This window comes from Phycisphaerae bacterium (genome assembly GCA_012729815.1).
Classification (GTDB): Bacteria; Planctomycetota; Phycisphaerae; order JAAYCJ01; family JAAYCJ01; genus JAAYCJ01.
In genome coordinates this window covers 1-57,671 of the sequence record JAAYCJ010000014.1, presented here as the reverse complement: position 1 = coordinate 57,671, position 57,671 = coordinate 1, and the positions used below count along the sequence as shown (strand labels likewise).

Sequence of the window (57,671 nt, the reverse complement as noted above, 5' to 3'; positions counted from 1 at the left end):
GGCCTTGTCGGCCAGGTACTCGGCTTTGAAGAAGTCGACCCGAGCACGACCCGGATCGAAGACGGTGTTGCCGGCGGCGTCGAGGCAGGTTTCCACGCGTTCGGCGTAGGAGGTGAGCGTCCATCCGGGGCTGTCGGGATGGCCGCTGAGCCGCCATTCGAAGTTTTCGGGAGTGTACGTCGTCACCGCCCCGGCCGCCGTGGCGGTCGGGCAGTAGAAGATTCGCGGCGGGAACCTGCCGTCCTTCCAGAGCCGGTAGATCAGGGGGGCAGGCGGCCCCTTGGGAACGGAGACGAACCAGGGGTATTCGGGAATCACGGTGAATCCGATGCTCGAGCCCACGAAGCCGCTGGGCACCCAACCGCCGTTGTCGGCGGCGTAGAGGGCCGCTCCGATTCCCATCTGGTGCAGGTTGGCACCGCAGGCGGCTTTTCGCGCCGCTTCGCGGGCGGCGGTCATCGCCGGCAGCAGGATCGCCACCAGTACGGCGATGATGGCCACCACGACCAGCAGTTCGATGAGGGTAAAGGCATCAGAGAGTCTGAACCGGCATCGGCGCATGTTGTTCATGGCGTTACCTCCGCTGTCCCAGCGACTCCCGATGAACCACTTCGGGCTTGATGAGGATTCGGCGCGAGCCGGGCCCGCGGGCGTCGTCTCGCTCGATTTTTTCGAGGAGCAGTCCGGCGGACTCGTGGCCGAGTTGCCGGGTGTTCAGGCGGACAGAGGCCAGCGACACGGCGGTCCACGGGCAGAACGGCAGGTCGTCGCAGCCGATCACCGCCAGGTCGTGCGGGACGCGGACGCCGCGCCGGGCGGCGGCGCGAAAAACGCCCAGGGCCAGGTGGTCGCTGTAACAGAAGACCGCGTCCGGCGGGCTGGGCAGATCGAGCAGGCGGTCGGCCGCGTGCTCGCCGTCGTCCGGATTCTCATGCCGGTCGACCCACACCACGTAGTCGTCGCGCCACGGCAGTTCGGCTTCGTCCAGGGCTTCGCGGTAGCCGATGAGCCGGTCCTCAGCGGGGAGGACGGCTTGCGGCCCGGCGATATGGGCCACTTTGGTCCGGCCGGCGTCGATCAGGGCCATGGTGGCGAGGCGTCCGCCCTCGACGTCGTCGAAAGTGACGTAGTCGAACTGCGGCGACTGAGGGCAGCGATCCAGGAGGACGAAGGGGAAGCCCTCGTCGACCAGTTCGCGGAGGGTTTCGGCCGGTCCGACGTGTTCGATCAGGAGGCCTTCGACGCCTCGCTGGCGGAGCATGCGGCACTGTTCGCGTTCCTTTTCGCCGCTGCCGCGGGTGTTGCACAGGAGGACGCCGTAGCCCTTGCCGCCGGCGAGTTCCTCGACGGCTGAGACGTAGCCGCTGGCGAAGGGGTTGTTCACGTCGATCATCATCGCACCGATGACGTGGGTCCGTCCGCGGGCGAGGGCTCGGGCGGAGAGGTTAGGTTCGTAGCCCATTTCGCGGATCGCGGCGAGCACCCGCCGCCGGGTGGCTGGGGCAATTCCGGAGTTGGGCACGTCGTTAAAGACCCGGGAGACCGTGGTCTTGGAGAGCTTCAGTCGTCGGGCGATTTCGGCGATGCTGGGTCCGGCCATTGCACGTTAACCTCCACAACCGGTTTTGATTGTAATCTAAACCGGTTGTGGTGTCAAGGGGCATTTTCAGGGGGCGGCCAATCGCCAGGGGTACCAGGTGGTGGTGGACTTGCCGCTGCCGATGCCGGGGCGGCATTCGAGCCAGCCGACGCGGGTGAGGGCGTCGCTCTCGTTGAGGATGAAGTTGAGCTTAAGGGTTTGGCCGGACTGGGGTTGCAGCGATGGCAGGGCCGACCAGGGGATGGCGGCTTCGTAGAGGGTGTGGTCGTTGCGGCGGCGGGTGGCTACCAGTGCCCCCGGGACCGGGCCGGTCGGGCCTTGGACGGCCCGAAGCAGGTAGAGTTCGCTGCCACTCATGGTGCGGGCGAGGCACAGTTCGTAGCCGTAGGCGCCGTCGGCTTCGAGGGCGATCTGGAAGCCGTCGCCGAGCCACGTGCCGCCGCCGGTGGACCGCTGGCAGTGGACGTCGTCGGTGACGTCGGCGGCGAAGTAGAGGCAGGTCTGGTCCCACTGGAATTTGACGTTGGCGGAGAGGTCGTTTGGGCCGGTCCACCAGTTGGGAAGCGGCTGAGCCTGCTGGCGGCGGCCGAGGTGGAATGGGGCGACGGTTTGCCAATCGGTGAGGTCGGCGTCGATGGTGATTTTGGCGGCGTGAGGGATGCGGATGCTGTCGAGCGGCTGGGTGAAGGCAAAGGGACGGCCGGCCAGGTTGCCGGTGAGGCGGAACTCGGTTTGGCTGATGGTTCGTTCGATTCGGGTGGAGGCGGCGGGCGGCAGGTCGATCGCGATCGCAGGATCGTCGGCGGCGTCGAGGTTCAGTTGTCCGGTCAAGTGATGGTCGGTGACGTTGGTCAGCGTGAAGTTGACCGGGATGCTTGGACAGTCAAGCGGCTCGGCCACCGGATCGAGCTCGACGGCGAGAGGGCTGGTGACCTGGAGTTCGACGGGAAGATCGGCCAGGCCCGGCGCCCGCAGGATCAGGCGAAGCAATCCATTGGAAGCGTCTTCGGGCACCTGGAAGGAGAGGCGGCCGATGGTTTCCTGACCCGGTTGGGCGGTCAGTTCGGTCGTGGCGGACGGATGGGATGCGATGGTTACCCTGCCCGTCCACGCGGTTTCGGAGAGATTGACGAGGCTGAAGGGGATTTCGAGCGCACCGCCGGTGAAGGCGGACGGCATGGGCGGAACGGCCAGGTACATTGGAAGACTCTTAGCGGGCGGCGCGGCCAGCGCGGATGGGGCGGGAAGGTTGTACTTGCGGTCACTGTGAAACAGGAGGATCAGCGGATCGGGGCCGATTTCCAGCGCGACGGCGTCGTCGCGGGCGGTGAGGATGTCGCGGGAAAGATCGATGGCGCGTTTCTCGACCTCTGGATCGCGCAGGTCGGGCAACTCGATCGTTGCGGTGGAGGGATCACCCGTGTTGCGCCAGAGGCCAATGGCCAGCCGCCCATCGGAGGTGCGATAGAGCCAGCCGGTCAGGCCTTTGGGCAGGTCGGCTTGTCCGAGGCCGATGGCGTCGGAGAGGGTTTCGGAGGCGAGGCGGTAGGCGTGGAAAGAGGGTTTGGGGCGGCCGGCGGCGTCGAGCAGGCCGAAGTAGCCTTCCGCGTCGGTCGGTTCGGCCGGCCAGTCGCCGAGGGTGTACCAGAAGGTCTTGTAGCGGCCGAGGGCGGCGAGGGTCAGATAGGCCTGGGCGACGATCCGGGCCTGGACCTGCGGCGAGCAGCCGCCTTGCGGATGCGTGGGCCAGCCGAGTTCGGAGATCCAGATCGGCCGAGGGCAACCGTAGCGGTCGAGAAGCTGCTCGAGGGCGGCGAGCGAACCGGTCAGCAGGTCGGCGTCGAACGAATGCGACCACTGATAGGGATGGACGGTGACGAAGTCGAAGTAGTCGGCCATGCCGAGTTGGAGGCATTGTTCGATGAAGGGCAGGTTGACGCCGGCGGTGGCGAAGGCGCCGAGGCGGCATTGCGGATCGGCGGCTTTGGCGGAGAGGTAGGCGGCTTTGGCCAGAGCGGCGTACTGCTGCGGCGTGGTCGAGAGGTCTGGCTCGTTGGAGATTTCCCAGTAAGTCACGCGGCCCTTGTAGCGTTCGACCACGCGATGGACCCAGTTGGTCCAGCGGTGGAGGGTGAAGGCGTCGGGATGCTCAGCGGTTTGGCCGCCGGGCTGCCAGCGATGGCCGAAGTGGCGGAGGTTGAGGATCGGCATGACGCAGACGCCGTGCTGTTCGGAGAAGGCCAGGACCTGATCGAAATAGGCGACGGTGTCTTCGAAGGTCGTCTCGGCGTTCCAGTTTTCGGGATGGAAGTCGATGTCCATCCGCCGCCACTTGAAGACGCCGATTTGCCATGCGGGTTTGACGTAGCGGTCGCAGAGGCCAAAGACGCTGTTGGGTTGGGGTCTGACGGGACGGCTGGTCTGGGCGAGACAGGTTGAAGAGGCGGCCGTCAGGATGGAGGCGAGGATGAGGAGGCGGGTCGGATTCATGGAGAGCTCCCGCGGAACGTGACGGTGAAAAGCTGTCACCACAGGTATCCGTTCGAGGCCATCTGGTATTTGAGTTGGCACGTGCCGGTTGGTTTGACTTGGACGTGGCCGTCGGCGAAGAGGACGTTGGCCGCGGCTGGGTGATTCCAGGAGATCGCGGCGGTTCCGGAGGCGGATCGGACGCGGTCGGCGAAGAGGACGCCTTCGGCGAGGCGATGGTGGTTGGTGTTTTTCGGGCTGAAGCCGTCGCTGACGAAGTAGGTGTCGTAGGCGATGTGGCCGAAGTAGTAGAAGTTGAGGTAGCTGATCTTGCCGAATTCGTATCCGCTCCACCAGCCCCACCAGTTATTTTCGACGGTGACGTCGCGGTTGGCTGGGCAGTAGAAGCATTCCTGCGGGACGTACTTAGCTTGGCCGAAGCGTTCGTCGGCGTTGGTGAGGGCATCGGTCATGTACCTGGAGGTAACGGTGTTGGGCGGATCGACGAGCCAGAGCCAGGAGCTGTAGTATTCGGGATATTGGATCGGGAACCAGCCGTGGTTGTCATCGGCGTACATCAGGAAGCCGACGCCCAGTTGCTTGAGTCGGCCGCCGGCGCAGGAGGCCATGAGGCCCTGCTGGCGAGCGTTCTGGAGGGCGGGCAGCAGGATGGAGACAAGGACGGCGATGATCGCGACGACGACCAGGAGTTCTATGAGGGTGAACGATCGAGCCTGGCGGTCGGATCGGGAGGCGGGCTGCGATGTGGGTTGGTTGGGCGTCATGATCGTTTCACCGGGGCGATGGAGGCGCGTTCGATCAGTTCGGATTTGATGAGGATTGTCTGGCGGTGCATGGCGGATCCTTCGCGAATCTGGTTCAGGAGGAGGCGGACGGCTTGGCGGCCGATCTGTTCGGAGGGGTAGTTAATGCTGGAGAGGGCGGGCGTGAGCGAATGGCAGACGCCTGGGTCGTTGTCGAAGCCGATGACGCAGAGGTCGTCGGGAATGCGGCGGCGGCGGGCGGCCAGGGCGCGGTAGACGCCGATGGCCTGCCAGTCGCTGGGCACGATCAGGGCGGTGGGCGGATCGGGCAGATCGAGCAGCCGCGCGAGCGGTTCGCTCATGTCCGGCGGTTCGGTCTGCGGAGTTCGCGGGCCGGAAAGGTCGGACGCCCCCCCTACCGCTTCGAGGGCTGGATCGTAACGGAGGTCCAGGAGTTGGACGGCTTGGCGGTAGCCGTCGCGGCGTTCGGCGAAGTCGCGATGCTCGGGGTCGCGGGCGACGAATCCGATGCGGCGATGGCCGAGGGCGAAGAGTCGGGTGGCGGCGGTGACGACGGCGGCGCGGTTGTCGACGTTGACCATGGCGATGGGCAGGCCCGTCGCGTGCTGGCCCATACTGACGGCTGGGAGAGCGGCGGTGAGCCGCGAGCAGAGGTCGAGGCCCAAGTCGCCGTGGACGAGGAGGCCTTCGACCTTGCGGTCGCGGACGACGTCGGGCAGGGCTGAGGAGTCAGTGGTGTTGGAGATGATCAGATGATAGCCGTTGTCAGCCAGTTCGGACTGGACGCCCTGGACCATGCGCGACATGAACGGTACCTGGAGCATGGCGTGGGTGGTGTTGGGAAAGAAGACGCCGATGTTGCCCGTCCAGACGCGGCCGTTGGCTCCGCGGCGTCGCAGCGACCGGGCGACGGGGTCGGGCCGGTAGTCGAGTTCGCGGATCGCGCGTTCGACGGCTTGGCGGGCGGCGGCGGAAACGCGCGGGTGGTTATTGAGCACCCGGGAGACGGTGCCTACCGAAACGCCGGCATGACGGGCCACGGAGGTGACGGTGGCCGGGGCGGCGGTGGAGGTGTCGGGCTGGCCGTGTAATCGTTTCATGGAATTGATTGTAGCAAATGCGGCCTTTGCGTCAAGCCCTTTGTCGGGCGAATGGCGCACTCACCACCAGCCAGTGTAAACACAGGTGCACCAGTATCTTACATCGATGAACGGCCTGAACACTACTTACCGACGGCGGGTAGTTCGGCTTCGAGGGTTTCGTTGGGTTTGAGGGTGGCGATCCAGAGGTCGCCCTGGCGGCGGATGTTTTTTTTGTTCCACCGGGGTCTGGCGCCGGCGAAGGGGTCACGGAGGGTCAGGCGGCCTCCGGTTTCGGCTGTGATGCGCAGCCAGGTGGTTCGGCGGTTGGCGCGGCGGGCGGAGACGCGGAAGGCGCCTTCGGCGCGGAGGTCGTCGAAGGCGACGTCGGCCCAGTCGTCGGGCACGGCGGGGAAGATGCGCAGGATGCCGCCCCAGCCCTGGAGGAGCATTTCGTGGACGGCTTCGGCGGCGGCGAAGTTGCCTTCGAGGGTGAAGGGCCGGTAGTGGTAGCCGCTGAGGCCGAGTTCCTTGAAGTCGCCGTTGAGATGGAAGCCGTTGCGGGCGATGAATCCCTTGACGAAGAGATCGAGCATGGCGGCGGCGCGTTCGGGTTGGGCGGCGCGGGCGGCGATGCAGGCCATCCAGGAGAAGCTGTAGCCGGTCCAGTTGTTCATGCCGTGCCAGTCGATCTGATGGAGCGAGTTGCGGATGATGTCGGCTTGGCGTTGGCCAGATTCGCGGTCGAGAATGCCCAGCGGGTGGATGCCCATCAGGTGCGAGTGGTGGCGGTGGGATTCGCGCAGAGATTCGTCCGGGCAGATCATCAGCGGGCCGTTGGGTTCGCCGCCGCCGGTCTTTTCGACGGCGAGCTGCGGCAGGCGGTCGAGGAGGCTGCGCCACGTTGAGGAGTCCTGGGCGAGGGCGTCGCTCATTTCGATCAGGGCGGCGAAGAGCCAGCGGAGCAGGCTCAGGTCGAAGTTGGTGTTGGGCGTGAGCCAGGCTTCGAGGCGGTTGTCGTGCATCTCGGGCGAGCTGGAGAGCGGCAGTCGGAGCAGGCCATCCGGTCCCTGTTCGAGGAGGTCGGCGAGGCACTGTCCGATCTCGGCGCAGAACGGGTAGGCCCGGTCGCGAAGGAAGTCGCGGTCCATCGTGTATCGCCAGTGGCGGTGGAAGGCGTGGGCGAGCCAGGCGCTGTTGGTGGGCGAGTAGCTGTACTGGTGCCAGCCGCCGAGTTTCTGGCCGTCGAGCCCCATCACGCCGGGAAAGCACGCGCCGCGGGTGTCGTAGAAGTCACGGGCGAAGCGGCGGGCGGCGGGCATCAGGTTCCAGAGGAAATCGAGGAAGCAGGCCCCTTCATCGAGGTGGTCGGCGGCCAGATAGGACCAGTAGGTCAGCTGGGTGTTCAGGTCGTTGTGGTAGTCGCCCTTCCACGGCGGGATGGTTCCTTCATCGGCGGTCCAGACGCCCTGGAGGGGAATGGGCGGCGCGCCGCGGCGCGAGGCGGCGCCGTAGAAGTATTGGACCAGGTAGTAGTGCTGTTCGATCCGCGGGTCGGGCAGAGCGACGGCGGAGCGGGACCAGAAGCGCTTCCACCAGCGGGTGTGTTGCTTGAGCGCGTTGTCGTAGCCGGCTTCGAGGGCGTCGCGAACGCGCTGTCGGCCCAGGGCGACCGGGTCGTCGGCGTCGGCGTTGGTGGTGATGGTGAAGGCGAAGAGGGTCTGGTCACCGATGCGTCGGCGTTCGACGACGATGGCGTATTCGAAGCCTTCGGCTCCGCGTTGGAGGGCCCAGGAGACCTCTCCGCTGCGGCCAAGCCGCGGGGCGGGATAGCCGAGGGTGCGCAGGTCGCGTCCGACGACGAGATCAGCGTCGTCGGCGACGGTCTGGCCGTAGGCGGGCGGGACGATCCGGAGTGAGGCTTTGACGCCGTCGACGCGGATCAGCCCGACGGGCTGGTCGGCGTGACAGAAGGCTTCGACGGTTCCGCGGCGGAGTCGCACGCGGCCCAGGGCGCGGCGCAGGTCAAGCCGGAACTCTTGGGCGTCGCCGCCGGCGCCGAGGTCGAGTTCCAGGCGGCCGCCGGGAATCTTGGTCGGATGGGATGATTCGCTGTAGATGGCGTCGAAGAGCTGGTGCAGGCGCGGCAGGTCTTTTTCGGCGACAAGGAGTTTCATGGTGGCCCAGTTGGCCTGCGGGTCCTGGGCGCCGGGCGCGGGCCGCAGGTCCCAGAGGTCGCCGCGGTCGAGGGAGAGCCGGAGTTGGCGGCCGGCGCCCCAGAGCAGCGCGCCGGTCAGGCCGTTGCCCAGCGGGACGGCTTCGTCCCAGCGATTGATCGGGGCCTGAAGCACCAGATCATGGTTTGCACGCGGACCGGCCAGTCGTTTGGTCATGATTTGCCCTGCCTGTGAATTGCGGAGAATGACGGTTCCGAAAAGGGGTTGACGGGTGGAAGTGAAGGGCGCCGGCGACGCGCGGCGTGCGGCGCTAGAGTTCTTCTCGCTGCTCGCCGCAGATCCGGTCCATGATCCTTTCAAAGTCGTCGAAGCTGTAGAACTCGATCATGATTTTTCCCTGGCCTTTTTTGCGGGCGGGGTTGATCTGGACGCGGGTGCTTAAGGCGCGGGTCATCTGCTGTTCGAGGTCGAGGATGTTGGGATGCTTGGCCGGCGGTTTTTTGGCGGTCGGCGGATGCTCCTGCTTGCTTTCGGCGACGAGGGCTTCGGCCTGGCGGACGGAGAGGCCCTGCTGGACGATCTTGACGGCCAGCTTGATCTGGAGCGAGGGGTTGTCGAGTCCGGCCAGGGCGCGGGCGTGGCCCATGCTGAGGCGGTCGTGACGGAGGAGCTGGAGGACTTCGTCGGGCAAGGCGAGCAGTCGCAGGTAGTTGGTGACGGTGGTGCGGTCCTGGCCGAGTCGTTCGGCGATCTGCTCGGCGCCGAAGCCGAAGGTCTGCTCGTATCGGCGGTAGGCCTGAGCCCGGTCGACGCAGTTGAGGTCTTCGCGATGGATGTTTTCGACGAGGGCGATTTCGAGCATCTGCCGGTCATCGGCCTGCCGGATGACGGCGGGAATGGTGCGCATCTCGGCGCGGCGCGAGGCTTCGAGTCGGCGTTGGCCGGCGATGAGTTGGAATCGCTGGCCGTGCGGTCGGACGACGATTGGCTGAACGACGCCCTGCTCGCGGATGGAGGCGACGAGTTGTTCGAGGCCGTCGTCGCTGAAGTCGCTCCGCGGCTGATAGGGGTTGGGATCGACCAGGTCGAGGGCGAGCAGCCGGGCCGGGACGGCGTCGGCGGGCGGCGCGAAGGCGGGGCCGTCGCCGCCGGTGTGGTCGGCGGCGTGGACTTCCGGATCGGACACGGCCGCGGCTGGCATTGGTTCGGCGAGTTGGCTGACGAGGGACGCCAGTCCCCGTCCCAGACGTGGTTTATCCTTACCCATGGGTCGTCCGCATTGAAACGAGTTTGTGATCGGTCACCCTATTGGAGGTTCTGTGCGTGGCCGGTGTAGGTGATGAACGTATCGGCGTCGACGGTCGGAATGGCCATCGCCTGAACCTGGTCCTTCAGTTCGTCGAACGACTGATCCTGTTCGTCCTGGTCGGCTTCCTCGCCTTCGGCTGCGGCCTTCGAGGCGTCGCCCATGACGACAAAATCGACGTTGGGCGAGAGCTGATCGGCCACCTGGCCGCCGGAGGCGCGGATGATGTCGGTGATTCTCTCCTTGCCGTTCGGGTCGGGATAGTTGTCCTTGTTGAAGTCGAACCGTCCCATGACGAAGAAGGTGAGTTGGCGGTCGCGGTCGTAGACGAGGTTACCGAGCAGGTCATTGGCGAGAACGGGCTGGCCGGGCCGTCGGGCGATGAGGGTGGCCTCGCTGGTCAGGTCGCCGACCTTGGTGATTTCGATGTAGGCCTTGGGTTCGGGTTTGGCTGAGCCTTCCTGAAGCGCGGAGTAGACATAGAAGCGGGCTCCGGGCCGGACGTTCTGGTCGGCTCCGAGACTGACGTAGATCACGTCGCCGGAGATGGTCAGGACCTGGCCGTCGTTTTGCTGGAGGAGTTTCTCGACGGTCAGCGACGCCGCCATGCGCTGGCCGCCGGGAGCGAGTTGCTTCATGGTGCGAACGAGGGTCTGGAGGTTGCGCCGGACCATGTCTCGCAGCTCGTCGACGTTTTCGCTGAAGGACTGCTGGACGTCGGTCATGCGCTGCTTGAGATCGCCGCCGATCTGCTCCTGGATGCTGGCCAACTGCTGCTCGTGCTGCTGTTTGTACTGTTCGAATTGCTTCTGGAGGTTCTGGAGCTGCTGGGTGATCTGCTGAGTGCTTTCCTTATACTTGGTCTCCAGGTCCTGATACTGGGCGGCGATGGTGTCGGCCCGGCTCTGGGCGTCTGTGAGTTGCTGTTGGGCGGCGGCGAGTTGCTGTTGGAGCGACTGAATGGTCCCGATGGCCTGGGTGAAGGCGGCGACCATGTCCACCTGGCCTTGCTGTTTGACCGCGCCGAGTTGATCGGGGACGGAGGCCAGAAGCTGTTCGACCTGGGCCTGGGCCTGACTGACGGATGACCCGGTCGAGCCGGTGAGCATGCGGGCCAGTTCGTCGCGCTCAGCGACGAGGGCTCCGACCGCGGAGGTCCGCTGAGCCTGACCGGCGCCGGCGTATTCGCGGAGTTTGGTTTCGGTGGCCCCCCTGCCGACGAGTTCGTTGTACTGGCGTTCCCACTTGTCGGCGTTCTGGCGCAGCTCTTCCTGGTAGAGGAACAGCACGACAAGCCCGGTGACCGAGGCGAGGAACAGGACGATGAAAATGATCAGGACATATAATGGTACAGAACGCGGGCTGCTTGGCTGAACCGCCATGTCGAGTGCTCCTAAACTACGGTTTCACGCCGCCGGAAAGCATGCGGTATGCAACAGCAAGTCTATGCGACAATTAAACTTAAGACGGAACTCGGGTTCAGTCAACAAAAAAGTTGACCGGGCTGTCGAGAATCAACACAATTAGCATTCCATCAGTAATCAACGGGCGACCCAGTCATGACCGAACGGAAATTATACATCGTCGACGGGCATTCGCATCTTTATGCCGCATATTTTGCGATTCGGAACCTGTCGAGCGCGTCGGGCGAGCCGACCAACGCAACGTATGGAGTGACGTCGGTGCTGCTGAAGATTCTGCGGGAGCATAAGCCGGACTACCTGGTGGCGGTATTTGACCCGCCGGGCAAGACGTTCCGGTCGGAGCTTTATCCGGAGTACAAGGCGAACCGTCCGCCGATGGCGGAGGATATGGCGGTGCAGATTCGGCGGTGCCACCAGGTGCTGGAGGCGATGGGGGTGCCGGTGATTGTGGTGCCCGGTTACGAGGCTGACGACGTGATCGCCACGCTGGCTGAGCAGGCCCGGGCGGCGGGGATCAAGACGGTCATTTGTTCGAAGGACAAGGACCTGCAGCAGTTGCTGGACGGGGATGTCGTCATCTATGACAGCACCAAAGAAAAGATGATTGACACTAAGGTATTGGATACCGAAAAAGGAGTGAGCGCGGGTCAGATCATCGATTTTCTGGCGTTGATGGGGGATACGACGGACAATGTGCCCGGGGTTCCTGGGGTGGGCCCCAAGACGGCGGCGAAGCTGATCCAGGAGTACGGGAGCCTGAATGGCGTTATAGAAAATAAAGATAAGTTGACGCCGAAGGTGAGGGAGTTTTTTTCGGATCCGCGGAACGTGGAAAAGATTCGGTTGTCGCAGCGGCTGGTGACTCTGCGGAAGGACGTTCCGCTGCGGTTTGAGCCGGAGCAATGGCGGCCGGAGATACCGGATCGGGGTCGGCTGGCGACACTGCTGACGGAGTTGGGGTTCACGCGGTTCATTCAGCAGTTTGGTCTGGAGGAGGCGAGCCAGGAGCTTCGCGAGCAGGCGCGGGTCGATACGCAGATCGAGAAGCCTCAGTTCCGGCAGGTTCGTTCGCTGGAGGAGTTGGAGACGCTGGCCCGGCGGTTTGGCGCGGGCAAGCGTCTCAGCGTGGACACGGAGACGACGGGGACGGACCCGATGGCGTCGCGGCTGGTAGGCGTGTCGTTGTGTGCCGACGATCGGGAGGCGTTTTACGTGCCGCTGCGGTCGGTCGACGGGCAGCACCTGGAGGCGGACAAGGCGCTGGCGATTCTCAAGGCGCTGCTGGAGGATGCGAAGGTCGGGAAGGTGGGGCAGAATCTGAAGTACGATCTGATCGTGCTGCGGAACGCGGGGATCGAGCTGGCGAACGTGGCGTTCGACTCGATGGTGGCGAGCTACCTGCTGGACCCGTCGCGGGCGGGCCACAACCTGGATCTGCTGGCCAAGGAGTTTCTGGGGTACGATACGATCAAGATCGGGGAGTTGATCGGCAAGGGTCGGAATCAGCTCACGCTGGACCAGGTGCCGACGGAGGCGGTGACGGAGTACTCGGCTGAGGACGCGTGGGTGGCGTGGCGGCTTTGCGAGCGGCTCGGGCCGCCGTTGCGGGAGAACCACCTGTCGAACCTGTTCGAGGAGGTGGAGATGCCGCTGGTGCGGGTGCTGGCGGACATGGAATATCGGGGGGTGACGATCGACACGGAGAAGCTGGCGAAGCTGTCGAACCGGCTAGGCGATCAGTTGCTGGATCTGACGCGGCGGATTCACCAGCAGGTGGGCCGTTCGTTCAACATCGACTCGCCGAAGCAGTTGGCGGAGGTGCTGTTCGATGCGTTGTCTCTGCCGGTGGGCCGGCTGACCAAGACGGGCCGGAGCACCGACGGGGACGTGCTGGAGTCGCTGGCGTGGAAGCATCCGGTGCCGAAGATGGTGCTGGAGTATCGCCAGCTCATTAAGCTCAAGAACACGTACATCGACAAGCTGCCGGAGATGATCAGCGAGCGGACGGGGCGGATTCACGCGTCGTTCAATCAGACGGTGACGGCGACGGGCCGGCTGAGCTCGAGCGAGCCGAACCTTCAGAACATTCCGATCCGGTCGGAGCTCGGGCAGCAGATCCGGGCGGCGTTCGTGCCGGCGGACCCGCAGCGGAATGTGCTGTTGACGTGCGACTATTCGCAGATCGAGCTTCGGCTGTTGGCGCACTTCAGCAAGGACCCGAGTTTGGTCAAGGCGTTTCGGGAGGACCTGGACATCCATTCGTTTGTGGCGTCGCAGGTATTCGGCGTGGACATTAACCTGGTGACGTCGGAGCAGCGGCGGGTGGCCAAGACGGTGAATTTCGGGCTGATGTACGGCCAGACGGCGCACGGGCTGGCGCAGACGATCGGCGTGACGCGGACGGAGGCGCAGAAGTTCATCGACGCGTATTTCCGGACGTATTCGACGGTTGGGGAGTTGCGCGAAAAGGTGGTGCGCGAGGCCAAGGACAGCGGGTACGCGATGACGATCCTCGGTCGGCGGCGGCCGATCCCGGAGCTGCATTCGCGTAATCCGGGTTTGCGGCACTTCGGCGAGCGGACGGCGTTTAACGCGGTGGTGCAAGGGTCGGCGGCGGATTTGATCAAGGTGGCGATGATCGACATTCACGAGAAGGTGCACAAGGGACAACTGCCGGCGGAGATGCTGGTGCAGGTGCACGACGAGCTGGTGTTCGAGGCCCCACGAGACGGGATCGAACGGACTGCAGCCGAAGTCAGCGAGCTGATGGAGAACGCGATCAAGGTGGACGTGCCGATCAAGGTGGACGCGGCGTGGGGGGAGAACTGGATGGAAGGCAAGTAGGGGCTTGGCCCGGCGGCCGCCGTTGCGGTGGGCTGTCAGCGGCAGACAGTATCCCCTTCGACGGGGACGGCCGGGAGAGTGACGAGGAGCTTTGCCGTCGGCGAGAACCAGCGGGCCTACCGAGAACGCAAGCCGGAGTAGAGGCATATCTCTGGGTGTCCAGATCGCTCTGCCAGGTCCATAGCGGGCGGTTCGGGAGTGCGGCGATTCGTGCTTGCGTAACGATTCATTTTGCCCTATAATAGAGTTGCGTTGGCTGATTCTTGAACCACTGCAAGGTCTAACTTTACAGACGAAAGGGCGGTCAACGCGTAGAGGTGCGGGTCTCTTCTCGATATGCAGTAACGCCTTTTCGAGGGTGAGCGTATGTTTTTCCAGAACACGTTTATCCCACGGGTGGTGGCATTGGCAGTCGGGTGCGGGTTGGTCATCGGGTCTGGGTGCGACGGCATAGGCGATGATCCACCCGGGGATCCGAACGCCGAGGCGGCTGAGAAGGTGGTAACGGACCTGTCGGTGATTCGCAGCCAGGGAGAGCGGCTGACGGCGATGATCGAGGACGGGGAGGCGGTCGAGACGGTTTTGCAGTCGCTGGTCGAGTCGCTGGCGGTCGAGCCGCGGGTGGAAAGCGCCGCCCTCGATGCCGACGGGCGGCGGGTTGAGACGGTGTTCAAGTCGGGGATGAACCACGCGTTCGTGGTGATCGACGAGGCGGAACAACTGGCCATTCCCGACGAGACTGTTGAGGAGACGGTCGTTCCGAAGGCATCGGCCAAGGTTGCGGAGGTTGATGACGTCACCGGCGGCCGCCTCTTTCAGGAGAGTCGCGTTTGGTTTCCCGCCAGCAACAAGGCCCTGATCGCGACAAGCAGCACGGTGGTTGACCCGATTTATGGCGAGGAGGTCCGGGATCTGTTCGAGAAGATGCTCAAGGACCGCGGGTATGACGTCAAGCCGAAGGAGGCGACGGTCGAGCTCTTCAAGAGCCTCACGCAGTACGGGGTGATCATCCTGATCACGACGCCGAACGGGACAAAGTGGGTGACGACAACCACGCCGGTGCCCACCGACGCCGAATCGTTGCGGCCCTACGCCAAGGACCTGCTGGAAAAGCGCCTCGCGTTGGCCTCGGTGATCAGCAAGGTCGCGGGCAAGAAACCGGTCTGGCGGGACTACTTCACGGTTTCACCCGACTTCGTGCGTCACTACGCCACCGGCGATTTTCCGGACAGGACATTCCTGTACTCGCTATGCTCGCCGGTTTTCACTGTCGGGTACACAGATGCAGAAGGCCCGTGGGCTAATCTGCTGCATGAGAAATGCAAAGGGGAATATGTGATAGGATGGGTCGGTTCGCCGCCTTGGACTGTCGCGGCGCGGGCCGGGCTGACCCTGCTGCAGGAGCTGACCGGGAGCAATCTGGAGTACTCGCTGGGCGAGTTCGTGTGTCTGAAGAAAAGAGTCCCTCCGGGAGGGGCCGTGGACACCGGTTGGGCGTGGAACGTTCTCGATCTGGGAAGGATGCGCACGTACCAGGACAAGAAGCAGTCCTGTACTCTGTTCTTTCAAGAAGACCCAGACATCGCGATAAGCACACTGGCCCTGGTTCCGGACATCCACGAATTGTGGATTGCCCCCGACAGCCGGATGTACGTCGACGGCCTGCTGGAAGACAATTGCGAGGTGCATATCGGAGGGGCCGTCGGGAACATCGGCGCGTACGACGTGCATCCGACCGCCGGCAGACCGCACGTGCCGCTTCCATCGCTGATCGAGGGCTGGTCGTTCAATATGCCGGCGGGCGCGTTTGGTGAGATGTACGGGGTGCTGCCCGACGGTCGGCGCGGTCCGAGTCGCACCGTGCTGGCGTGGAAACCGTCGTTCGTGATTACCGGCCCCATGGGGGACGGCGGGTACACCATCACGTACCTGGCCTACGTCCGCTGCATGGTTCCGTGGCATGACCCCGTTTTCGCGTATCTCCGACAAGAGCGAGTCGGAGCGGCCGAGCTATTTCTCGATGAAAGCGCCACGATCGTCACCTGGCAGGTCAAGGGCAAGTATGAGGATGATGAAGTTCTCATCACGTACGAAGGCGGCGATTCCCAGAATATCACTCGCGATCCCCTTCACACATTCGGCGGGCTTGCCGACGGGGAAACAGGTTCGGGCTGGCTTAACTTTCAGGACACCACCAGCTTGGAGTACACTGAAACCAAGGTCGATAAGCATACGGGCGAGGTCACGAAAACCAAGCGAAGACTTGGTGGGGGGGTGGATCTCCCCGACCTCGTTTTCGATGCCACGAATTGGACAATTCGTGGTGAGACGCGGCCGTGGGGGGATGGCACCATCCGGTGGAACGACTGCGAGCCAAGCCCGCCGTTCGACGTCGAGACGACGCTGCGGTAGACCATCGGCGTCACGGAGACAACTGGTGGTTTCGCAGGGCGTTCGCCTTCGGTTGTTTAAGGTGTTTGCGTTCTCTGCTCGTCGGAGCCAGGGGTTTTCAGTTGCGTTATGTGTCGTTTTTATGATTCATGGTGTGGTTGTTGTCGGTCCAGCAGCAGCTTTGCATCTTCAGCCAGGGGTTAGCCGGTATAGTCTTATTTCACGTTTGATAGTGGTTGGGGATTTCGCAGTTTTCAGGAGCGGGAGACGCCTGCCCGCTGAAGGTGGCAGACGCGGAGGTGGTGTGCAATGCGGATGGCGTACGGGCTGGTGATCGGCGTGTTGTGGCTGGCACCCGGGGCGGTCTGGGGCGAGTCGGCCGGCGCTGAGCGGTGCGTGCTGGTGGCGGCGAGGTACGATGCCTGTTCGGCCCGGAGTCCGGCTGGGCCGAAGGCGGGGATCGAGTGGATGGAGGCCGAGGTCAGCGACCTGATGCCGAAGGCGATCGCGGTGGACGTGCCGATCCAGGTGGATGCGGCGTGGGGCGAGAATTGGATGGAAGGCAAGAAGGGGCTTGGTCCGGCGGCTTGGGTTGCGGCCGACCACTGGGGCGGACAACGCTGTATCGAGGCGGCGGGTACTCGAAGGGAACGGCGCGTGACACTCGCCTGCGGCGAGCCATCGGTTGTGAAGTGCTGGCCGTGCATTGGCTCACCGGGCGCCAGATGGGATGGCGACTCCGGAAAAGTAGAATGTCCCCTTTCTTTCTTGTCCGTTCATAACCCGGTGGGCGTCATGGCGGATTGTTCGTGACGGCGGCGGCCGGGGGCGTGGTGGAGCGATTCACGAGCGCGACGGTGCGTTTTCTGGCGGGTTTGCTGTTGACACAGCGTACCTCTCGGTTTATTATATGGGCCGTTGGCGGGGATCGGGGTTTGCGTTGCACAGCCATTTCGAAGGGAGGAGACCATGAAAGCTGTACGTGTCCTGCTGTGGGGAATTGTATGCGCGGCGGCGGCCGCGTTGCCGGCCCAGGCTGTGATCCACACGATTGTCCAGCACAACGGGACGCTGGACTCGACACCGCCGGGCGCCGGGGAGGTGGACGTCTATGCGGAGTTCTCGCACACGCCTATCGACAGCGGACCCGGGACGCTGGACGCGGCAGCGTGGTACCGGGAGATCGAGTTGTTCATGTGGACGTACGAATACCCGCCTTACGAGCCGCCGGTGCTGACCTACTTCAGCGCGTACAACGAGAGCACGTTGCCGTGGCACGGGTTCGCGATGCTGCTGGTTCCAGGTGAGTTCTGGGGAATCAACAACGGCAACCTGCCGATTTCCATTGCCGACGTGATCGATCCGGTGGTGCCGGGCGGCACGGGTGCGGCGGAGATCATGTTCACGCCGTACGGCGACGTAACGGTAGACGCCTCGCTTCACGTGCTGGGGCAGGACGGCAACGACACGATCGACTTTGCGGCGCTGGCGATTGAGTTCGGCAACAACGTGGACCCCGGCGAAGGGTTCGAGTTGGGGTTCTGGATCAGCGGCTTTGCGATTCCGGCGATCACAGCCAGGAGCAGCGAGAACAACGACCAGTTTGGCGAAGGGTACATGATCCTGGCGGCGCCGCTCCCGGTGCCGGCGCCCGGAGCAGTCGTGCTGGCGATGATCGGGTTGGGCGCGGTCGGATGGATCCGCCGGCGGCTGTAGCCATTTGAGCGACATGAGGATTTGACGCCCGTCGAGTTTTGGCGGGCGTCGTTCTGCGCGGAGTTGGAGCGCTAGGCCCCGGCGGCGCGGGCGGGCGGTTGGCGGAGGTAGCGGAGTTCGGCCTGGGCGTCGAGGGCGTGCATCATCATTTCGTAGCTGACGGGGACGTTGCCGAGTCGGCCAAGTTCGATGGCGGCGGCAAGGGAACCGAGGTAGCCGGCCATTTCGAGGGTGCCGCCGGCGGCCAGGACCATGGTGGACGTGGCCAGCAGGGCATCGCCGCAGCCGAGACGGTCGAGGATGCTGGCGGCGAGGGTGGGAATATGTTCGCTGCGGAGGCGGGCATCGGGGTTGGGCCGGCCGTCCCTGGTGCGGTTGGCGCCGTCGAAGATGACGAGTCCCTTGCGGCCGAGGGTGACGAAGAGGTTTCGGCTGTCGGTGCGGGTCAGGAGCATGTGGGCCAGGGGCGAGAGGCCCTGCTCGAAGTCGTGCATGGCGGCGCGGATTTCGCGTTCGGTGGGAGTCAGCAGATCGACGTTGCGGAAGGCCATGAGTTTGCCGCGGGTTCCGCTGACGTCGGCTGAGATCCAGCCGACGCGGTCGCGGAGCATGGCGGTGAGTTTTTCGATGAGGCCGGCGGTGAGCAAGCCGTAGCCGAAATCGCAGAAGATGACGGCTTGGAACTCGTCGGCCCGTTGGGCGACCTGGTCGAGGATGCGTTTTTCGAGTTGGGTGTCGGTCGGCTGAACGAGGTGGTCGTCGACCTTGACGATTTTCTGTTCTTCGACGAGATAGCGGGTCTTGCTGACCGGTCGGCTTCGGTTGTGGATCATGAAGTGCTCGATTTCCTGTCGGTCGAGTTCTTCGAGCACCATGTAGCTGGCCAGGTCGCGTCCGATCGAGGAGATCAGGAACGGCTCGCCGCCGAGGGATTTGATGTGCTGGGCGATGATGGCTGAGCCGCCGAGGTACTCCTGCTGATCGAGTTGGGCCAGGGAGATCACGGGAGCCTCGCTGGCCACGTCGGAGGCGTCGCAGAAGACGTAGCGGTCGACGACCAGATCGCCGACGACCAGAACCTTCAGGCCGAGGGCCTGGCGGAGGGCCTGCTCGGCGGTGCGGCGGTTGATCTGATATCGCTTGCAGTATAATTCTAACTTTTGGTCAGCAATATCAATGGAGTCGCCGTGGGCGAGCTTGAGGGCGGTGGAGGAGAAGACAACTTCGCCGCTGGAGTAGATGGTCTTGCCGCCGTAGCTTTCGACGACCTGCTTTTCTTCGAGGAAGCGGGGGTCGGCCCGCTGTTCGTACTCGCGGCCTTTGACGTAAGCGTCCGGCTTGATTTGACTTAGGATTTCCTTGGCGGTCGGGTGAGGGTCAATGACCACGTAGTCGACGCACTCGAGGGCGGCGAGGTTCTCAGCCCGGAGGGCGTCGGGGATGCAGGGTCGGCCGTCGTTCTTGGTGAAGGCGGAGTCGGCGGTGAGGCTGACCACCAGGACGTCGCCTTGTCGTTTGGCGAATTCGAGGTAGCGGATGTGACCGGGGTGGACGATGTCGAAGCAGCCGTGGCATTGGACGACAGTCTTGCCGGCCTCGCGGTCGATGCGCAAAGCCGCCAGAAGGCTATCGAGATCCTTGATTTTCCTGGAGGAACCTGCCATCGATTATCCGCATTGAGACTGTACCACCAGTGTTCTTATCGGACGGTGGCGGGGGCCGGCGACACTGAAATTCGGCGTAGGCGGCCGGCTGGTCGTGGATCAGAACTCCCATCGCTCGAGACCGCGAGGGGTTTGCACGAAGGCTGCGTTCCCGGCCGCCAGGAGGAGTTGTTTTTCGAGCGGGGCAGAGCACCGGCCTTGGGCATCGACGTGGATCACCTGCCGGTCGCAGCCGACGAGCCAGCCATCGCGGTCGGCGGCGACGGCGGTAACCGGCGCGGGCAGCCAGTGGAACCAGGTTCGCCGACCGGCGCAGTCGCAAGCGGCCAGCAGGCCCTGTTCGGTGCCGACGGCGATCTGTTGCGACGGCTGATGGATGGCGCAGCCGGTGATGTAGCGGCCAAAGTCGGTCGTCCAGAGCGGGGTCTGGTCGGCATAGTCGTAGGCGGTGGCGTGGCAGAAGGCTCCGCTTCGGCCAACGAGCAGGCACCGCCGCCCTTCCAATTCGAACGGTTCGGCGAAGACGGCGTCGGTGATGTCCCATCCTTCGGCTCCGGCGCGGACGGTTTCATCGGGATGGGCTTTTTGGAAAGTCGCGACGGTCTTGCCGGAGCTGTCGATCAGGTCGGCGTCGCCGCGACAAGACAAGCCTCTCAGGCCGACGAGCAGGCCTCGGGCGGCTCTGGGATGGTCCGGCGCGGGTTGGATCAGGGCGACCGATCCCCAGCCGAAGTGCTGTCGCCAGCGCAGTTCGCCGCGCAAGTCCCATGCCTCGATGGCACAGGAGGCTGAGCCGGCGACGAGGAGCGTCTCGCCGTCGGGGCCGACGGGTCCGAGGTGCAGCGAGGTGGCCAGCGGCGTCTGCCAGACCCACCATGAGTAGGGTTTGATCTGATCGAGGATGGTCAAGTGCCGCTGCCACTGCCGCCGTCCGTCGGCATCGAAGAGAGCGATGGTTCCGTCGGCGGCGGCGATCGCGACGGACCGGTCGCAGACGGCGAGGGCGGTGACGTTGGAGTCCAGATGGATATCGGACGGCTGATCGCGATCATCAGCGAATACGCGGATGGTGTCGCGTGTGGCGGTGGCGAGGATCGGGCTGGACCAGGCGAGCAGGTCGGGCGGCTGGGCGACCGGATAGGTCTGGGCGACGTGCGGGCGGTACGACGATCCATGCTCAGCGGCGGCGGCGAACGTCGTGCCCGGACCTTGGTTCGGGGGCGTGGCGGCGAAGCGGATGGTTTCGCCGTTGACGCGGGCTTCATCGGGCGATGCGCTTTGCAGACGGTACTGCGGGACGGCGTTTTCGACGGTCGCGTGGAACAGCGTGCAGGCGGACCACATCTGTCCTTCGGCCAGGGACACCAGGGAGTCCAGTTCGAGACAGCACGGGCGGGCTTCGCCTTCGGGCAGGCCGAGCGGGCTGAGGGAAGACATGGCGCCGGAGGGCCAGAGTCCTTTTGGCTCAATCGGCTGGAGGAATTGTGGCACAGCGCGGTCATGACCGGCGCATTGGGCGTGGAAGAAGACGGTGTCGCGGTTGAAGCCGTTGTGACGGAAGATGGCGGCAAAGCCGGCGGCGACGGGCGCGCCGGTGAGGTTCCAGTAGTTGGTAACGCGGAATTGGCCGGCTTGTTTGGCGTGGAGCAGGTCTCGGACGAGGAGGAACTGGCCGCGTCGCCAGTGGAGGGTTCGGTACCAGTCGGTTCCGTTGTAGTCGGGCAGTCGGAGGGTGATCTGGCGGTCGCCGTCGAGGGTCCGGTCGTCGACGATCTCGGCGGCGGTGGGCACGGGACAGCCGGCGCCGTCGCGAATGACGCCGAGGGTGTTGACGTTGCGGATCTGGCCGTGGACCGGGCAGATGCCGTTGCTCAGGTCAGCCAGGAGCTGGTAGCCGTGCCGCTGATAGCCGGTCAGGGCGCCGACGTTGGGCGTGTACTTAAAGCCGCTGCGGACGCTCTGGACGATGAAGTATTCGTCGTCGAAGTTGAAGCCGCCGCGTCCGACGATCATGTCGAACGCGCGGTCCGGGTCGGCGTGAGGAGCGTAGTGTTTGCGGAAGACTTCGTCGAGGGGCATGACCTTCAGGTCGCGATACTCGGCGGGCAGGACCGGATCGGGTCCGGGAAAGAGCCGCGACGGCGGCCAGTCGGAGTCGGTGATGACGCCGAGGCGAGCGGCGCGAACGCGGGTGCGACAGAGGTACTCGAAGCGGCCGTCGTCGAAGAAGTAGGCGGCGATCTTAAGGGCGTCGGAGGCCCATCGATGTGGATCGGTCTGTTGGGACGGCATCATGACGCCCATGTTGCCGATGACGCCGAAAAGACGCTGGCACCAGGTCCGCAGCGGCGGTTGGCGGATGACGTCGGGTCGGCCCATCAGGAGGGCGGCTTCGAGGGCCACGGTCAGGTAGCTGGCGTAGCCTTCGATGAGGCCCGAACCGCCCTTGCTCATTTGCCAGATCGATTCGAAGTAGCGGGTCACCACGTCGATCACGGTGCGCCAGTCGCCGCGGTCCGGGAGGCGTCGGCTGAAGTATTCGGCTTCGACCCAGGCGTTGAGGGCGGTGAGCATGACGTGGCGGTCGGGCGGCAGGCCGATCTGTTGGCGGAAGCGGTCGAGTGAGGCGGCGGATTCCGAGGAGTGGTGGTGGTCGAAGAGGGCCTCGACGACGGCTTGGCGAAGCGGTTCGGCAAAGAGCGGCAGCGGTTCGACGAGTTGCCAGTAGACGACCATGCGGTGCGAGAAGTAATGGTCGGACTGGCGGATGGTGCCGAGGCGCAGGTCGGTGGGCTCGTCACGGCGGCTCATCTCCTGGGCGATTTCGATGAGGCGTTGGCCGTCGTCCTGGTCGGCGGTGTAGAGATAGCGGAGGGCGGCCTGGGAGAATCGGTTGACGGTGAAACGGTGGCGGTCGCCGTCGAGCGGTTCGAAGAGCCAGGCCAGAGGGTACTGGTCCGGGTCGCGGTCGGGCCGGACGGTGGTCCGCTGCGTCTCGTGCAAAGCGGGCAGAACCGGGCCGTGTCGGTCGATCAGTTGGGCAAGCCGTTCGATGGCGGCGACCTGGCCTGCGGGGTCGGAGGCGCCGAGGAACAGGACGTTGCGGGCGGCGGTGGGTGCGACGAGGGTGCGGATCACCAAGCCGCCTGGACCGGGATGGAGGCGGTCGTGGAATGCCTGCTCGCGGAAATAGAAGTGTTCGACGATTGGCGAGGTGTTCAGGCAGCCCGGGACGATCAGGTGGCGGGTCGTCAGCGTCTCGGCGATCCGGTCGGGCGTCAGCGGGGTGGTGGCCGGCGCACCTCCGGTGACTCGGCGGACCACGTCGGTCAGTTTGGCCAGGGCATCGGACGTCAGGCCGTTTTCGACGATCAGGGCCTCGCGCAGGTCGATGGCGGGGTCGAGGGCGGGCAGGCGGTCAAGCGACATGGGCAACTCTCCTTTGTCCGGTCGGCGGATTGTCGGCTGATGATAGCGAGGAGCGACGGATGAGGCGAGTCACAAAAGCAAGTCGCGGTGGGATCTTCAAAACAGAAGGCACGGCGCGGATCACGCGGAGCACGCGGAGGGGAGAAGGCAGAAGTCAGTAGCCAGAATGAAGAAGGAAGACTCCGCCGGGGGCGGCGGAGCCACAAGTTGAGTGGACTGGAGGGGCGAGGTGAGCCGATGAAGATGGTGGAGACCTTGTGCGCGAATCGCGATGAGACAAGATGATGGCGCCGACGCAGGCGACGGAAACGGGCTTCGACGTTCGGCGGCTCTCGACGGTGGGCCGGGAGCTTTGGCGGCGGTACGGCAGCGAGGCGAAGCTGACCAATGCGCGGAAGCTGCACGCGGCGGCGACGGGCGGAGCCCAGACGGTCGAGGCGTATCCGTGGCGGATCGTCCTGGAGCCGGGCAATATCTGTAACCTTCGGTGCTGCACCGGCCGGGCGCGGACCGAGCCGCTGGCCCGAGGGTTTTTGCAGCGGGCGGACGCGGAGCGATTTCTCGATGAGCTCTGGCCGCATCTGGTGCAGGTGAACCTGTTCAACTGGGGAGAGCCGCTGTTGAATCGGGAATTGCCGGAGATCATCGCGTCGATCCACGGGCGCGGGGTGGGCACGCAGATTCACAGCAATTTGAACCACCTGCCGGACGGTCTGGCCGAGCGGCTGGTGGAGTCGGGTCTGGATTTCCTTGTCGGCTCGATTGACGGGGCGACGCAGGAGACCTACGCGACGTACTGACGCGGCGGGTCGTGCGAGCGGGCGTTGGCGAACCTGCGGCGGATGGTCGAGGTCCGCCGGGCGCTGGGTCGCCAGACGCCGCGGATCGTCTGGCGGTTTTTGTGCTTTCCGCACACCTGCACGAGATACCAGCGGCCCGCAGGCTGGCTGCGGAACTGGAGGTGGACGATCTGGCCCTTGGCGAAGGGGCGCTGGACGGGCAGGTCTACAACGAGCATGGCCTCAAGGGCTCCTGCCAGGTGGATGAGAAGCAGCCGCCCTACTGCACGGACCTGTACGACTTTCCGGTCATCCATTTCGACGGTACGCTGCTGCCCTGCTGCGTGGTCGGCGAGCAGCGGTTCGCGTGGGGCGACCTGAAACGGCAGAGCTTTCTCGACGCGTTTAACGGCGAGGAATTTCGCGCCGGCAGACGGCTGGTGCATGGGGACACGGACGTGGGGTCGGCGTGCCGGGGGTATTCGCGTGTACCGAGGAAGACCCATGAAGATCAGCACGGAGCACGCGGAACGCGCGGAGGGAAAGAAGCCAGAAGTCAGAATGAGGAGAAGACTCCGCCGAGGGCGGCGGAGCCACATTTTGATTTTTGGTATTTGATATTTTCAATTTTCATTTCTTCTTTATCCCCTCCGCGTGTTCCGCGTGATCCGGGCCGTCTTAAAGGGAAGTGGAATCGACGGCGGAGGTTTCTCTTTGGCGGGTGCGGGTCGTCAGGCGGCGGGGAGGGTGAAGTGGACGGTGGTGCCCTGGCCGGGCTGGGAGTCGACCCAGATTTTTCCGCCGTGGCGTTCGATGATCTTCTTGCAGAGGGCCAGGCCGATTCCGGTGCCGGGGTATTTCTGGCGGTTGTGGAGGCGCTGGAAGATGACAAATATCTTGTCGAAGTATTGCGGATCCATGCCGATGCCGTTGTCGGCGACGTCGAATTGCCACCAGCCGTCGGCGCGGCGGGCGGCGATGCGGATGTGCGGCGGGGCTTCAGAGCGGAACTTGAGGGCGTTTTCGATCAGGTTCTGAAAAACCTGGAGGAGATGGGTGGGGTCGGCCAGGACGGCTGGAAGCTCGCCGACGTCGACGCGGGCGTGCGTTTCGTCGATGGTCATACGCAGATTTTCGAGCACAGCGGCGACCACGTCCGCGGCTTCGATCGGCTGGGGCTCCTGGGCGCGAGTGGTAAGCCGCGAGTAGTCGAGCAGGTCCTTGACGAGGGCCTGCATCCGCAGGGCTCCTTCGACCGCCACGTCGATGTAGTGGTAGCACTCGCCGGGCAGTTTATCGCCGCAGCGGATCTTGAGGAGCTGGACGAAGCTGGTGACCATGCGGAGGGGTTCCTGGAGGTCGTGGCTGGCCACGTAGGCGAACTGCTGGAGGTCGGCGTTGGAACGTCGCAGTTCCTCGACCGTCCGGGCCAGTTCGGCGGTCCGCTGGTGGACGCGGCGTTCCAGATCGTCGTGGGCCGCCTGTAAGGCTCGTTCCGCCTGGCGTTGCTCGGTGACGTCGGTGGCGGCCAGCCGGAGTTCGGTGATGTTATCCTGGTCATCGCGCAGAGCCAGGCCGTCGAGGCGGGCGATGAGAAATCTGCCGTTCTCGGCCTGACGCATGGTCAGCTCGCACGAACACGGGCGATGGGTCTTGAGCAGGCGGTTGCGGAAGCCGTAGAAACTCTCGATCTCGTTGGGCCCGACGAAGTTGCTGAACGGACGACTGCGGAGGAAGGCGCGTTCGTGGCCGAGGAGTCGGGCGGCGGCCTGGTTGGCGTCGACGATCAGGTTGTTCGGCCGGAGGGTGAAGTAGGCCACCGGGGCCAGGTCGAAGAGCTCCCAGTATCGCCGCTGAGAAGTCTCCAGATCGATGTGAGCGCGGCGGAGCTCCTCGTTCTGCATTTCCAGTTCAATCTGGTGGACCCGCAGTTCATGGAGGGCCCGTTCGATTTCCTCGGTTTCGGTGGGCACGCGGTCGCCGCGAGCGGCCAGTTCCCGCTCGGCCTGCCGACGGAGGTCGGTTTTGTGCTCGTTGTGGTCGGCGTTATCGGTCATGGACAAGGCTCCGAAGAAGAAGCCAGGAGGAAATGCCAATGGAGAATGCAGAAGGCAAAATGCAAAGTGCAAAATGAGAAGAGGTGGCGTGCCCGGCGATGGGGGCCGCCGGTGTGTCGTCAGGCCTCTTCATTCTGCATTTTGCCTTCTGCATGTTGCATTTTGCCTTCACCGCCCTTGCGGGGGGGATGGTTCATTCTTGTCCCTCCTTTGGGACGATTTCGATGGCCAGCAGGATGAGTTGTCCGCGTTCGGTCTGGCGTTGGATCCGCCGGGCGTTCAGGAGCATGATCTTGGTCTGTCCGTCCGGAAAGCGGTGTTCAACGCGGAAGTCGTTGAACTCCTCGTTTTGGGGAACGATCTTTTCCAGCAGGTGGCGGAGTTGATCGCCGGCCCACTGGCGATCGTCGAGTTCATACACGTGCTTTCCGGAGGTTCGCTGAGGGTCCAAACCGAACTCGCGGAAGAACGCGTTGTTGGCTGAGACCACCCGCAGGCTGTCGTCGAGGACGACCAGAGGCTCGCGGACGGTGGCGATGACGCTTTCGGCGTAACGCTGGGCGTCGCGGGCCCGCTCCTGGACTCGCTTGACCTCGCTGATGTTCTGGAAGGTCAGGACGACGCCCTCGATGACGTTGTCGGCGGTGCGGTAGGGCAGGATTCGCAACTGGTAGCAGCCGCCGTCGCGGGTCCGGACCTCGAGTTCCTTTTTGTCGAGGGTGTCGATCACGTCGCGGGCCTGGTCCAGCAGGTCCACGTCAATGAGCTGCGAGGTGAGATCGGTGATGACCCGTCCGTGGTCGGCGTCGATCAGGTTGAAGATCCGCTTGGTCGCCGGGGTGAATCGCTTGATGCGGAGCCTGGTGTCGAGGATGAGGGTGGCGATGTCGGTGGCCCCGAAGAAGTTGTTGATGTCGTCGTGGGCCTCGGTGAGGGCTTCGTTGCGGCGGTGGAGTTCGGTATTGACCGTCTCGAGTTCCTCGTTGGCGCTCTGGAGTTCCTCGCGGGAGGCCTCGAGTTCCTCGTTGGCGCTCTGGAGCTCTTCGTTGTTGGCTTGAAGCTCCTCGTTGGCGCTCTTGAGTTCCTCGTTGGAGGTTTCGAGTTCCTCGATGGTGGCCTGGAGGTCCTGGCGGGTGGAGTTGAGCTGGTCCTGGAGGTCTTGGTGACGGGCGTCGGATTCGCGGTCGCGGTCGGCCTGTCGGGCCTCCTCGTCATCAGGTCCGGGGTGCTCCTCGAAGGTGACCAAAAGGAGCCGCGGGCCGCCGCGCTGGCGTTCGAGGGGGCTGATGGTCAGGTCGGCGTTGAAGAACCGCCCGTCGGTGCGACGGACCGGGATTTGTTCGCAGCGGACGGGCTTGCCTTCGCTGCGGGCCTCGCGGAGGGCGACGGTGAGGCGGTAGAGCAGGCTATCGCGGGCCATGGCGAGGAGGTTGAACGCCGGCTCGCCCTGGGGAGGGCGGAGGAACTTGTCGGTCTCGCCGTGGAAGTAGAGGACGTTAAAGTCGTGGTCGAGCAGGACGGCGGGCGGGGCGTAGCGGTCCATCATGGTCCGCCGCAGGACCTCGCGGGCGTCGACGGGCGCGGGCGGAGCGGGCCGATCCTCGCGATCACCGGATCGGGTTTCTTTTTCCCGCGGTTTCTCGCGGTCCGCCATGGCGATCACGCGTCGGAGTCTTGGCGGCTCGAGGCCGAGGATGGCCTGGCGGAATTCCTCGATGTGCCGCTCGCTGGAGACCGGTTCGACCCGGTAGATCTTCCACCTCTTGTCGACCGGGGCGTACATTTGGAGGAAATCGCCGACGCCCTCGGAAGTGCCCAGAAACAGGCACCCGCCTCGGGCCAGGCTGTAGTGGAAGACGGGGAGGATGGTTTTCTGGAGGTCCTGGTCCATGTAGATCAGGAGGTTACGGCAGGTGATCAGGTCGAGTTGGGAGAACGGCGGGTCGCGGGTCAGGTCGTGGACGGCGAAGACGACCATTTCGCGGATTCGGTTGACCACGCGGTACTGCTCTTCCTTCTTGACGAAATACTCCTTGAGGCGCGCGGGCGTCAGGTCGGCGGCGATGTTGGGCGGGTAGCAGCCGTCGCGGGCGGCGTCGATGCCCTCGGGGCTGATGTCGGTGGCGAAGATTTTGATCGGGATCTGGCGTTCGAGGCGGTCCATGGCCTCGGCGAAGAGGATGGCCACGGAGTAGGCCTCCTCACCGGTGGCGCAGCCGGGAACCCAGACGCGGATGGGTTCTTCCGGGTCACGGTCTCGCACGATGGGCGTGACCACGTCCTCCTGGAGGGCAACCCAGGCCTCCGGATCGCGGAAGAAGCTGGTCACGTTGATCAACAGGTCGCGGAAGAGGGCCTGGACCTCGTCGGGGTTCTGGCGGAGGAATTTGACGTACTCCTCGATATCGGGAAGTTGGTGGACGGCGATCCGCCGCTGGATCCGCCGACGGATGGTGTTCTGTTTGTAGTGGACAAAGTTGTGTCCGGTCTTGGCCCGGACGATCTGGATGATCCGCTGGACGTTCTTTTCGAACTTCCGCTCGTTGGTCTCGCGTTCGGCGGCCGGCGTGGCGCCGGCGGCTGGGTGGTCCACGTAGCGGAGCAATTCCTCGGCCATCCGGCGGACGGGCAGGACCATGTCGGCCAGCGCGGTGGCTACGGCGCTGCTGGGCATGCTGGCGTATTCAGCCTCGTCAGGATCCTGGACCATGACCACGCCGCCTTCGCCCTTGATCTCCTTGAGGCCCAGCGTCCCGTCGCTTCCCGCTCCGGAGAGGATGACGGCGATGGCGCGGTCGCCGAACTCAGCGGCGAGCGATCGGAAGAGGTGGTCGATGGGCATGCGGCTGCCGCGTTCCTCGCCGGAGGCTTCGAAGTGGAAACAGCCGTCGCGGAAGTCCACGTCCCTGCCGGACTGGACGACGTAGACGTGATCGGCCTGGAGACGGGCTTTTTCCTGGGCCTCTTCAACGGTGATTTCGGTCTTTCGGCGGATCAGGGCGTCCAGGACGCTGCGGTGGCCCGGCGCCATATGCTGGAGGATGACGAAGGCGATCTTCGAGCCCTGCGGCATTTCGGAGAAGAACTCCTCGATGGCCCGGACCCCTCCGGCTGAGGCCCCGACTCCGGCCACGAACAGGGCCGGACGGGGTTGGGCCTCTTGGTCAGCCTGCTCGGGGGGCTGGGAAGTCTCCTGGCTTTTGGATTGATCCTGGCGGCCCTGGCTGAGCCATTCGTCGGTCGGCTGGACGTCTTCGCCCTCAACCTGTTGGCGTTCCGAGTCTTGCGCCTGGTCTGGAGCCTCGGACCGGCCCTTGTCGGCGGCCTCTTGCTGGGCCTGATCGTGGGCCTGATCGTGCTCTGGCGTCGGTGCCGGCGATTGGTCGCCATCAGGCTTGTTGTGGTCCGGTTTCCTTCGTTTCGACGACGTCATCGGTGCTCCTTTGCCGGTTGGCGGACGCTGCCCAACCCGCGCAACGGCCTACCCTCCACCGTCTGATCGCTGATCGGTCTTGAGGCCCCGGCTAACCTGCCACACCCGGTTCGTTCCCACCCGATACCGTACCAAATTCATCAGGGTTTGCAAGGAGTTCCCCACGCTGCGAATCACCCCGACCCTGTATTGTAGGCCCGGGAAGACGGGAAGTCAGGGGGGCGGAGGGGAGATGAAAAATGAAAATACCAAACAGCAAGATGCAAGATGGGGCATGCTCCCGCCCCGTCGGTTTGGCAACCCTTGAGGCCGGGTCGAGAGATGCGTATAATCTATTAGAGAGAGTGTTCCAGGCGGCCGCTCAGCCGTTGGCTGGGAGGAAAGTCCGAACCGGACCGGGCGCGGTGGTGGATAACGTCCACCGGGGGTGACCCCAGGGAAAGTGCCACAGAAAAGATACCGCCCGTCGGCGCTTCGGCGTGGACGGGTAAGGGTGAAAAGGCGAGGTAAGAGCTCACCGCCCCGGCGGCGACGTCGGGGGCACGGCAAACCCCACCGCCGGCAAGGCCAAATAGGGGACGACCGGGCGCGGAAGCGTCCGGACGAGGCGGCCCGTCTCGTTCGAGTCCCGGGTAGGCCGCACGAGCCTGTCGGCAACGGCGGGCCCAGATAAATGGCCGCCCTCCCGAGCGATCGGGAGACAGAATTCGGCTTATGGAACGCTCTCTTTTTTTGCGCGCGGCGGGTGAGGGAGGGGGGATGGGGAAAAGAACTCAGAATTCAGTGGTCAGAAGTCAGAATGAAGGAAGACTCCGCCGGGGGCGGCGGAGCTACGTTATTTATTTCGTCGTTGGTTTTCGGATGGCGGGTGAACCTCGCCTTCGGCGAGAACCTCCCGCCCTACCATTGCGTGGGCGGAGGCGGATCGGTAGACTCTCCGCTAACACCGAAGGCTTTGAGTGAAGGATTTTCGCGATGAGCAGTGAGATGGGCTTGTTGCTGGCGACGGCGGCGTCGATCGGGTTTTTCCATACGCTGCTGGGACCGGATCATTATCTGCCGTTTATCATGATGTCGAAGGCGGGGCGCTGGTCGCTGCCGAAGACGACTGCAGTGACGTTCGCATGCGGAGTGGGGCATATCGGCAGTTCGGTGGTGCTGGGGTTCGCGGGAATCGCGCTCGGCGCGGCGGTGGACAGTCTGGTGGAAATCGAGTCGCATCGCGGGCAGATCGCGGCGTGGGGGCTGATCGCGTTCGGGTTCGCGTATTTCGTGTGGGGTCTGCGGCGGGCGTACCGCAATCAGCCGCACCGCCACTGGCACGAGCACGGCGAGCAGGAATCGCACGTGCACGAGCACACGCACCACCAGGAGCACGTTCACGTCCACAGCCAAGAGGCGGCGGTGAGCATGACGCCGTGGATTCTGTTCACGATCTTCGTGTTCGGGCCGTGCGAGCCGCTGATCCCGGTGCTGATGTACCCAGCGATCAAGAACAGCCTTTGGGGCGTGGCGGCGGTGGCCGGCGTGTTCGGGGCGGTGACGATCGCGACGATGATGGGCGTGGTGCTGCTCTCGTCGGCGGGCCTGTCGTTCGTGCCGCTGGGCAAGCTGGAACGCTACGCTCACGCTTTGGCGGGGCTGGTGATCTGCGGTTCGGGTCTGGCGATCCAGTTTTTGGGATTATAGACAAGACCCGGAACAGAGACGTTTCTCACCGGCCTTCGGACGGCCACCGCGGCGGCGGATTTGTGGAGTTTTTGGGTGGTCTGGGCGGGCGGCGGGTGCTAGGATTGGGAGACTTTTTTCAGGAGCTTGACCAATGAAGCGTTCACTGATCGCGGCTGGGGCGTTGACGGCGGGACTGGCGTGGCTGATCGGGTACGGCAGTTGGGAAAGCCGGGCGGATGAAGGAACCACAAAGGAGACGACCATGACGGATCAGAAACCGACGACCAGGCCGAGCGAGCAGGCTTCGACGCAGCCGGCGACTCAGCCGACCACCCAGCCGAAGGCGCCGCAGGTGGTGCTCGAGACGAGCATGGGCCGGATCGTGCTGGAGCTGAATGAAGAGAAGGCGCCGATCACAGCGAAGAACTTCCTGCGGTACGTCGAAGAGGGGCATTTCGACGGGACGATCTTTCACCGGGTGATCCCGGACTTCATGATCCAGGGCGGCGGGTTCACGCCGCGGATGGAGCAGAAGCGGGTGCACAAGCCGATCAAGAACGAAGCCGCGAACGGCTTGAAGAACCTGCGCGGCACGATCGCGATGGCGCGGACCGCCGATCCGGACAGCGCGACGGCGCAGTTCTTTGTCAACGTGGCGAACAACGATTTCCTGAACTATCGCGGGGCGCGGAATCCGGGCTACGCGGTGTTCGGCAAGGTGGTCGAGGGGATGGACGTGGTGGACAAGATCGTCGCGGTGCGGACGACGAGGGTCGGACCGCACGAGAATGTGCCGGCCGAGCCGGTGGTGATCGAGAAGGCGGAAAAGAAGTAAGAAGGCGGAAGTCAGAAGCCAGAATAGAAGAGGTCGCTGTTGGGCGGCCTCTTTTTTTATGGGGCGGGCTGGGTGGTCTGGGAGAGGAAGGTATCCAGCGAGGCCAGGGCGCTGTGGATCTGCCGCATTTGGGACGGCGGGAAGCGGCGCAGGGAGTTTTCGGGAAGGGCGTCGTTGAGTTCGAGCGCGGTGGTAAGACGCTCTTTGGCCTGGAGGGCGAGGCGGGCGGCGCGGTCGGGCTGAGCGGGCTCGAGGGCGACGGCGTGCTGGTAGGAGGTCAGGCCCGCGGTGACCCAGAGCGAACGAGAGCGCGGGGCCAGTTCCAGGGCGCAGTCGAGGAGCGTTTCGGCCTGGGTGTAGGCGTGATCGGCGCGGGTCGGGCGGGTCTCGGCGAGCAGGAGCCATGCCTGGGCCTCAGCCCGCCAGAAACGGTAGACTTGCGGCGCGCGGCTGCGGGCCTGCTGGAAGTGTTTGACCGCCTGCGCGATCAGAAGCTCCGGAGCGACGCCGGGCTGGGCGAGTCGCAGCAGCCGCTCAGCGGCCTTGGCGGGCGGGTGCGGGTCGAAGGGATATTGCTCGGTAAGCTCGACCAGGCGTTGATACGGCTGATCGAAGGCGGGATCGCGGGCGGGCGGTGAGTCTTCGGCGTCGGCCACCGCGGTCTCGATGCGGGCGGCGGGCACGACAACGTAGATCAGGAACAGCAGGGCCAGGACGGCCAGACCGGCGGATTTGGCCAGGTCGCACTTGGGCGTCGTGAGCGATGTCTGCGGGGGCGCCGCGGCGAGCGCCAGGCCCGCTATGAAGAAGAACAGGAACTGGTTCGAAGGCTCGAAGAACGAGAAGTTGACCAGGTTGCCCGCGACAAAGAGCACCAGCGCGCCAGCGAGGAAGACCAGCACCGGCGGATCGACGAGCTTGCCGCGGCCGCCGAAGCGGTCGTCGATGTCGCCAAGTTCGTCGAAGCGGAGCGACGAGAGGGTGAAACTCAGGGCGAAACCGAGGATGTAGGGCCAGTGAAGCGCCAACAGGATCAGCGGGTTGTCCAGGCCGGTCTGGTTGAACGCGACGGCGAAGATGTAGATGCCGGCGAGGATGATGAGCATCAGCGGGCCGGCGCGGGGCGGCTGCGATTCGAGAACGGACAGCGGCGGCGAATCGGCGGCGGCGGAGCGGGCAAGGCTGTAGAAGATCGCCAGCGGCAGCAGGACGATGCCGAGGCCGCCGAGGATGCCGAATTCGGTGAAGCCCTGCACGATGAAATTGTGCGGCGAGAGAACCTCCTCTTCGGCTTCGGGCAGTTTGTAGCGCATGTAGTGATAGCCGAAGTTGCCGGGCCCGACGCCGGTCAGCGGATGGTCGAGGAACATATGCCAGCCGGCGGTCCAGTACTGCCAGCGAAACGCCATCGACAGCGTCGGCAGCGTGTTTCGGGCCAGGCCGTGGCCGATGACCGCGGCGAAACCGGCCAGCACGATCAGCAGCGCGACGAGTGCGGCCAGGTTGACCCGCCGCCGCAGCCGCCGCCCAAAGAGCAGCAGGATCATCGAGGCCATCAGCGCAATGCCCAAAGCCATCATCGCGCCCTTGCTGTAGGTGATGACCAGGGCGGAGGCGATCAGCAGCGACAGCAGCACCTGGACCGCCAGCCAGGTCTTCTGGTACGGCCCGGCCCGGTCGCGAAGGCGGTTGGCGACGGCGGCGAGGCTGACCATCAAAAGGAAGGCCAGATAGGCCCCGCCGAGATTGCCGTGAAAGAAGAAGCCGCCGTTGTCGCGGCTCAGCAGGCGGGCCTCGTAGAGCTTGACCGCTGGGTCGTCGAGCGCCTTGCCCTGACGAGCCCAGAGCTGCTCGCGGGTTTCGAGGTACTGCGTCCAGGTCTGGTCGGTCTCGTAGAGTTCGCGGCTCCAGGTCTTGAGGGCGAAGATGGTTCCCAGAGCGACCAGGGCGATCAGGGCGAGCCGCACCTTCCACGGCCGGTCGGTCAGGCGGAACGTCGCGTGCATGAGCACGAGGCACACGACGAAGCCGGCGGCGTAGTTGAGGGCAACGCGATGGTCGGCGGCGAACCAGGTCGAGACGATCAGGCCGGCGACGAAGAGGATCTCAGCGGCCAGCAGCAGGTTCAGTCGCGGCCGACACGGGCAGACGATCCACGCAGCCGCGCCAACCAGCAGGACCACCAGACCCATGACCGCCGCAGCGGTCAGATCGTAACCGCCGCCGAAGCTGCTGTCCATCTGGCCGGAAGGGCTGGTCCAGCGGAGTTGGCTGATGGAGGCGACGCCGATCACGATCAGCAGCATCACGAACAGGGCGGCTGAGAGCTTCTCGCGGACCGGGTTGTGCGGTCGGGCCGTGGCGTTCATGTCACTTTTTCGGCTGATACTCCAGAATGCCGATGATGGCGACGATGCAGAGGGTCTGGAGGAAGATGAGCATCGCGTACGGCCAGGCGACCTGCTGAAGGACGATCGCTCCGACGGCGGTGGCGCCGCAGGCCAGGTAGATGGTCAGCACCACGTCGCGCACCCGCAGGCCGCGCTGCAGCAGGCGGTGCGAGAAATGCCGGTGGTCGCCGACGAACGGGCTCTTGCCCGCCCGCAGCCGGATGACGATCACCGAGAAGAAATCGTAGAGCGGAATGGCCATGATGATAAGCGGAATAAAGACGGCGGTGCGGAGCTGATCGGGCGACTGCTCCTGATAATAGGTGGTCAGGATGGTGCCGACGGCGAGCAGGAAGCCAATGGGCTGGCTGCCCGCGTCGCCGAGGTAGATGCGGGCGGGCGGGAAATTGTGAAGCAGGAATCCGATGATCGCCCCGGCGAAGCAGGCCAGATAGGCTGAGACGAAGATCTGGCCCGAGCCGACGGCGACGGCGATCAGCACGGCGGTGCAGATAAGGGCGACGCCGGAGGCCAGGCCGTCGGCGTTGTCCAGGAAGTTGAAGGCGTTGGTGATGACCACGATCCACAGCACGGTCAGCAGCGAACCGAGGATCGGCGCGGGCAGGAAGACCGTCGCCTGAACGTCGAACCCGAAGACCACCAGACCGGCCAGAAGGAACTGGACGAGGAGTTTGAACCTGGGGCCGAGATCCTTGACGTCGTCGAAGACGCCCAGAACGAGGAGGATCAGCCCGCAGAACAGGACGCCGGCCAATTGATGGAGCCGCAAGGCCAGGCCTTCGCGGTGCACGGCGAGCCAGTCGAACGCGGGAAACGAGGCGTAGACATCGGAGAGCACCGCGGCGATCCCCGCCGCGATCAAGGCGATCACCGTCAGCACGACGGCGACGCCGCCGCCCATCGGCATGGCGCGCGGGTGGCTCTTGCGGCCGCCGGGACGGTCCATATAACCGAGCGCCGGGGCCAACACCCGCATCAGGTAGCACAGGCCGAAACTGACGACCGCTGAGGGCCCGGCGATCAGCAGGAGCATGCGGGCCAGCGTGGCGGTGGAAGGGTCATTCATGGGAGCTTTGCGTTTCCTCCATCTGCCGCTTGAGTTTGTCGCGCATCGGTCGCCAGAACGAATTATACCGTCCGGAGGCATAGTCCGGATAGGTCCAGGGCCATTTTTCGTAGTCGCCCTTGTGATAGCGGAGGGTGACCTCAGCCCATATCCCGTCGCGCAGGTAGAGACGGTGGGCGTGGCTCTTGGTGGTGGCCAGAACGAGTTGGCCGAGGGTCAGATAGCCCGCGTCAAGGTTGACCGCCCGGCCGGACTCAGGATTACGCAGCTCAGCCGTCAACTCGGCTTCCAGGTCGTTGGTGCGGTGCTTGACCGCCGGCAGCCCGGCCGGATCGAAGAGGGATTCGAAGCTGACGATACGACGGACCAGATTCTCGCCCATCTCGGCCTTGTAGTAGTCGGTGAACTCGAAGGAGAAATCGGGACTGACCAGATCGATGGGGCCGAAACACTCGATCAGCCGCCCGTCGATCCGGTCGACGCGGCCGGCAACGTCCGGCGCGACGAGCATCGCGACAAACAGCTTGGCCGGCGGCGGTGGTCGAAGTTCGCCCATCGTCAATCCTCCAGGTCCCTTTGGTCGGTGTAGAGGAATACGTCGAGGCGGGTGGTCAGCGGCGTTTCGGGATGGACGAGGATCGGCGGCGTCCGGTCGCTTTGGGCGTGCTGTTTGGGCAGGCCGGTGACCGGCTCGACCGCGCAGGCGTAGCGGGTGTCGAAGTTTGGCGCGCCGCTGTTTTGGTTGAGGCCCTGCCAAATCCAGATGACGCGAAAGAGCTGGTGATCGAATCGCAGACCGACACCGAAGCCGCGTTTGTGGCTGAACAGGCCACACCGGCCGGATGAGAGGTTGAGGCGATAGAACATGTTGTGGACGCCGGAGCCGGGCGGAGCGAGTTGGAGCATCGAGTCGTCGCCGTCGATGTAGTCGCCGCCGGGCAGTTGGACGCGGCAGGTCTCGTCGAGGAACGGCGGTCCAAAGGTCGGATGGTGGCCCCAAAGGACCGGCAGCGGCTGGTTGGCGAGATTCTCGACGCGCTCGTCGAGGGCCAGGACGGGCGAGTCGGCATCGAGGGTCATGGTGCGGGTCAGCCGGAACGGGCTGAGCTGCATCCGGGCCGACAGCCGGACCGAGACGCGTTGGGGGGAGTCCTCGATGATCTCGTGCCGCCAGGCGAGCAGGCGGGCCTCACCGTGGAACGGCTGGGCCTGGCCGAAGTAATCGCCCCAGGCGCTGGCCACGGGAAACATCTCGGGCCAGACGGTCATGTACTTGCCGAATTCGCGGCCGAGAGCGGGCGCCTCGCCGGGCCGGAAGGGAAAGGTGGGATACGGCTGGCTGAGGCATTCGCAGGCCGCGTCCTTGTTGAACAGCGAGACGATGTCCGCCCCCTTGCCGGCCAGGCAGACCGCGCGGAGACGCTCGTTTTCCAGAACGACCACCGGTCCGCCGGCGAGCTCGAGCCGGTCGGATACACGCGCTCCACTTCGACGATCGAATATCCAGTCCACAGAGGTTCTCCCGGTTCGATGGTGTCAAGCCGCGCAAACAGGCCAGAGAGCATTATAGCGAGAGGCGAACAGGCGGACCAGAAAGGAACCGCTTGCGGCGAACGGCTACTGCCCTTCCAGGATTCCCGTCTTGTTGAATCCGCCGTCGATGAAGAGGTCGTTGCCGGTCATGTAGCTGGAAGCTTCGGAGGCCAGGAAGATCACCGGCCCGACCAGTTCGCGCGGTTCGCCCCAGCGGTTGAGCATGCAGCGGGCGGCGCGGCGGGAGGCGATCTGCGGATTGGACCAGCTCTTGCGGGTCATCGCGGTCATAAAGTAACCGGGACAGAGGTTATTGACGCGGATGTTGTATCTGGCCCAATCGGTGGCCAAGGCTCGCGTGAGCTGCTGAAGGGCGCCCTTCGAGGCCTGGTACGCTGGGTTGTTGGGAAAGCCCTGGGCGGCGCCGATGCTGGTGATATTGATGATCGAGCCGGACCGCTGCGGGATCATGTGGACGGCGACGAGCTTGGCGAGTTTGAAGGCGGCGTCGACGTTGACGTCGAAGGTGAACCGCCAGTCGGTTTCGGCATACTCGTGCGACGGCCCGCCAACGCTGACCCCGGCGCAGTTGACGAGAACATCGATCCGCCCGAACTCCCCTGCCGCCTTTTCGACCAGCGAGATAAGATCGTCATTGTTGCGCAGGTCGGTGGGCACAGCCAGGGCTCGGCCGCCGCGCTCGGCGACGGCCTGCTCAACGCTTTGCAGTTCGTCCGCCAGGACATCGGCAAGCACCACGGCGCGCCGACCGCAGCCAAGCCTTCGGCAATGGCCCGTCCGTTGCCGCGGGCGGCGCCGGTGACGATGGCGACCCGGCCGGACAGGTCGAAGAGCCGTGCGGCGTCGAACTGCACCTGATCGGTCATGACGCTGTTCCTCGAATGGATGGCTGCGGAGCGATGGCGCCCTTTTACGATGGTCGGTCAAACCGCCCTCAGCCGGCGCCACCGTCCCCATGTCTCACAGACATCATTCCTCAACGCGATACACGGAGGTAATGAAGATGGCCTCCACCGGCACGTCGTCGTGCGGACCGACGGAGGCGGTCTCGACGGCGACGATCTCGTCGGCGACGTCCATGCCCTCCAGCACGCGGCCGAAAACGGCGTAGCCGGGCTTCGCTTCGCTCGCGTAGTTGAGGAAATCGTTGTCCACCACGTTGATGAAAAACTGCGAGGTGGCGCTGTCGGGTTCGGTGGTGCGGGCCATCGCGATCGTGCCCCGCACGTTCCTCAAGCCGTTGTCCGACTCGAGGACGATCGGGTCGTGCGTCTCCTTCTCTTCCAGCTCTTCGGTGAAGCCGCCGCACTGAACCATGAAATCGGGAATCACGCGGTGGAAGATGGTGGCCTCTTTGCCGTCGGTCCCGTCGTAGAACCCCTCATCGACGTAACTGAGGAAGTTTTCGACGGTGACCGGCGCCAGCTCATCGTCCAGTTCGACGAGAATATTGCCTTTGGAGGTTTCGATCATGACCTGGACGCCCGCGCCGCCGAAGGAGGCGGTGATGGCCTTGTCGTCGTCCATGACCAGATCGGCGCTCTGGTTGGACGAGGACAGGTCGCCGGTCCAATCGAGGAATCGCCAGCCGTTGGCGGGCGTGGCTGAGACGGTCACGGTCTGGCCGACGTCGTAGAAATGATCGCCAACGGCCGGGCTGGTGGTTCCCTGGCCGGTCGCGGCCACGCTCAGGCGATACTGGCGGACGAAGACGGCGGTCACGCTGCGGGTGGCGGACATGGTCACCGTGACGGGGTTGTCCGTCCCGGTCACGTCGCCCTGCCAGCGGTCGAACCGCCAGCTCTCGCCCGCCGTGGCGGTCAGCGTGACCTGCTGGCCGTCGGCGTAGCTGTAGCCTCCGACGGCCGGATCCACGGTGCCCTGGCCGATGGCCGAGACGGTGAGGGTATATTCGGCCGCGTCCTCCTCGAAGATCGCGGTGACCGTCTTGGCCGAACCCATCGTCAATTCGACCGTCGGCGAGGTGCCCTGGGCGTCGCCCTGCCAGCGGACGAAATGCCAGCCGGCGGCGGCGGCGGCGGTCAGGCTGACCGATCCGTCGGCAGGATAGCTGTGAGTCCCGGCGGCGGGATCGGTGGTCCCCTGGCCGCTGACGGCGATGGTCAGGTTGTATGCGTCGCTGTCCTCTTCAAAGACGGCGGTGACCGTCTTGTCGGCGTCCATGGAGACGGTCGCGCTGGGTGTGTTGCCGGCGGCGTCCCCTTCCCATCGAACGAAGTGCCAGCCGTCGGCGGCGGCGGCCTTCACGCTCACCTGCGTGTCCCTCTCATACTCGTGCTGACCGACCGCCGGATCGACCGTACCCTGGCCCTGAACCGCGATGGTCAGCGTCTGCGACGTATCCTCCTCGAAGACGGCTTTGACCGTCTTGTTGCCGGTCATGGTAACGGTGGTCGCAGGGTCGGTCCCGCCGGCGAAGCCCTGCCACTCGACGAAGCGCCAGCCGTCGGCGGCGGTGGCGGTGAGGTTAACGATGGAATTCGGATCGTACCCATGCGCGCCGGATGAAGGGTTAACGCTGCCCTGGCCCTCGACTTCCACGGTCAAGGTGTATTGAAGCACACCCTCCTCAAAAACCGCGGTGACCGCGCGATCGCGGTCCATGACCAGTTGCAGCGTATCGCCGGTGCCCTGACCGGAGCCTTCCCATCGGACGAAGTGCCAGCCGGCGGCGGGCTCCGCCACGAGGACCACGGAAGTCCCGGCGTTGTAGGTGAGGGTGTCCGGGCTGACCGTGCCATGGCCCTCGACGCTGACCGTCAGGAGATACTCCTGATTCTTGGCCAGGTTGTTGACGGGACCGTTGCAGGCCCCCAGGAACGCCGCCGCGGACACAGTAATCAGGCAGATCGCCGCCGAAGGGAATCGCCGCATACTCGGGTTTCTCCTTGGTCTCCAAAGGGCTTGTCGGTCATTGCAGTATATGCGATTGCCGAGCCCAGATCAATGATCAGGCCACCACCTATCAATCATAATGCTTGATTATAATATTCAGTATTGGCCGCCGCCATAGAAAGACCCGGCCGCGAACTGGCGACCGGGTCAGAAGTTACTGGTCCATTGGAAGGACTACGACTCCCGATATAGTCCGAGCATGGCGAATCCGAAGGCCACAGCCAGTCCGACGACCATGGCGGTCATGAGGCATCCGCCGATGGGAGGAACGTCGCCGTTGGTTTCGTTGGGGTCGGACGGCTGGTTGGGATCATTGGGATCAACCGCCTCGGCTTGGAAAACGGCGGTGACCGACTTGCCCGCGTTCATGGTCACGGTGGTGTTCGGGTCGGTCGCGGAGATGTCACCCTCCCAGCGGATGAACTCCCAGTCTTCGGCCGGGGCAGCCGAGAGGGCGACCTCGGTTCCGCTGTCGTAGGCATGCTGGCCGGCAGCGGGCGCCGTCGTGCCCTGGCCCTGGACGTTGACGGTCAGCGTGTACTGGGCCGCGTCCTGCTCGAAGACCGCGGTGATCGACTGGCTGGCGTCCATCGTCAGCGATGCCGTGGCGGTGGCGCCCGTCAAATCGCCCTCCCACCGGACAAAGTGCCAGCCCTCGACGGGTGTGGCCGCGACGATTACCTCGGTTCCGTCCGCGTAGCTGTGCTGGCCGGGAACCGGATTGGTCGAGCCGCTGCCCTGGACGTTGACGGTCAGGACGTATTCGGCGGCGTCCTGCTCAAAGACGGCGGTGACGCTCTTGCCGCGGTCCATGGTGACGGTCAGGGTTGGCGCGGTTCCGGTCGCATCGCCCTGCCAGCGGACGAAATGCCAGCCGTCGGCGGCGGTAGCGGCAACCTCGACCGCGGCGTTTGCATCGTAGCTGTGCTGACCGGCATTGGGATCGGTGGTCCCGTCGCCCTGGACGTTGACGGTTAGCGTGTACTGGGCCGCGTCCTGCTCAAAGACCGCGGTGACGGACTTGCTGGAGTCCATGGTGACCCCAACGTTCGGATTGACGCCGGACACGTCGCCCTCCCACCGGACAAAGTGCCAACCTTGTGCGGGCGTGGCGCCGAGGTTTACCTGGGCGCCCTGATCGTAGGTGTGCTGACCGGCGGCGGGCGTCGTTGTGCCCTGGCCCTGGACGTTGACGGTCAGCGCGTATTGGGCGGTGTCTCGCTCGAAGACGGCGGTGACGGTCATCGCGCTGTCCATGGTAACCTGGGTGGACTCCTGGGCGCCGGAGGCGTCGCCTTCCCACCGGACGAAGTGCCAGCCGCCGGCGGGCGTGGCGGTCAGCGGGACGGCGGCCCCTTCATCATAGGTGTGCTGACCGGCGGCGGGCGTGGTCGCGCCCTGACCTTGGACGTTGACGGTCAGCGTGTACTGGGCGGCGTCCTGCTCGAAGACGGCGGTCACCGATTTGTTGCTGCTGATCGTGATGGAGGAGGAGGGACTGGTTCCGGCGACGTCGCCCTGCCAACGGACGAAATGCCAGCCGTCGGCGGCGGCGGCTGAGAGAGGAACGACCGTCCCATCGTCATACGTGTGCTGGCCGGCGGCCGGCGTGGTCGTCCCCTGGCCCTGGACCTGCACTGTCAGGGCATACTGGGCGGCATCCTCTTCAAAAACGGCGGTGACGGCCTTGTCGGCGTTCATGGTCACCGAGGCGGCGGCGCTGGTGGCCGACACGTCGCCCTGCCAGCGAACGAAGTGCCAACCGTCGGCGGCGGCGGCCAAGATCGCCACTTGGACGCCTTCGTCATACGTATGATCGCCCGCGGCGGGCGTGGTCGTGCCTTGGCCCTGGACGCTGACGGTCAGGGTGTATTCGACGCCGACGATGTCCGGATCGAGAATCGCGACGGTATCGGGCGGCTGAGTGGTGCCGTCGCGGGCGGGATCAAAGACATTGAAGGTCGCGTTGGTGATGCTCGGCGGATCGCCGGTGAACGTGCCGTGGCCCAGTTGAACGGGCACGGCGACCTGACCGTCGGCGGGCACGTAGACATCGGCTGAAACGAGCGCGGTCAGATCGACCGCCTGGTCGCCGATGTCGTACACGATCTGGGCTCCGTTGGGATCAAACGTATTCTGGGCGGCGCCCAACGTGGTGACGCCGGCCCCGCTGTCGCTGCGGAACAAAACGAAACCGGCCAGCGGCGTGGTGGTCTCGCCCGCCTCGTCATAGGCCATCGGACCGTCGTTGTACAACTCCGCCACGTTGCTCAGCGTGACGTTGTAGAGGGCCAGTCCGGCGCAGGTCCCAGCGACGTCGTCGACGCACTCGGCCAGCACGCGGTACTCGTTGGCCGAAGCGTCGATTTCGAGCCAGACATTGACGGTGGCGGCATTGGCCCAGCAGAAAACGGACAGAAACGCAGCCGGCAGCATTATTGACGGTTTCATGGCTCTCTCCTCAGCAAGCACAGCGACGGGACATCGCCCGCCCCACGACCTCATTTGGCAGACCCCCACGAGGCACAGAAGTAAGACGGATTATAAAGCAGTTCACAGGCGGCTGCAACCAAAAACGCAGGTTCGGCGGAAGCACGCTAATCCCGCGGGTTCAGGTCGAGGCGGTATCGGCCGCGCGTGTTGCCGATCCGGCAAGGATGCCCGAAGGCATCGCCCATATTCGCGGCGGTCAGCGTCGCCGCCGTGGAACCGGCGGCCAGCACCCGACCCTCCTTGAGCACCAAGAGGTTGTCGATCCACGGGCGGATCTCCTCGACGTGATGGGTGACCAGAAGGATGGTCGGACTCTCCGGCGTCTCGGCCAGCCGGCCCAGATCGTCGAGGAACCGCTCCCGCGATACCGGATCCAGGCCGGCGCAGGGCTCGTCGAGAATCAGCAAAGCCGGACGGTTGACCAGCGCCCGGGCGATCAGAACCCGCTGCTTCTCGCCCTGCGAGAGGACCTGGTACGGCTGATCGGCCAGCCCCTCGATCCCAAGGGCGGCGAGGGCGGACCGGGTCTGCTCGGTCTCGTCGCGACGGAGCGGCCGGTAAAGCCCCAGCGAGGCGTCGAACCCGGAGGCGGCGATCTCGAGGGCGGTGTCATCTTCCGGCAGGCGGTGCTCGACCGCGGCGCTGACCCACCCGATGGTCTTGCGGAGCTCGGGCAGATAGCAGTCGCCGAAGTGCCGGCCCAGGACGTGGACCGACCCGTCGCTGGGCCACTCGTAACCGGCAATGATTTTCAGGAGCGAAGTTTTCCCGGAACCGTTGGCGCCCAGCAGGGCCCAGTGCTGTCCGCGGCCAATGGTCCAGGAAATCCGATCCAGAATGATCCGATCGGACCGGATGAACGTAATGTTAGTTAGTTGGATAACAGTCATGGCTCCAGCCGTATGGCGGCAAAAGGTGAAATTGTAGATTCTTCAGGGAAAAAAGCAACCGGATTGACGAACCCGTTCCAAGCGGGTATACATTCCAGAACGTGCGGCAGTTTTATACCCAGGCGAAGTTTTATTAATGGTATAATGGTGGGCTATGCATACCAATCGTGGAATAGGTGCATCTCTCCAGTCGCTGCGGGATAACGTTTCGCAGGTGTTCCTGGGCCGGCCGTTGGTCGTCGACCAGTTGATCGTGGGCCTGATCAGCGGCGGACACGTGCTGATCGAGGACGTGCCGGGCGTGGGCAAGACCATTCTGGCCCGGGCGCTGGCCAAGAGCGTAAGCTGCAGTTTTTCGCGGATTCAGCTCACGCCCGACCTGCTGCCCAGCGACCTGCTGGGCGTTTCGATCTTCAACGACCGGACGCGCGAGTTCGAGTTCAACCGGGGTCCGGTGTTCGCCAACATCGTCCTGGCCGACGAGATCAACCGGACGACCCCGCGGACCCAGTCGGCCCTGCTGGAGGCCATGAACGAGGGCCAGGTGACGATGGACGGCCAGAGCATGACCCTGGGCCGCCCGTTCATGGTCATTGCGACGCAGAACCCCTTCGAGTTCGAGGGGACCTACTTCCTGCCGGAAAACCAGTTGGACCGGTTCACCCTCCGGATTTCGATCGGGTATCCCTCAGCGGAGCAGGAGGCCCGGATCATCCAGGAGCAGCCGGCCCGCAAGTCGATCGAGAAGATCTCAGCGGTAATGGACGGCGAAGAGGTTTGCCGCATCCAGGAAGCGGTCGATGACGTGAAGGTGGATGGTTCGGTGATGGACTACGTGCTGCGGTTCGTCGAGGCAACCCGCCAGCACCGGCACCTGGATCTGGGCGTCTCGCCGCGCGGCTCGCAGGCCCTGGTGCGAACGGCCCAGGCGATGGCGCTGCTGGAGGAGCGGGACTACGTGCTGCCGGACGACATCAAGTCGCTGGCCGTTCCGGTCTGCGCCCACCGCGTCCTAAGCAAGAGTTATCTGGACGACAGCCAATCGAGTTCCACCTCCCATATCATCTCGCAGATCATTGAGGAGATCGTGGTGCCCGTATAAGCGGAGATGGATTTCCTTTGGTGCAACTGCGGTTTAAAAAACGCCGGGCCGAACCCGATCCTGTCCTCCTGAAGCCATCGGAAGAAAAGCCGAAGCTGACGGTAAAGAACCCGGTCAAGGTGCTTCGGCAGACTCCAACCACCTGGCATCCCCAGTACGGGGTCTACGTCGGCTGGTCCGTCCTGATGCTCCTGGTCGCGATCGCCGTGCTGGCCGCGATCGCGTTCGTCTCGCAGCTCAATCTCCTGTTCTGGTCGGCCTCGCTGGCGGCGGCCATCCTGATGATGTCGGTCCTGATCCCCAGCCGCATGGTCCATCCGATCGAGATCACCCGGATCCTGCCGGACAACGGCGTGGTCTCCCAGCCGATGCCGGTCAAATATGAAATCCGCAACACCCGCCGATACTTCGGCGTCTATTCCCTTCGCCTGGTGGAAATTGTGGGCCGCGGCCAGTCGACCGGGGCGCCGCGGGTCTACGTCCCGTACATCGGGCCGGGCCAGACGTGCAGTTTCCAGATTTTCATCACGCCGACCCTGCGGGGCCAGATGGAGCTTCGCGGCACGCGGGTGGCCAGCCGCTACCCGTTCGGCCTGCTGACGCGGTTCCTGACCGTCATCAACAGCCAGAAGGTGACCATCTATCCGGCCTTGGGCAAGCTGGACCACCGCTTCCTGCCGGGACAGCGCCGGATCGACGTGCACCTGGGCGTGACCCAGTCGCAGTTCCACGGCAACAGCGACGAGTTCTATGCATTGCGGGAGTATCGCCGGGGCGACAATCCCAAGCTGATCCACTGGAAGCGCTCGGCCAAGATGGGCCAACTGCTGGTCCGCGAAATGGCCCAGTTCGCCCCCCACCGCCTGACCGTGATCCTGGACACGCACGTGCCGGACCTGACGGCCAGGAACCGGCGCCGGTTCGAGGAGGCGGTCAGTTTCTCGGCGACCTTCCTGTGCGAGTCGCTGGAGCTGGGCTATCGGGTGGCGCTGGTCTGCGCGAGCGATCCGCCGGTGCTGATCCCGCCGCTGGCCGGCCGCGAGGCCCAGCACCGGATATTGCGGACGCTGAGCATGGTCGAGCCGCAGTCGGTGGCGTCGCTGTCGGACATGATGCAGACGTGGCGGTGGACGGCCCGGTGGCGAGGCCGCTGCCTGCTGGTCAGCGTCAGCGAGAGCAGCGCGAGCATGCTGGAGCGGCTCTCCGGGGCGATCGGCCCGACACAGATGCTGCTGGTGGGCGGTTCGGACTGGCGGCGGATCTTCATCCCGTCGTCGCAGCCGTGCCCGGAGGAGATGGTCTAACCATGGTCAGACCCCGTGAACTGCTGCCGCTGGGTTTCCTGAGCGTCGCGCTGGCGACCTGGGAGATGGCGCGGGTCTACCTGGACCACTCGACCGGGATCATGGTCTTCTCGTGCATCGTGCTGCTGGTGGCGTACCGGCGGATCGGCCGGCCCGTCCGGGTTCCGCGATTCGTCTCGATCTTCATCGTGCTGGTCGGCATCGGCATGCTGGCGATGTCCATCCTGCTGCTGCGACTCGAACCGGGCAAGGCCCTGGCCTACTTTCTGACCGCGGCGATCCTGATCAAGAGCTTCAGCATCGGCAAGGTCAGCGATTTCTCGGAGCTGATGATCCTCTCGGTCATGGCGATGCTGGCCGCCGGCGCGGTCACTCCGACCACCGAATTCGCGGTGGTGCTGGTGGCCTACGTGGCCCTGGCCGGCTACTGGCTGTACAAGACCCACCTGGTGGTCGAGGCGATGGCGCACCGCCAGTTCGAAGGGGCGGCGGGCCGCGGCATCGCGGTGCAGGTCCGCCGGCGCACGTGGATCAGCGGCTACTTCGTGACGGCGGTGCTGACGTGCAGCATCTCGCTGGCCATCTTCGTGCTGATCCCGCGCGGCTCGCCGGCGATGCAGCTTCTGGGCAACACGCTGACTCGCCAGAGCACACGGACGGGTTTCGGCGAGCAGTTGACCCTGGGCGAAATGACCATCCTGATGGAGGATGACGACCCGGTGCTGCGGGTCAAGGTGCTCAGCGACAGCAAGAGCGGCGTGGCCCCGCTGATGTACCTGCGCGGGTCGGTCAAGACGCAGTATTCCCGCCACGGGCAGTTCTGGAAGTGGCTGGAGGAGCAAAAGGAAGGCGAGGAGCGGGTGGTTCAGACCCGCAGCCTGGACACCCCCGTGCCGATCCAGGACGCGGCGATGCTGTCGAAGGAGGCGGTGGCCAAGCAGATCTTCTGGCGCATCTACTACGACGATGAGATTTCGTCCAACCTGTTTGTGATCGACACGCCCACCGCGATCGCCACAAACCGGGAGATGCGGCTGACCTACTGTCCGCAGACCAACACCCTGCGGGCCTCGCAGTATCCCAAGAAGGGCTTCTGCTACAAGCTGCTGACCTCGCACGAGGCGCCGGCGCAGAACATCTGGCCGAAGGCCCCCACCGCCGGCGACGTGGAGCGGACGGTGCGGCGGGAGACCCTGCCGATGATCGCGCGGTTCCGGGCGCATCAGCGTCACCGGGTCGGCGGCGAAGCGGACCTGGATCGCTATCAGGAGAAGGCCCAGGAGGTGCTCGCGAAGGAGGCGCGCGAGCTTTCGCCGCTGGAACAGGCCCGCAAGCTGGAGATGTGGCTGCGGACCAGCGGCGAGTTCCGGTACGACCTGGACAATCGCGACGTCCTGCCGCAGATCGACCCGGTGTTCGACTTCCTGACGCGGCGCAAGCACGGCCACTGCGAGTACTTCGCCTCGGCGTTCGTGCTGCTGTGCCGGTCGCTGGGCCTGGAGGCCCGCATCGTGACCGGGTTCAAGAACGGCGGCTACAACTACAACGCGTTCGGCGGCTACTACACGATCCGCAATTGCGATGCCCACGCGTGGGCTGAGGTGTACCTCGACGGGAAGGGCTGGACGACCTTCGACCCGACGCCGGCGGCGCGGGACGAGGCGATCCGACCGGTCGAGAGCAAGCTGGTGCGGATGTTCTGGGACGCGGTGGACCTGCTGCGGTTCACGTGGCTCTCGCACCTGGCCAACTACGACGAGAGCGAGCGGCGCGAGTTCATCGAGGGCCTGCGCAAGCAGATCCTGGGCGACGAGACCGGCGAGGCGGGCCAGACCTGGACGATCAAGCGAGTCATCACGCGGTTCATCGACATGCTGCGGGGCGAGGACTACCAGTCGCGCTGGCACCAGGTGCTGCACTGGATCGTGGTCGTGCTGCTGATCGCGTTCGCCTACCTGATCGTGCGGATCTCGGTGCTGGTCTCGACCAAGGGGTTGCGGCGGTTCCGCCGTTACCTGGCCAAACGCTGGGAGCGCAAGTACGGCAACGTCTGGACCTGCCCGATCGACTTCTACCGCGGCGCGCTGGTGACGCTGGCCAAGCGAGGGATCACCAAACCGGTCACGCGGACGGCGTGGGAATTCACCGAGGACCTTCGCCTGATCCGGGCCGACGTCCACCCGGAGATGGTGGACCTGACGCGGGCCTATCTGCGGATGCGGTTCGGCGAAGCAAAACTGGCCCCGGAGGAGCGAAGTATCCTGGCGGACCAGTTGGACAGCCTGCAGAAGAAACTCGCGGGCGTAGCACACCGTCAGGCCCGATAGGTCCTGTCTCGGCCCACCGGCAGGCGGGGTGTTCTTTCCCTTCCACGAACGTCAGGTCCGGTACTGCTCCGGTGCAATTCGGTGTTCCGAACTGAAACCCATGCCTTCGGGCAGCGGCATCCGGGCGGCGACGATCTCGCTGCGCCGCGCCATCCCCTCTTCGCTGAGTCCTTCCGCCTTACGGATGTCGGCCTCGGAGAAGGGCAGCGTATATCCGCACTCGGGAAAGAATGCCTGGAACGCCTCGCCGTAGGCGACATACGCTAGCCCGCCGGTGTGGCCGTCGCTGATCTCGTGACACTTCCGCGAGTACGCCCCGCCGTAGTACTGGCTCGATATCATATCCATCGCAAGCACCTTCTTGTCGATCACGTCGGTGATGTCGATGATAGTCGTAATGTGGGCGGTGGAGGCGTAGGCCAGGGTGTTGTGGCCCATGTAACCCATCGGGTTCATGAAGAATATCTTAGAGACGTAGTGGGTGGGCTTGCGGCCGCGCCCGGCCCCCATCGCCTGCTGAAACGCGTAGATCGCAGCCTGGCCGGTGGTGGCGTGCAGCTTCAGTCCGCCCAGTTCGTAAGGATGATGCGTGATCATGATGTCGGGCCTGACCTCGCGAATCACGTCGGCGACCGCCTCGACCATCTCGCGGGTCAGCAGGATCTCGTCGTCCTCGAACCCGAGCGTCCGGACGTCGTGAAGCCCCAGAATCGCAGCGGCCTTGCGGACCTCGTCCATCTTCTCCTTGACCGCCTGTTCGAGCAGTCCCTCGACGTCGAGTTCCTCCTGGAGCTTTCGCTTCTGATCGATGAGCTGCCAATGGTGGGAACGCGCGCCGGTCGTCAGGGTTACCGCGGTGACCTGATCGCCCTGGGCTGCGTGATGGGCCAACGTCCCTCCCGCCTGATCGAACGTATCGGCGGGATGCGAACCGACCATGAGCAATCGCAGGGGCCGACTTGGCATGGGATGCCTCCTTGAAGAACGGGTTGCCAGAACGCGACTCAGACGCGGTCGCGGATGTATTCGCCCAGGTGGACGCGATACGGGAAACGCAGGGCGTAGAGGTCCGCCTCGCGAACGTGCAACTCGAGCATCACACGGCGGTCCTTGAGCTCATTCAGGTTCTTCCGTTCACGCCAGCGGAGCACGCCCGCCAGTTCATCGCCGACCAGCGGGACCGCCTCGTCGAGGGTGTAGTTCGGGATCGGCTCGAACGTCTGAGCGTCGAGCATGACCGCTTTGACGTGGCCGCTGGGGGTGGTCAGGGCGTTGATGGTCAACTCGCCGCCCTGCGGCACGATCGCCTTGGTGCGGAGCCGTCCGCACCGGGCCGAGGTCCGCAGGAACACAAAGCCGTCGGGCCGCATCTCGTAGAGGTAGCTGCGGTAGGGAGTCCGTCTCCACTCCTCCGGGCAGTGCTCGATGTCCATGCCGTGCTCGGTCCACGAGACCATCGTCCCAAAGAGCAGCCGATTGGCGGGCGTCCGGACGGGCATGCCCGCATAGATGCTGCCGCCGGAGTCCGTGCCCGGTTCGCCCCGCTCCAGGAACATCTCGCGGGACGCCCGGTACCAGTTCTTGCCGTTATAGCTGTAGGCAAGCTGCATCTCGTTGATCCCCTGCATCCGGACGTGAGCCTTCTCGGTCGGTTCGGTGTCGTAGATGCTCAGCGTGCCGACGAACAGGTCGTCCTGAAGCCACGGGGTCAGACCGTAGAACTCGCGACCGACCGGGTCCAGCGGATCGGGCTGCAGGATGGTCTCGTAGGGGCTGAACGTCCGGAAGTCCCTCGTCGTCACCACGCCAATCCGGCGATCCGACTGCTCCGGCCGGCAGTAGATCAGAAACTCGCCCGTCCACGGGTTGTAGATGGGCGGGTTGCTGGTGTCGCTGTGATGCGGAATATAGCAGTTGCCAGCCTCCACCTCGAAGTGCAGACCGTCTCTGGAGAATCCGATGGCGGCGCTGGGCTGCGGGGAATGGTGGGCGTCGCCGCGGTGCGTGCGGGCATAGTCGAAGAACGTGGCGACGTAGCCCTTCTGGGCCAATGGAGTGCCCGCGAGGCACAGGGTATTGAAGCAGTCCAAAGGCCGACCGTGCTGGTCGAGGTAGACGTTGTCCGCCCGGGTCCAGAGCGGTCCCGAGCCGCTCTTCCATTCCTGCGTGGGCCAGCGGTACGGATCGTCCGACCGCAGGCGGGTGAAGAACCGCATGCCGGACCTTGACTGACAGTCCACCACCATCTCATAGCCGCCGCCGATCGGGTCGTGGACGATGCCCAGACCCCGGATCGACTCGAGGTCCGGATCGGCCTGGGGGTCCAGAGCGAACTGGCCAATCCGCTCCGGCCGGCCCTGCCGGCGGTCCAGCCCCTCGCGGGCGAACAGCAGCCAGTCGTCGAAGAAGAACAACGAATTCATGCAACTACTGCCGTCTGCTGTCTGTGGCATCAGAAAGCCTCCTGCATCGGTGGCATTGTAGAGCGATCCCTATTCGTTTACCAGAAGCACCCGCGACAATACCAGCGGCTCGCCGGGAGGACGTTTCGAGAGGATGAAAGGGGTCAGGAATTGATCTTCTTCTTGGCCTGGAGCTTGTCGATCCGGTGGCGGACGTCGCGGTAGTTGAAGTCCCACTGGATCAGGCGGCTGTAGATCTTCAGGGCCTGATCGATCTGCTCCAGCTCCTCGTGCGAACGCCCCAGGACGTAGAAGATTTCCTTGGAGAGGGCGTCGCCGAGGGTCTCGTAGCGCTCGACGGCTTCGTTGAGAATGTCGATGGCCTGCGAGTGCCACCCCTTCTGGAAAAAGCAGGTGCCGATGTAGTAGCGGGCGCGGACGGCGTGGCGGGGATCGCCGACCGCCTCCTGGAACACCGGGATGGCTTCGTCGTAGCGTTTGGACTCGTAGAGCCGCCGGCCGTATTCGAACTTCAGCCGCGTGTCCGTCGGATACTGCTCGATCCGCTCCTTGAAGATGGCCAGTTCTCGCTCCGCCTGCTGCTGGCGGGCGTCGGCGAGCTGCTGCTGGAGCGTCGGATCGGGCGTCGCCTCGGCTTTGACCTTGGCCTCGATGCGTTTGACCGCCCGGCGCTGATGGCGGATTCGCAGGTCGTCGGCCCGCATCTTGAAGCTGTACTGTCCGGTCCGCTGGTGGGCGTCGTCGAGGATCTTGATCGCCTCCTTCTCGTCCTCGGGCTTGCCCCGCTGGGTCAGCAGGTCGATCAGGGCAAACACCTTGGCCCCCACCGACGGGTTCGCATCCGCTTCGGCCCGGGCCTTCTCGATCAACTGGGTCAGCAGTTCCTCGCCCTTGACCTGGCGGGACTTGTCCTGCAGGAGCTTCTGGGCGTCGGCGTCCTTGATCGAATCGCGGAAGTCGCCCCGCTCGTACCTGCCGCGGAGGATGGCGTGTTTGGTGGCCAGATTCTTCAGCTCGCTCTGGAGATCGAGGCTGCCGCCCTGGCCCGACTGGACGGCGTAGTTCATCGCCCCGATGCCCTTCTCGTAGGCCTCGAGAGTCTGATCGAGCCGGTCCTGTTTCTGATAGTAATCGCCCAGTTTCTCGTAGAGGTTCTTGATCAGCAGCAGCCGCTGGACGCTGATCTTCTTCTCCTGCGGGCAGAGCTCAAAGTAGACCTGCAGGGCCCAGCGGAGGGTCTCGGGCAATTCGGACTTGTCGGCCGCCTTGACCATTTCCTCCGCGTACTTGAGGTTCAGCGGGTCCTTGGCCAGCATCATCTCAGCGGCGAGCATCGCCCCGATCGGGTCTTTCTTGGACTTGGAAATCTTCAGCGATTCCATCAGGCCGGGCTTCTTGCCGCCGCTGTTGGTCCGCCGGATGCCGACCTCGCGCAGGGCCATGTGCCCCTTCTCGACCGCCTCAGGGTCTTTGGCCAAGCCCTGGACATAAAGCTCGATGGCGTAGTCGAAGCTCCGCGAATCGGCTGCGGTCTGAGCATGCTGGAAGAACTTGGCAGCCGTTTTCTTGGCTTCGTCCGTAATGTGTGGGGGGTTGTAGCTCACCTCTGCCTGACCCGCCTCACCGGTTCGCCCGGCTGAGGCATTTTCTTACCGGAGTTTATGATACCATTAAACAATTTGTACCTCAATAGTACTCCAGCGGTTGCATCCGGGCAAGAAAAAGTCGGCCGGCATGAGGCGCAGTTACGATTCAGCAGAGTCTTTTCTGGCCATCCGTCCGCCGGTCCCATGCTCAAGCTGCTCGATGCGCTTCTGGAGCCGTTTGAGCTGGTCGCGCATCTCCGGCAACTTGGCCAGCATGAGGATGCGGCGTTTGGCGTCCTGGATGGGCACAGCGGGCTGGCCGAGCAGCGTCTCGTTGTCCTCAACGTTGTTGACCACCCCAGCCTTGGCCCCGACGGTGACGCAGTCGCCGATCGTGATGTGGCCGTTGACCGCGACCTGGCCGCCGAGGGTCACGTGATGGCCGAGCTTGGCCGACCCGGCGATGCCCACCTGGGCGACCAGCAGGCAGTGCGGACCGATGCGGGTGCCGTGGCCGATGGCGATCAGGTCGCAGAGCTTCGAGCCCCTCCCGATGACCGTGCTGCCCATGGTGGCCCGCTCAATCGCGCAATTGGCCCCAATCTCGACGTCGTCCTCGATGACCACGTTGCCGACCTGGGGGATCTTGTGGTGGATGCCCTTGTGGGTGGCAAAGCCGTAGCCGTCCTGGCCGATCACCGCCCCGGCTTGGATGATTACGTTATGGCCGACGTGGGTGTCGTTGTAGAGCGTGACGTTGGGATAGAGCGTCACGTTATCACCGATCCGGCACCCGGGACCGATGAAGCAGCCGGGATAGATCACGGCCCCATCACCGATGGCCGCGTGGGCGGCGATGGTCACCTGGCCGCCGATCCGCGGGTTAGCCCCGATCCGGGCGGTCTCGGCGATCCGAGCGGTCGGATCGACGCCCTCGAACGGCGCCGTCCGATGGCCGTAGAACAGGACCATGATGAGCATGAATGCGTAGTAAGAGTCATCAACCTTCAGTTGCGTTAAGTACTCCGGTCCCGAGACCGCTTCAGGAAGGATGATGGCTGAGGCCTTGGTCTCGTTGATCTGCCGGATGTACTTGCGATTGGCCAGGAAGGTGATGTCGCCGGGTCCGGCCTCCTCGATGGTGGCCACGTCGCGGATCACCAGGTCCGGATCGCCCGCCAGATGGACCCGCAGGCCGTGGGCCTCCAGGTGCGCAGCCAGTTCGGCCGCCTTTCTGGGCGAACGGTGGTTGCCGTGTTGTGGGCTTACCGGTTCGGGCATAGACGCCTACGACGGGTATTGTACCAGATAATCATCGGCATCCGGGCCGAGTTTTTCTTTGATGTATTCGTTGACGTCCATCGCACCGCCCAGGGCGACCTGGCCGCCGGAGAGGCTCCTGCCGCGGGCCAGGCTCTCGTGGGTCATCTGGGCCATGAGGGTCGAATAGAAGCCGCCCATCCCGGAGGGGTCAGCCTTTTCCAGGTCGTCGTAGGTTCGCCGGCCGTTCTGCTTGAGTTCGAGAAACTCGATGAGGGCATCGCCGATGCTCTCGTGGGCATACCCGGCATACCCGCGGTCGGTCCGGCGGGTGTACATCGGGTTGACCGTCTTGTAGCCGGCCCCGCTGAGCTCGGTCATGCCCCGGTCGCGGGTGTCGATTTTCATATCTCCCTTTTCGAACTGGAGATACAGGCCTTGGGTGGTGAACGAGGGGGCGCCTTCGGGCAGGTTCCAGGACAGGTAGAAGCTGATCGCGGCCCCGTTATCGAAGACCATGTCGCTCTTGACCGCGTCGAAGGTGTTGATGCCCATCGCCTTGAGGACCTGCTTATAGCCGGTGGCGCGGACTTCGATGGGGTTCAGGTCCGTCATGAAGCGGATCAGATCGAAGAAGTGGACGCCGAGGAACCAGACCGGGGAGCTTTTTTCGGCGAAGTTGGACTTGAAGAAGCCCGGGGCTGGGACGTTGATGGTATCGAGCATCCAGACGTAGCCGAATTGGACCTGGCCGTACTTCCTGTCGGTGGTGATCCGGGCCCGCCCCTCCTGGTGGGCTGGGTCGTGGCGCTTGTGGAAGTCGGTGATGACGCGGCGCTTCTGCCGACGGGCGGTCTGGATGATCTTGTGGCACTCGCCGATATCGGTGGCCAGGGGCTTTTCGACCAGCACGTCGCAGCCGGCTTCGAGGGCCTGGCACGTCACCTCGGTGTGCAGGTGGTCCGGCGTGACCACGACCACGGCATCCAGCTTTTGGTCGGCGAGCATCTTACGGTAGTCGGTATAGCCGGACTTCACGCCGTAGCGCTGCCGCCACTCCTTGAGGCGTTCCTCGCTGACGTCGCAGAGGGCGGCAACCTCGATGGCGGACGCGTAGCGACTCTCGAAGTAGGTGGGCATGTGGGCGATCTCGACGTACCGGCCGAGGCCGACGACGCCGATCCGGAGTTTCGATTGCGAAGTCATTACGGATTCCTGTCTTTCACTGTGGGTCCAGGGTGCAGCCGGGGCGGCGGGCCTCGAACCGCCCTACTGACCGGTGGTCAGGGCAAGGGTAGCCAAGGTAACCACTTCCAGCCCGGCCTGCAACTCCTGGAGGGAGATTTTCTCGTGGTCGCCGTGGGCCTGCGAGAGCTGTCCGGGGCCGAAGGTGACGGTGTTGTGGCCGCTGTTGCCGAAGATCCGGGCGTCGCAACTGGCCCGGAAGGCCAGCGGGGTCGGCCAGGGCATTTCCCGGGCGTCGAAGGCCCACTTGAACGCCTTCATGGCTGGGCAGTCGACCGGCGAGACGTAAGCCTCGTTGTGGAGCATGTCGAAGGTCATCGCGAAGCTGTCGGCGGCCACACTGCCCTGGGCGCAGCGGTTAAAAAGCTGGAATCCCTGGGCCACGGCGCCCTTGAGGCGGTCCTGGAGGGCGGCCATGCGGTGGGCCGGCGTAAAGCCCACGCCGCCGGTGATCGTGCAGCGGTCGCCGTCGGCGTCGTCGAGGACACGGACCCGCAAGGCCAGGCCCGGCAGGTTCTTGTACGAGCAGACCAACCCTTTGAGCAGGTAACCCGCCTTGATCATCGCGTTGTCGCGGAGGGTCAGCGTGCTCATGTGGCCGCCGAGGCCGAAGACCTCCAGCTTGTAGCGGCGGTCGTGGTTGCCGCGGTCCATCGTGGTCAGCTTGTAGTGGGCGTTGAGCTTGGGCTTGCCGGTCTCCGGATCGACTTCGGCGGTGCGGTCGGGATACTGAACGCAGTACTGCTTGACGCCGGCCTCGATGATGTTGATGAGGCGCGAGGCGACCCGCTCGCCCTCCGGGCCCTTGTAGTCGAGGCCCAGTTCGAAGGCGACGTAGTCGTTGATGGTGGCTGGGTGCTTGCCGAAGTGATCGAGGGCGCCGAGGTTGACCTGGACGTAGTCGCGGGGAAACAGGGGCTCGTTGCTCTCCTGGCGGAGCTTTTGGCCCTCGGTGGCCAGTTCGACAAGGATGAAGGGCAGAATCTCAGCGGTGTCGAAGCCGCTGCCCTTGCTGGTGAAATCGAGTTTGAACCACATGGCCCCACGGTTGGCCGGATGCGGGCGCAGCTCGGTGGCTTCGCAGATGATCGCCTCGTAGCCCCGGAACCGCTCGTCGAGCGAGGCCGAGAGCGAGCCGTTGCCGCCGGTTTCCTCCTCGATCACGAACTGGTAGACCAGCGGCTGGCCGATGACGGGGCCGAATTTCGCCTCGGCCTCCTTGAGCAGCTTGAGACTGGCGACGAGCATGACGACCAGGCCCTTGTCGTCGACCGTGCCTCGCCCGTGGATCTGCTGGCCGTCGAGGCGGCAGGGAAGGAACGGGGCGACGGTGTCGATGTGGGCGTTGAGGATGGCCGGCCGGCCCTGGCTTTTGCTCTGACCGGCGTCGACCAGCACCAGCATGTTGCACCGGTCCTTGTAGGTGGTTTCGACGTCGCGACCCTCAGGGTGCCGCTCGTCGGCGGTGTAGTAAAGCCGGGAGAAATAGGGATGGTGGGCGATGCCCGGGTTGATCGGCTGGCGCTCGATCGCGATGCGGCCGTCGGCGAAGGCCCGCAGGGCCTCTTCAATCAGGTCGAAGACCTGCTTTTCGTTGCGGGCGATCTGATCGAGCGGCTGGGTGGGCGTGTTTTCTATTTCCACCAGCCGACAGGTCAGGTCCTTCATAAAGTCGGCGTATTCCTTGCTTTGGGCACGTTCCCGGATGAATTGTCTGTAGGCCTCGAGGTCCTGGGCCGATGTCATCGAACAACCTCCGTTGATTCAGAAAGAGAGCACTTGTAGGGTTCAGACGCATTGAGCGACCAGTCGTAGGACTGGGGTTTGATCTTGTAGCCGATGGCGGTGTTGAGCCGGCGGCGCTGGCTGGGATTGGCCAGGTCCGCCAGGGCGTTGACGATGTTGCCCGCCGCTGTGCCGTATTGGTCGCGGTATTGCGCGAGATACCGGTCGCGATTGTCCCAGATCGGCCGGCCCAGCCACAGCGTCCAGCGGGCGTGGTCGATGTTGATGGCGGCCGAATCGTCCAGCGAACGGACGAATAAACTGTGCAACTGTTGCACCAGGTCCTCCCGCGGCTTGAGGACAAAACCGAACCGCGAACCGCCGCCCTTGGTCGGATAGGCCAGGGCCAGATCCACCCGCGGATCGTCGGGTCTGGCCGACCGGGCAAACTGGGCAATCTGGGCAAGGCTCAGATGGCGGCCGTCGATCCAGGCGGTGGTCGTCTGGGCAAAATCCCCGAACGGCGGCTTGAGGCGCTTGGCCGGGTACTTTCGCACCGCAGCCAGCAAAGCCACTGCGTTATGCGCATTGACCCAATAGGCCAATTTCGAAGCGTCATCGGGAAACGCATCAGGGGTTTTGATGGGTCCGTGGCAGCCGAGACGATGGACAAATCGCTCCAGGTCGGCTGGATTGGCCTTTAAGGTCTGGAAATCGACCTGGCCGTCGTGCATGACGCGGGCCAGGAGGTTTTCGTACCGCTCGTATTGCGGCGCGGGCACGTCGCGGCACTCGGCGGGCGTCGAGACGCGCAGCGTGCTGCATCCGGCCAGAAGGCCGATCAGCACAACCGTCAGCGTTCCGCGTCGCCAGATCATCGGCGGTCCTTCTCCTGTCACGGACAAACCGAACATTGTACGGGTTGGCCCGGGCTGACGCCAGTGGGAGGAAGGTCAAAAGGCGAAAGCGGCTGGTTTCAAAGTGGGTTTCAAATCGGGAGCGGGAACTGGTATAATCCGCGTCGTTTTGGCATGGGAGTGCTGACTATGGATAAAGTGACGGGCAAGGCCTACGTGTTGGGCGACAATGTCGATACCGACCAGATCATTCCGGCTGAGTATCTGAGCTACAATCCCTCGATCGCGTCGGAGCGGAAGCTGTTCGGGCGGTTCGCCCTCTCGGGCGTACCGGGCGATCAGGCGGGATTGCCGGAAGGCGGCAAGCCGTTTGTGGACCTAGCCGACGAGAACAGGACCGCCAGCGAATTCGCGGTGGTGGTGGCCGGGTCGAATTTCGGCTGCGGCAGTTCGCGGGAGCATGCCCCGCTGGCGTTGGCGGAGGCGGGCGTTCGGGCGGTGGTGGCGACATCGTACGCCCGAATTTTCTTCCGCAACTCGGTCAACGGCGGCTACGTGATCCCGGTGGAGAGTGAGGAGAAGCTGGTCCGCGAGATCCGCACCGGCGATCAGGTGGAGATCGATTTCGATAATTGCCGGCTGAAGAACCTGACCACCTCGAAGGAGTATCCGCTGCGGCCGCTGGGCGACGTAGCGGAGATCATCGAGGCCGGCGGTTTGTTCGCATATGCCCGGAGCCGCAAGATTGCCTGAGTCGCGAAGCTTCCTGACGGTGGACATCGGCGGGACCAAGACGGCGGTGGCCGTCGGGTTTGCCGATGCGCGGATCGCCGATCGGGTCGAATTCGGCACC

Annotated in this window: 39 protein-coding genes, 1 other RNA gene and 1 pseudogene (1 of these 41 running past the window's edge); 14 read left to right on the top strand and 27 right to left on the bottom strand. The window is 64.5% G+C overall.

Going from position 1 to position 57,671, the window contains the following annotated elements:
* The 8 genes from GXY33_00945 to GXY33_00910 form a co-directional block, all read right to left on the bottom strand.
* Positions 1 to 570 carry the 5' portion of a DUF1559 domain-containing protein gene (locus GXY33_00945; GenBank protein ID NLX03687.1) on the bottom strand. 207 nt of this gene lie to the left of the window's left edge, so 570 of the gene's 777 nt are visible here — the first part of the coding sequence; the start codon lies at positions 568 to 570; its stop codon lies off the left edge, out of view.
* Positions 571 to 574: 4 nt separating this feature from the next.
* On the bottom strand, positions 575 to 1,600 hold the full coding sequence (locus tag GXY33_00940; protein ID NLX03686.1) for a LacI family transcriptional regulator: 1,026 nt from the start codon (positions 1,598 to 1,600) through the stop codon (positions 575 to 577).
* A gap of 66 nt (positions 1,601 to 1,666) precedes the next feature.
* Positions 1,667 to 4,090, bottom strand: a complete 2,424-nt coding sequence (locus tag GXY33_00935; GenBank protein ID NLX03685.1) for a hypothetical protein — start codon at positions 4,088 to 4,090, stop codon at positions 1,667 to 1,669.
* A 35-nt stretch (positions 4,091 to 4,125) separates the two neighbouring features.
* Entirely contained in the window at positions 4,126 to 4,854 is a 729-nt protein-coding gene (locus GXY33_00930; GenBank protein ID NLX03684.1) for a prepilin-type N-terminal cleavage/methylation domain-containing protein, read from the bottom strand.
* Positions 4,851 to 5,954 (bottom strand): LacI family transcriptional regulator, encoded by a 1,104-nt coding sequence (locus GXY33_00925; protein ID NLX03683.1) that lies wholly within the window; start codon positions 5,952 to 5,954, stop codon positions 4,851 to 4,853. Before GXY33_00925 ends, GXY33_00930 begins: the two co-directional genes overlap by 4 nt.
* Positions 5,955 to 6,076: 122 nt before the next feature.
* A complete protein-coding gene (locus GXY33_00920; GenBank protein NLX03682.1) occupies positions 6,077 to 8,326 on the bottom strand; it encodes a hypothetical protein in 2,250 nt (749 codons plus the stop codon).
* 94 nt (positions 8,327 to 8,420) lie between these two features.
* On the bottom strand, positions 8,421 to 9,377 hold the full coding sequence (locus GXY33_00915) for a ParB/RepB/Spo0J family partition protein (GenBank protein ID NLX03681.1): 957 nt from the start codon (positions 9,375 to 9,377) through the stop codon (positions 8,421 to 8,423).
* Between the two features lie 38 nt (positions 9,378 to 9,415).
* A complete protein-coding gene (locus GXY33_00910; GenBank protein ID NLX03680.1) occupies positions 9,416 to 10,798 on the bottom strand; it encodes a hypothetical protein in 1,383 nt (460 codons plus the stop codon).
* 177 nt (positions 10,799 to 10,975) lie between these two features.
* Here GXY33_00910 and polA point away from each other — a divergent pair, with 177 nt between their 5' ends.
* The 4 genes from polA to GXY33_00890 all read left to right on the top strand — a co-directional run bounded on the left by polA (position 10,976) and on the right by GXY33_00890 (position 17,791).
* Complete coding sequence (gene polA / locus GXY33_00905) at positions 10,976 to 13,684, top strand: DNA polymerase I (protein ID NLX03679.1); 2,709 nt, start codon at positions 10,976 to 10,978, stop codon at positions 13,682 to 13,684.
* A 366-nt stretch (positions 13,685 to 14,050) separates the two neighbouring features.
* Entirely contained in the window at positions 14,051 to 16,096 is a 2,046-nt protein-coding gene (locus GXY33_00900) for a hypothetical protein (protein NLX03678.1), read from the top strand.
* A 288-nt stretch (positions 16,097 to 16,384) separates the two neighbouring features.
* On the top strand, positions 16,385 to 16,888 hold the full coding sequence (locus GXY33_00895; protein NLX03677.1) for a hypothetical protein: 504 nt from the start codon (positions 16,385 to 16,387) through the stop codon (positions 16,886 to 16,888).
* Positions 16,889 to 17,044: 156 nt separating this feature from the next.
* Positions 17,045 to 17,791 (top strand): hypothetical protein, encoded by a 747-nt coding sequence (locus GXY33_00890; protein ID NLX03676.1) that lies wholly within the window; start codon positions 17,045 to 17,047, stop codon positions 17,789 to 17,791.
* Between the two features lie 71 nt (positions 17,792 to 17,862).
* Here the strand turns inward: GXY33_00890 and GXY33_00885 are convergent, their stop codons facing one another.
* The gene (locus tag GXY33_00885; protein ID NLX03675.1) at positions 17,863 to 19,455 is read right to left on the bottom strand and encodes an adenylyltransferase/cytidyltransferase family protein; all 1,593 of its coding nucleotides are present in this window, start codon (positions 19,453 to 19,455) and stop codon (positions 17,863 to 17,865) included.
* Positions 19,456 to 19,554: 99 nt separating this feature from the next.
* Positions 19,555 to 22,884 carry a hypothetical protein gene (locus GXY33_00880; GenBank protein NLX03674.1) on the bottom strand — a complete coding sequence of 1,110 codons (3,330 nt, stop codon included), beginning with the start codon at positions 22,882 to 22,884 and terminating at the stop codon, positions 19,555 to 19,557.
* Between the two features lie 281 nt (positions 22,885 to 23,165).
* Between GXY33_00880 and GXY33_00875 the strand changes: the two genes are divergently transcribed.
* Both GXY33_00875 and GXY33_00870 read left to right on the top strand, forming a co-directional pair.
* Positions 23,166 to 23,684, top strand: coding sequence for a hypothetical protein (locus GXY33_00875; GenBank protein ID NLX03673.1), 519 nt, complete (start codon positions 23,166 to 23,168; stop codon positions 23,682 to 23,684).
* A pseudogene (locus GXY33_00870) lies at positions 23,681 to 24,109 on the top strand (hypothetical protein). Before GXY33_00875 ends, GXY33_00870 begins: the two are co-directional and overlap by 4 nt.
* Before the next feature lie 285 nt (positions 24,110 to 24,394).
* Here GXY33_00870 and GXY33_00865 read toward each other — a convergent pair.
* Positions 24,395 to 25,720 carry a PAS domain S-box protein gene (locus GXY33_00865; protein NLX03672.1) on the bottom strand — a complete coding sequence of 442 codons (1,326 nt, stop codon included), beginning with the start codon at positions 25,718 to 25,720 and terminating at the stop codon, positions 24,395 to 24,397.
* A gap of 193 nt (positions 25,721 to 25,913) precedes the next feature.
* Positions 25,914 to 29,153: a PAS domain-containing protein gene (locus GXY33_00860; protein NLX03671.1), complete on the bottom strand. Its 3,240-nt coding sequence runs from the start codon at positions 29,151 to 29,153 to the stop codon at positions 25,914 to 25,916.
* Positions 29,154 to 29,494: 341 nt separating this feature from the next.
* Between GXY33_00860 and rnpB the strand changes: the two genes are divergently transcribed.
* The 3 genes from rnpB (at position 29,495) to GXY33_00845 (ending at position 31,659) form a co-directional block, all read left to right on the top strand.
* Positions 29,495 to 29,883: RNase P RNA component class A (rnpB, locus tag GXY33_00855), an RNA gene on the top strand.
* Between the two features lie 245 nt (positions 29,884 to 30,128).
* A complete protein-coding gene (locus GXY33_00850) occupies positions 30,129 to 30,842 on the top strand; it encodes a hypothetical protein (GenBank protein ID NLX03670.1) in 714 nt (237 codons plus the stop codon).
* A 244-nt stretch (positions 30,843 to 31,086) separates the two neighbouring features.
* Positions 31,087 to 31,659: a peptidyl-prolyl cis-trans isomerase gene (locus tag GXY33_00845; protein ID NLX03669.1), complete on the top strand. Its 573-nt coding sequence runs from the start codon at positions 31,087 to 31,089 to the stop codon at positions 31,657 to 31,659.
* 56 nt (positions 31,660 to 31,715) lie between these two features.
* Here GXY33_00845 and GXY33_00840 read toward each other — a convergent pair whose 3' ends face one another.
* The 8 genes from GXY33_00840 to GXY33_00805 all read right to left on the bottom strand — a co-directional run bounded on the left by GXY33_00840 (position 31,716) and on the right by GXY33_00805 (position 42,989).
* Positions 31,716 to 34,028, bottom strand: coding sequence for an O-antigen ligase family protein (locus tag GXY33_00840; GenBank protein NLX03668.1), 2,313 nt, complete (start codon positions 34,026 to 34,028; stop codon positions 31,716 to 31,718).
* Position 34,029: 1 nt separating this feature from the next.
* Entirely contained in the window at positions 34,030 to 35,136 is a 1,107-nt protein-coding gene (locus GXY33_00835; protein ID NLX03667.1) for an undecaprenyl/decaprenyl-phosphate alpha-N-acetylglucosaminyl 1-phosphate transferase, read from the bottom strand.
* Entirely contained in the window at positions 35,129 to 35,692 is a 564-nt protein-coding gene (locus GXY33_00830) for a DUF4416 family protein (protein ID NLX03666.1), read from the bottom strand. Before GXY33_00830 ends, GXY33_00835 begins: the two co-directional genes overlap by 8 nt.
* A 2-nt stretch (positions 35,693 to 35,694) precedes the next feature.
* The gene (locus GXY33_00825) at positions 35,695 to 36,648 is read right to left on the bottom strand and encodes a DUF4432 family protein (GenBank protein ID NLX03665.1); all 954 of its coding nucleotides are present in this window, start codon (positions 36,646 to 36,648) and stop codon (positions 35,695 to 35,697) included.
* Between the two features lie 105 nt (positions 36,649 to 36,753).
* Complete coding sequence (locus GXY33_00820; protein ID NLX03664.1) at positions 36,754 to 37,428, bottom strand: SDR family oxidoreductase; 675 nt, start codon at positions 37,426 to 37,428, stop codon at positions 36,754 to 36,756.
* A 231-nt stretch (positions 37,429 to 37,659) separates the two neighbouring features.
* The gene (locus GXY33_00815; protein ID NLX03663.1) at positions 37,660 to 38,217 is read right to left on the bottom strand and encodes a peptidyl-prolyl cis-trans isomerase; all 558 of its coding nucleotides are present in this window, start codon (positions 38,215 to 38,217) and stop codon (positions 37,660 to 37,662) included.
* Between the two features lie 1,563 nt (positions 38,218 to 39,780).
* Complete coding sequence (locus GXY33_00810; GenBank protein ID NLX03662.1) at positions 39,781 to 42,057, bottom strand: hypothetical protein; 2,277 nt, start codon at positions 42,055 to 42,057, stop codon at positions 39,781 to 39,783.
* A gap of 146 nt (positions 42,058 to 42,203) precedes the next feature.
* Positions 42,204 to 42,989 (bottom strand): ABC transporter ATP-binding protein, encoded by a 786-nt coding sequence (locus GXY33_00805; protein NLX03661.1) that lies wholly within the window; start codon positions 42,987 to 42,989, stop codon positions 42,204 to 42,206.
* Positions 42,990 to 43,143: 154 nt separating this feature from the next.
* On the opposite strand from GXY33_00805, the gene GXY33_00800 reads away from it, so the two are divergent.
* Genes GXY33_00800 through GXY33_00790 form a run of 3 tightly spaced genes read left to right on the top strand, consistent with a single transcriptional unit; the run spans position 43,144 to position 47,722 of the window.
* Positions 43,144 to 44,091 (top strand): MoxR family ATPase, encoded by a 948-nt coding sequence (locus GXY33_00800; GenBank protein ID NLX03660.1) that lies wholly within the window; start codon positions 43,144 to 43,146, stop codon positions 44,089 to 44,091.
* 20 nt (positions 44,092 to 44,111) lie between these two features.
* A complete protein-coding gene (locus GXY33_00795) occupies positions 44,112 to 45,395 on the top strand; it encodes a DUF58 domain-containing protein (GenBank protein NLX03659.1) in 1,284 nt (427 codons plus the stop codon).
* A gap of 2 nt (positions 45,396 to 45,397) precedes the next feature.
* Positions 45,398 to 47,722, top strand: a complete 2,325-nt coding sequence (locus tag GXY33_00790) for a DUF3488 domain-containing transglutaminase family protein (GenBank protein ID NLX03658.1) — start codon at positions 45,398 to 45,400, stop codon at positions 47,720 to 47,722.
* Positions 47,723 to 47,773: 51 nt separating this feature from the next.
* Here GXY33_00790 and GXY33_00785 read toward each other — a convergent pair whose 3' ends face one another.
* From GXY33_00785 to GXY33_00755, 7 genes are all read right to left on the bottom strand, one after another.
* Complete coding sequence (locus GXY33_00785; GenBank protein NLX03657.1) at positions 47,774 to 48,688, bottom strand: hypothetical protein; 915 nt, start codon at positions 48,686 to 48,688, stop codon at positions 47,774 to 47,776.
* 38 nt (positions 48,689 to 48,726) lie between these two features.
* Complete coding sequence (locus GXY33_00780; GenBank protein NLX03656.1) at positions 48,727 to 50,175, bottom strand: hypothetical protein; 1,449 nt, start codon at positions 50,173 to 50,175, stop codon at positions 48,727 to 48,729.
* A 113-nt stretch (positions 50,176 to 50,288) separates the two neighbouring features.
* The gene (locus GXY33_00775; GenBank protein NLX03655.1) at positions 50,289 to 51,749 is read right to left on the bottom strand and encodes a tetratricopeptide repeat protein; all 1,461 of its coding nucleotides are present in this window, start codon (positions 51,747 to 51,749) and stop codon (positions 50,289 to 50,291) included.
* Between the two features lie 141 nt (positions 51,750 to 51,890).
* Positions 51,891 to 53,012, bottom strand: coding sequence for a UDP-3-O-(3-hydroxymyristoyl)glucosamine N-acyltransferase (gene lpxD, locus GXY33_00770; protein NLX03654.1), 1,122 nt, complete (start codon positions 53,010 to 53,012; stop codon positions 51,891 to 51,893).
* Positions 53,013 to 53,018: 6 nt separating this feature from the next.
* On the bottom strand, positions 53,019 to 54,197 hold the full coding sequence (locus GXY33_00765; GenBank protein NLX03653.1) for a Gfo/Idh/MocA family oxidoreductase: 1,179 nt from the start codon (positions 54,195 to 54,197) through the stop codon (positions 53,019 to 53,021).
* Between the two features lie 63 nt (positions 54,198 to 54,260).
* Positions 54,261 to 55,982: a M20/M25/M40 family metallo-hydrolase gene (locus tag GXY33_00760; GenBank protein ID NLX03652.1), complete on the bottom strand. Its 1,722-nt coding sequence runs from the start codon at positions 55,980 to 55,982 to the stop codon at positions 54,261 to 54,263.
* Positions 55,979 to 56,839 (bottom strand): DUF547 domain-containing protein, encoded by an 861-nt coding sequence (locus GXY33_00755; protein ID NLX03651.1) that lies wholly within the window; start codon positions 56,837 to 56,839, stop codon positions 55,979 to 55,981. Before GXY33_00755 ends, GXY33_00760 begins: the two co-directional genes overlap by 4 nt.
* A gap of 168 nt (positions 56,840 to 57,007) precedes the next feature.
* On the opposite strand from GXY33_00755, the gene GXY33_00750 reads away from it, so the two are divergent.
* Entirely contained in the window at positions 57,008 to 57,571 is a 564-nt protein-coding gene (locus tag GXY33_00750) for a 3-isopropylmalate dehydratase (GenBank protein NLX03650.1), read from the top strand.
* Positions 57,564 to 57,671, top strand: a 108-nt coding sequence (locus GXY33_00745; GenBank protein NLX03649.1) for an ROK family protein, incomplete at its 3' end; no start/stop codon positions are given. The genes GXY33_00750 and GXY33_00745, both read left to right, overlap by 8 nt.

Bases quoted from the DNA above. Each gene is read 5' to 3' on its own strand.
- GXY33_00880 (NLX03674.1), bottom strand. From the start codon at position 22,884: ATGTCGCTTGACCGCCTGCCCGCCCTCGACCCCGCCATCGACCTGCGC.
- GXY33_00830 (NLX03666.1), bottom strand. From the start codon at position 35,692: ATGGGCGAACTTCGACCACCGCCGCCGGCCAAGCTGTTTGTCGCGATG.
- polA (NLX03679.1), top strand. From the start codon at position 10,976: ATGACCGAACGGAAATTATACATCGTCGACGGGCATTCGCATCTTTAT.
- GXY33_00750 (NLX03650.1), top strand. From the start codon at position 57,008: ATGGATAAAGTGACGGGCAAGGCCTACGTGTTGGGCGACAATGTCGAT.
- GXY33_00925 (NLX03683.1), bottom strand. From the start codon at position 5,954: ATGAAACGATTACACGGCCAGCCCGACACCTCCACCGCCGCCCCGGCC.
- GXY33_00840 (NLX03668.1), bottom strand. From the start codon at position 34,028: ATGAACGCCACGGCCCGACCGCACAACCCGGTCCGCGAGAAGCTCTCA.
- GXY33_00765 (NLX03653.1), bottom strand. From the start codon at position 54,197: ATGACTTCGCAATCGAAACTCCGGATCGGCGTCGTCGGCCTCGGCCGG.
- GXY33_00815 (NLX03663.1), bottom strand. From the start codon at position 38,217: ATGGACGACGACAAGGCCATCACCGCCTCCTTCGGCGGCGCGGGCGTC.
- GXY33_00760 (NLX03652.1), bottom strand. From the start codon at position 55,982: ATGACATCGGCCCAGGACCTCGAGGCCTACAGACAATTCATCCGGGAA.
- GXY33_00930 (NLX03684.1), bottom strand. From the start codon at position 4,854: ATGACGCCCAACCAACCCACATCGCAGCCCGCCTCCCGATCCGACCGC.
- GXY33_00935 (NLX03685.1), bottom strand. From the start codon at position 4,090: ATGAATCCGACCCGCCTCCTCATCCTCGCCTCCATCCTGACGGCCGCC.
- GXY33_00920 (NLX03682.1), bottom strand. From the start codon at position 8,326: ATGACCAAACGACTGGCCGGTCCGCGTGCAAACCATGATCTGGTGCTT.
- GXY33_00835 (NLX03667.1), bottom strand. From the start codon at position 35,136: ATGAATGACCCTTCCACCGCCACGCTGGCCCGCATGCTCCTGCTGATC.
- GXY33_00890 (NLX03676.1), top strand. From the start codon at position 17,045: ATGAAAGCTGTACGTGTCCTGCTGTGGGGAATTGTATGCGCGGCGGCG.
- GXY33_00800 (NLX03660.1), top strand. From the start codon at position 43,144: ATGCATACCAATCGTGGAATAGGTGCATCTCTCCAGTCGCTGCGGGAT.
- GXY33_00785 (NLX03657.1), bottom strand. From the start codon at position 48,688: ATGCCAAGTCGGCCCCTGCGATTGCTCATGGTCGGTTCGCATCCCGCC.
- GXY33_00845 (NLX03669.1), top strand. From the start codon at position 31,087: ATGACGGATCAGAAACCGACGACCAGGCCGAGCGAGCAGGCTTCGACG.
- GXY33_00810 (NLX03662.1), bottom strand. From the start codon at position 42,057: ATGAAACCGTCAATAATGCTGCCGGCTGCGTTTCTGTCCGTTTTCTGC.
- GXY33_00790 (NLX03658.1), top strand. From the start codon at position 45,398: ATGGTCAGACCCCGTGAACTGCTGCCGCTGGGTTTCCTGAGCGTCGCG.
- GXY33_00850 (NLX03670.1), top strand. From the start codon at position 30,129: ATGAGCAGTGAGATGGGCTTGTTGCTGGCGACGGCGGCGTCGATCGGG.
- GXY33_00940 (NLX03686.1), bottom strand. From the start codon at position 1,600: ATGGCCGGACCCAGCATCGCCGAAATCGCCCGACGACTGAAGCTCTCC.
- GXY33_00900 (NLX03678.1), top strand. From the start codon at position 14,051: ATGTTTTTCCAGAACACGTTTATCCCACGGGTGGTGGCATTGGCAGTC.
- GXY33_00860 (NLX03671.1), bottom strand. From the start codon at position 29,153: ATGACGTCGTCGAAACGAAGGAAACCGGACCACAACAAGCCTGATGGC.
- GXY33_00755 (NLX03651.1), bottom strand. From the start codon at position 56,839: ATGATCTGGCGACGCGGAACGCTGACGGTTGTGCTGATCGGCCTTCTG.
- GXY33_00865 (NLX03672.1), bottom strand. From the start codon at position 25,720: ATGACCGATAACGCCGACCACAACGAGCACAAAACCGACCTCCGTCGG.
- GXY33_00885 (NLX03675.1), bottom strand. From the start codon at position 19,455: ATGGCAGGTTCCTCCAGGAAAATCAAGGATCTCGATAGCCTTCTGGCG.
- GXY33_00910 (NLX03680.1), bottom strand. From the start codon at position 10,798: ATGGCGGTTCAGCCAAGCAGCCCGCGTTCTGTACCATTATATGTCCTG.
- GXY33_00895 (NLX03677.1), top strand. From the start codon at position 16,385: ATGCGGATGGCGTACGGGCTGGTGATCGGCGTGTTGTGGCTGGCACCC.
- GXY33_00875 (NLX03673.1), top strand. From the start codon at position 23,166: ATGATGGCGCCGACGCAGGCGACGGAAACGGGCTTCGACGTTCGGCGG.
- GXY33_00780 (NLX03656.1), bottom strand. From the start codon at position 50,175: ATGCCACAGACAGCAGACGGCAGTAGTTGCATGAATTCGTTGTTCTTC.
- lpxD (NLX03654.1), bottom strand. From the start codon at position 53,012: ATGCCCGAACCGGTAAGCCCACAACACGGCAACCACCGTTCGCCCAGA.
- GXY33_00805 (NLX03661.1), bottom strand. From the start codon at position 42,989: ATGACTGTTATCCAACTAACTAACATTACGTTCATCCGGTCCGATCGG.
- GXY33_00915 (NLX03681.1), bottom strand. From the start codon at position 9,377: ATGGGTAAGGATAAACCACGTCTGGGACGGGGACTGGCGTCCCTCGTC.